General features: G+C 43.1%; 39 protein-coding genes (1 of these 39 running past the window's edge). 31 read left to right on the forward strand and 8 right to left on the reverse strand.

Annotated elements, in window-relative coordinates; translation table 11 throughout:
- The first annotated feature begins 405 nt into the window (after positions 1-405).
- The 3 genes from BMX11_RS16765 to treY all read left to right on the forward strand — a co-directional run bounded on the left by BMX11_RS16765 (position 406) and on the right by treY (position 7,950).
- Positions 406-1,542 (forward strand): PAS domain-containing sensor histidine kinase, encoded by a 1,137-nt coding sequence (locus tag BMX11_RS16765; protein WP_175474597.1) that lies wholly within the window; start codon positions 406-408, stop codon positions 1,540-1,542.
- Positions 1,543-2,081: 539 nt separating this feature from the next.
- Positions 2,082-3,932: a malto-oligosyltrehalose trehalohydrolase gene (treZ, locus tag BMX11_RS16770; RefSeq protein ID WP_217643855.1), complete on the forward strand. Its 1,851-nt coding sequence runs from the start codon at positions 2,082-2,084 to the stop codon at positions 3,930-3,932.
- Positions 3,919-7,950, forward strand: a complete 4,032-nt coding sequence (gene treY / locus BMX11_RS16775; RefSeq protein WP_090886353.1) for a malto-oligosyltrehalose synthase — start codon at positions 3,919-3,921, stop codon at positions 7,948-7,950. The genes treZ and treY overlap by 14 nt, the downstream gene beginning before the upstream one ends.
- Before the next feature lie 236 nt (positions 7,951-8,186).
- On the opposite strand, the gene BMX11_RS16780 is transcribed toward treY, so the two are convergent.
- Both BMX11_RS16780 and BMX11_RS16785 read right to left on the reverse strand, forming a co-directional pair.
- Entirely contained in the window at positions 8,187-8,429 is a 243-nt protein-coding gene (locus BMX11_RS16780) for a hypothetical protein (RefSeq protein ID WP_090886355.1), read from the reverse strand.
- A gap of 57 nt (positions 8,430-8,486) precedes the next feature.
- Positions 8,487-8,954: a hypothetical protein gene (locus tag BMX11_RS16785; protein WP_090886357.1), complete on the reverse strand. Its 468-nt coding sequence runs from the start codon at positions 8,952-8,954 to the stop codon at positions 8,487-8,489.
- 232 nt (positions 8,955-9,186) lie between these two features.
- On the opposite strand from BMX11_RS16785, the gene BMX11_RS16790 reads away from it, so the two are divergent.
- On the forward strand, positions 9,187-9,438 hold the full coding sequence (locus tag BMX11_RS16790) for a hypothetical protein (RefSeq protein WP_090886359.1): 252 nt from the start codon (positions 9,187-9,189) through the stop codon (positions 9,436-9,438).
- A gap of 151 nt (positions 9,439-9,589) precedes the next feature.
- A complete protein-coding gene (locus tag BMX11_RS16795) occupies positions 9,590-9,775 on the forward strand; it encodes a DUF3606 domain-containing protein (protein ID WP_090886361.1) in 186 nt (61 codons plus the stop codon).
- Between the two features lie 110 nt (positions 9,776-9,885).
- On the opposite strand, the gene BMX11_RS16800 is transcribed toward BMX11_RS16795, so the two are convergent.
- Together BMX11_RS16800 and BMX11_RS24765 are read right to left on the reverse strand one after the other, a co-directional pair.
- Positions 9,886-10,242, reverse strand: coding sequence for an RNA polymerase sigma factor (locus tag BMX11_RS16800; RefSeq protein ID WP_317040127.1), 357 nt, complete (start codon positions 10,240-10,242; stop codon positions 9,886-9,888).
- Complete coding sequence (locus BMX11_RS24765; RefSeq protein WP_317040126.1) at positions 10,224-10,412, reverse strand: RNA polymerase sigma factor; 189 nt, start codon at positions 10,410-10,412, stop codon at positions 10,224-10,226. The genes BMX11_RS16800 and BMX11_RS24765 overlap by 19 nt, the downstream gene beginning before the upstream one ends.
- Positions 10,413-10,686: 274 nt before the next feature.
- Between BMX11_RS24765 and BMX11_RS24360 the strand changes: the two genes are divergently transcribed.
- The 3 genes from BMX11_RS24360 (at position 10,687) to BMX11_RS16815 (ending at position 12,725) form a co-directional block, all read left to right on the forward strand.
- Positions 10,687-11,151, forward strand: a complete 465-nt coding sequence (locus tag BMX11_RS24360) for a DUF3606 domain-containing protein (RefSeq protein WP_175474598.1) — start codon at positions 10,687-10,689, stop codon at positions 11,149-11,151.
- 4 nt (positions 11,152-11,155) lie between these two features.
- Entirely contained in the window at positions 11,156-11,926 is a 771-nt protein-coding gene (locus BMX11_RS16810; protein WP_090886363.1) for a DNA-formamidopyrimidine glycosylase family protein, read from the forward strand.
- A gap of 553 nt (positions 11,927-12,479) precedes the next feature.
- Entirely contained in the window at positions 12,480-12,725 is a 246-nt protein-coding gene (locus BMX11_RS16815; protein WP_090886366.1) for a hypothetical protein, read from the forward strand.
- A gap of 164 nt (positions 12,726-12,889) precedes the next feature.
- On the opposite strand, the gene BMX11_RS16820 is transcribed toward BMX11_RS16815, so the two are convergent.
- The 3 genes from BMX11_RS16820 to BMX11_RS16830 form a co-directional block, all read right to left on the reverse strand.
- Positions 12,890-13,417 (reverse strand): RNA polymerase sigma factor, encoded by a 528-nt coding sequence (locus BMX11_RS16820; protein ID WP_090886367.1) that lies wholly within the window; start codon positions 13,415-13,417, stop codon positions 12,890-12,892.
- Between the two features lie 477 nt (positions 13,418-13,894).
- Positions 13,895-14,911 (reverse strand): IS110 family RNA-guided transposase, encoded by a 1,017-nt coding sequence (locus BMX11_RS16825; RefSeq protein ID WP_090886369.1) that lies wholly within the window; start codon positions 14,909-14,911, stop codon positions 13,895-13,897.
- Positions 14,912-15,889: 978 nt separating this feature from the next.
- Positions 15,890-16,537 (reverse strand): DUF4142 domain-containing protein, encoded by a 648-nt coding sequence (locus BMX11_RS16830; protein WP_090886371.1) that lies wholly within the window; start codon positions 16,535-16,537, stop codon positions 15,890-15,892.
- A gap of 229 nt (positions 16,538-16,766) precedes the next feature.
- Between BMX11_RS16830 and BMX11_RS16835 the strand changes: the two genes are divergently transcribed.
- On the forward strand, positions 16,767-16,946 hold the full coding sequence (locus tag BMX11_RS16835; RefSeq protein WP_090886373.1) for a hypothetical protein: 180 nt from the start codon (positions 16,767-16,769) through the stop codon (positions 16,944-16,946).
- A gap of 72 nt (positions 16,947-17,018) precedes the next feature.
- Positions 17,019-18,176, forward strand: coding sequence for a zinc-dependent alcohol dehydrogenase (locus tag BMX11_RS16840; RefSeq protein ID WP_090886375.1), 1,158 nt, complete (start codon positions 17,019-17,021; stop codon positions 18,174-18,176).
- 61 nt (positions 18,177-18,237) lie between these two features.
- On the opposite strand, the gene BMX11_RS16845 is transcribed toward BMX11_RS16840, so the two are convergent.
- Positions 18,238-18,510 (reverse strand): hypothetical protein, encoded by a 273-nt coding sequence (locus BMX11_RS16845; protein WP_090886377.1) that lies wholly within the window; start codon positions 18,508-18,510, stop codon positions 18,238-18,240.
- Between the two features lie 138 nt (positions 18,511-18,648).
- Here BMX11_RS16845 and BMX11_RS16850 point away from each other — a divergent pair, with 138 nt between their 5' ends.
- From BMX11_RS16850 to BMX11_RS16965, 21 genes are all read left to right on the forward strand, one after another.
- Positions 18,649-19,545 carry an SDR family oxidoreductase gene (locus BMX11_RS16850; RefSeq protein ID WP_090886379.1) on the forward strand — a complete coding sequence of 299 codons (897 nt, stop codon included), beginning with the start codon at positions 18,649-18,651 and terminating at the stop codon, positions 19,543-19,545.
- A 20-nt stretch (positions 19,546-19,565) separates the two neighbouring features.
- On the forward strand, positions 19,566-19,739 hold the full coding sequence (locus BMX11_RS24365) for a DUF6496 domain-containing protein (protein WP_175474599.1): 174 nt from the start codon (positions 19,566-19,568) through the stop codon (positions 19,737-19,739).
- 1,264 nt (positions 19,740-21,003) lie between these two features.
- Complete coding sequence (locus tag BMX11_RS16870; protein WP_217643856.1) at positions 21,004-23,100, forward strand: alpha-galactosidase; 2,097 nt, start codon at positions 21,004-21,006, stop codon at positions 23,098-23,100.
- 4 nt (positions 23,101-23,104) lie between these two features.
- Positions 23,105-25,099 (forward strand): glycoside hydrolase family 97 protein, encoded by a 1,995-nt coding sequence (locus BMX11_RS16875; RefSeq protein ID WP_090886383.1) that lies wholly within the window; start codon positions 23,105-23,107, stop codon positions 25,097-25,099.
- Between the two features lie 13 nt (positions 25,100-25,112).
- Positions 25,113-26,903 (forward strand): glycoside hydrolase family 2 protein, encoded by a 1,791-nt coding sequence (locus BMX11_RS16880; protein WP_090886385.1) that lies wholly within the window; start codon positions 25,113-25,115, stop codon positions 26,901-26,903.
- Positions 26,904-26,907: 4 nt separating this feature from the next.
- Positions 26,908-28,089 (forward strand): glycoside hydrolase family 88 protein, encoded by a 1,182-nt coding sequence (locus BMX11_RS16885; RefSeq protein WP_090886387.1) that lies wholly within the window; start codon positions 26,908-26,910, stop codon positions 28,087-28,089.
- A 69-nt stretch (positions 28,090-28,158) separates the two neighbouring features.
- Positions 28,159-30,906: a sugar-binding domain-containing protein gene (locus BMX11_RS16890; RefSeq protein WP_090886389.1), complete on the forward strand. Its 2,748-nt coding sequence runs from the start codon at positions 28,159-28,161 to the stop codon at positions 30,904-30,906.
- Positions 30,903-31,673, forward strand: a complete 771-nt coding sequence (locus tag BMX11_RS16895) for a hypothetical protein (protein WP_090886390.1) — start codon at positions 30,903-30,905, stop codon at positions 31,671-31,673. The genes BMX11_RS16890 and BMX11_RS16895 overlap by 4 nt, the downstream gene beginning before the upstream one ends.
- Before the next feature lie 11 nt (positions 31,674-31,684).
- Positions 31,685-33,892: a glycoside hydrolase family 3 N-terminal domain-containing protein gene (locus BMX11_RS16900; RefSeq protein ID WP_090886392.1), complete on the forward strand. Its 2,208-nt coding sequence runs from the start codon at positions 31,685-31,687 to the stop codon at positions 33,890-33,892.
- A 440-nt stretch (positions 33,893-34,332) separates the two neighbouring features.
- A complete protein-coding gene (locus BMX11_RS16910) occupies positions 34,333-37,323 on the forward strand; it encodes a SusC/RagA family TonB-linked outer membrane protein (protein ID WP_090886396.1) in 2,991 nt (996 codons plus the stop codon).
- 13 nt (positions 37,324-37,336) lie between these two features.
- Complete coding sequence (locus BMX11_RS16915) at positions 37,337-38,983, forward strand: RagB/SusD family nutrient uptake outer membrane protein (protein WP_090886398.1); 1,647 nt, start codon at positions 37,337-37,339, stop codon at positions 38,981-38,983.
- 65 nt (positions 38,984-39,048) lie between these two features.
- On the forward strand, positions 39,049-40,272 hold the full coding sequence (locus BMX11_RS16920; protein ID WP_217643857.1) for a SusE domain-containing protein: 1,224 nt from the start codon (positions 39,049-39,051) through the stop codon (positions 40,270-40,272).
- Between the two features lie 52 nt (positions 40,273-40,324).
- Positions 40,325-41,887 carry a DUF4832 domain-containing protein gene (locus BMX11_RS16925; protein WP_090886400.1) on the forward strand — a complete coding sequence of 521 codons (1,563 nt, stop codon included), beginning with the start codon at positions 40,325-40,327 and terminating at the stop codon, positions 41,885-41,887.
- 257 nt (positions 41,888-42,144) lie between these two features.
- Positions 42,145-46,230 (forward strand): hybrid sensor histidine kinase/response regulator transcription factor, encoded by a 4,086-nt coding sequence (locus BMX11_RS16930; RefSeq protein ID WP_217643858.1) that lies wholly within the window; start codon positions 42,145-42,147, stop codon positions 46,228-46,230.
- Between the two features lie 120 nt (positions 46,231-46,350).
- Complete coding sequence (locus BMX11_RS16935) at positions 46,351-47,463, forward strand: alginate lyase family protein (RefSeq protein WP_217643859.1); 1,113 nt, start codon at positions 46,351-46,353, stop codon at positions 47,461-47,463.
- 10 nt (positions 47,464-47,473) lie between these two features.
- Entirely contained in the window at positions 47,474-48,337 is an 864-nt protein-coding gene (locus BMX11_RS16940; protein WP_090886447.1) for a glycoside hydrolase family 16 protein, read from the forward strand.
- 20 nt (positions 48,338-48,357) lie between these two features.
- Positions 48,358-49,509, forward strand: a complete 1,152-nt coding sequence (locus tag BMX11_RS16945; RefSeq protein ID WP_217643860.1) for a glycoside hydrolase family 88/105 protein — start codon at positions 48,358-48,360, stop codon at positions 49,507-49,509.
- 1 nt (position 49,510) lies between these two features.
- Positions 49,511-50,455, forward strand: a complete 945-nt coding sequence (locus tag BMX11_RS16950) for a DUF4886 domain-containing protein (RefSeq protein ID WP_090886404.1) — start codon at positions 49,511-49,513, stop codon at positions 50,453-50,455.
- A 494-nt stretch (positions 50,456-50,949) separates the two neighbouring features.
- Positions 50,950-54,120, forward strand: coding sequence for a SusC/RagA family TonB-linked outer membrane protein (locus tag BMX11_RS16955; protein ID WP_090886406.1), 3,171 nt, complete (start codon positions 50,950-50,952; stop codon positions 54,118-54,120).
- A 15-nt stretch (positions 54,121-54,135) separates the two neighbouring features.
- Positions 54,136-55,809 carry a RagB/SusD family nutrient uptake outer membrane protein gene (locus BMX11_RS16960; RefSeq protein WP_090886408.1) on the forward strand — a complete coding sequence of 558 codons (1,674 nt, stop codon included), beginning with the start codon at positions 54,136-54,138 and terminating at the stop codon, positions 55,807-55,809.
- A gap of 33 nt (positions 55,810-55,842) precedes the next feature.
- Positions 55,843-57,671 carry the 5' portion of a SusC/RagA family TonB-linked outer membrane protein gene (locus tag BMX11_RS16965; protein ID WP_090886410.1) on the forward strand. It continues 994 nt past the right edge of the window, so only the first 1,829 of its 2,823 coding nucleotides appear in the window; it begins with the start codon at positions 55,843-55,845; its stop codon lies beyond the right edge, outside the window.

Consider the following 57,671-nt stretch of genomic DNA (forward strand, 5'->3'; position numbering starts at 1 on the left):
AACGAAGTTATTCTAGCAAACCGCTGTATACCGAACGGTACGTACAGTGGTGTGAGAGGACAGGTAGGGAACTAATCCCTATCTTCCTACTCGATTTTTTTTATCTGCAAAAGGGAGATGATCTGCCGGTTTCCAAATTATCAAGTGTTTGGATATCGATTTTCTCAAAAAAAACTTTTTTAGAGACCGTTTGCACATTGTCAATCGGTGGTACTCTCCCTCCACATCTTCATGAAATTGAATCATATAAGAACCATATGAAATGAAAAGCGATTGCAGGTGCTGTTGGGTGATGTGTTGATATTGATTTCGTGACTGATCATCACTTTCATTCTTGCTTTAGTTTAGAATGTAATGCTTAACTTTATATCAATCGGAAACCATATTTTTTCGAGGGTCATTAGAATGGAAAATACCATAGTACTCGAAGAAAGGCTGGCCCGCTGTGAGCGGGAAAATGATGAACTGAAGCTTAAAGTGGAGGAACTCTCCGACTTTTTTGAGAATGCATCGATGCCGCTTCACTGGGTAGATGCCAAAGGGATAATTATTTGGGCTAACCAGGCAGAGCTAGATGCTTTGGGTTACGAAAAAGAGGAATACATTGGATTCCCGATTAAGAATTTTCATGCTGATCCGGAAGTTATACAGGATATTCTTTACCGTTTAAGCAATGATGAAACCCTGTATGACTATACAGCCCGATTGAAATGCAAAGACGGATCGGTCAAGCACGTGCTTATCAATTCCAATGTCTTGCGCAAGGATGGCAAGTTTGTGCATACCCGTTGTTTTACGCGTGATATTACTGACAGGCAACAGGAAGACCAGAGAAAAAATGATTTCCTTGCCATGGTCAGTCATGAGCTAAAAACGCCATTAACCGTTGTTGCATCCTACATACAGATTCTGTTAAAGAAAAAACAAAAAAATACCGATGACTTTGGTTTAAATGTATTAATAAGAATGGAGGTGCAGGTCAAGAAAATGATTCTCATGGCCCATGATTTCTTAAACCTGGCGCGGATCCAGGATGGTAAGCTAGAACGGAACAGTATAGAATTTGATATTGATCAGTTGATCGGTGAGGTAGTAGAAAGTTCAAGATTGCTGACCACTATCCATACTATTGAAGTTTCAGGGTGCACAGGTGTTGTGGTTTATGCTGATCAGGACAAAATTGGTCAGGTGTTAACCAATCTGGTGGGTAACGCGATCAAGTATTCTCCTCAAGGGGGACGTATTATAGTAGGTTGCGAAAAGCTTGGGGATAAGGTTCGCATTTCAGTTAGTGATCAGGGGATAGGAATAAGACAATCTGATCAAACGAGGTTATTTGAACGTTTTTATCGCATTAATAGCAAAAGCAATCAGGGGGCTTCCGGCTTTGGTATTGGCTTGTACCTGGTTTCAGAAATACTGCAACAGCATAATTCTAAAATTGAAGTCAAGAGTGTTGAAAATCAAGGGTCAAGGTTTTACTTCGACCTGGACGGCGTGTCGATAGCAGAAGGGGTACATCCAGTTATTAAGAAAAGCTGAACAAAAAAGCCCTGCATATTCAGCAAGGCAATAGAATAGTAATCGTCCCGTAGATTCAATTCTTAGTTGTAAAGGTATTAAATCATTTTTTGCTAATAGGGTAGATTTTTTACTACAATAGAGCTGATGAAAAACAATAATTGAGTATTAGAAAGAACCATTTTAACTAATGGTCAGTTTTTTGATCATTACTACCAGGCACATCGGTAGATAAAAGAATTTATAACTATTCAGGTCAGTGTCCACTCATCGAGACGGATGCATTTCAGTATTGTATGACTTGTTTGCTGTAACCGATTAGCATTTATATTCATCATTTAAGATGAATAATAGTCAAGATATATACCATAGCGAATTCTGCAGGAGCTTTCAGAGGGTTTTCCTGGGAACCGGATACGCTTTTATCCGAAATCCCTTCCCATTGTAGATTTTTAATTTTTCCAAACTTCAACACCAGAAATCATGTTGATTGTAGGTAAACATGGCTTGCTGAAGCTCAATGCTAAGCGGCACGTATTTGAACCTAAAACAAAAGGAATTTGAAAAAATCATACGCATTAGATCCCAGGGTAAGAAAATTGGGCTTGAGTTTCAGCCCTGCCGGAAGAGCCTCTTTTTGGCTTTGGGCACCAAATGCGCAGCAGGTTACCTTGAATGTTGGATCCCATGCATTACCCTTGTCGGCTGCAGCTGGGGGATACTGGTATAAAGAAGATTTTGCGATCGATCGCGGCGATACCTATACAGTGGAGTTGCACGTTGAGGAAGAAGTGAAATTACGCCCTGACCCTGCCTCGCTGGCCATTCTACGCCGGGAAGGGAATCTGCACTCAATTGCTTTCGATCCCTTGCTCTACCATTGGAATGATCATTCCTGGAAAGGGCCTGCCCTCTCAGAGTACATCATCTATGAACTGCATGTTGGTACCTTTAGCCATGAGGGTACCTTTGAGGGTATAGTCTCCAGGCTGGGATATCTTAAGCAGTTAGGTATAACGGCAATAGAGTTGATGCCAATTGGGCAGTTTCCCGGAGAACGGAACTGGGGGTATGATGGGGTTTTCCCTTTTGCCGCTCAGGATAGTTATGGCGCAGGAGCAGCCCTGCAGCATTTCGTGGATGCCTGCCACGCAAATGAAATCGCTGTAGTTTTAGATGTGGTCTATAACCATTTTGGCCCGGAGGATAACTTTCTGAGTGATTTTGGTCCGTATTTTACTGATAACTATCATACTCCCTGGGGGCAGGCAGTGAACTTTGATGATAAAGGCGCAGACGGGGTACGTGATTTTTTTATCGAGAACGCACTGATGTGGTTCAGGGACTTTCATATCGATGCCCTGCGCCTGGATGCCATCCATGCGATTAAAGATTTTAGCGCGGTGCACTTCTTGGAAGAACTGCGCATCCAGGTAGATGCGTTGTCAAAAATAACCGGGAAAGAAAACTTTCTGATCATAGAATCAGACCTCAATGATAACAGGTATATCAATCCCGCTGAAAAGGGGGGGGTGGGCATGGATGCGCAATGGATAGACGAGTTTCACCATTCCCTTCGGGTCAGTGCCGGTCAGGAGCAATTGGGCTATTATGGTGATTTCTCAGGGGTTGAAGACCTGGCCAGGGCTTACAATGATGCTTACGTTTATCAAGGGCAATTCTCCAGGGTGCGGGGACGCCGCTTTGGAAGGCCCGCAAAGGATAACCCGGGAAGCCAGTTTATTGTTTTCTCGCAGAACCACGACCAGGTGGGCAACCGGATGAGGGGGGAGCGAAGCAGCGGATTGGTCAGTGCAGGGCTCCAAAGGGTTATGGCAGGGGCTGTCCTGCTTTCTCCATTTATACCCTTACTGTTCATGGGAGAGGAATACGCAGAAAGACAACCCTTTCCGTTTTTTGTCAGTTTCCGCGATGCAATGCTTATCGAGTCGGTGCGGTCGGGTCGCCGGGCGGAATTCAAGGACTTTGTGGCAGAAGAGATGCCTGATCCCCAGCATGCAGATACTTTTCTCTCTGCAAAGTTAAACTGGAAGTTAAGTGTTCAGCCCCCTCACTCAGCGATGCTGGCTTATTACCGGGAACTCATCCATTTGAGGAAAAGCAATGTCCTGTTATCAGATTTGAATAGAACCAGCCTTCAGGCCCGGCCGATCGAAAATCATAAGGCGCTACAGTTATCCCGCTGGAATGATCACCAGCGGCTGGAAATCTTAATGAATTTTGGCCCGGCGGACATGCCCTTTGCTTTAGGGCAAGGGGCAGGGGAGGTAATCCTCGACTCTACTTTAGTGCAGTGGGGAGGGATGCATTTCATGACCAATCAAATCGTAAATCAGCAAATTATTGTCCCATCAGAAAGCATTATCGTAATTACATATGACGCCATTTAGACCTTTAGCTACTTATAGAATTCAGTTTAATGAAAACTTCACATTTAGGGATGCTCTTGAGCAGATAGGATACTTTAAAGCATTGGGCGTTGATACAATTTATGCATCGCCCATTTTCGCGGCCGTGCCAAAAAGTACACATGGCTACGATGTGGTAGACCCGTTGCGGATCAATCCTGAAATCGGTACCGAGCGGGAACTTTTTGAGCTCACCCAGGCATTACGGAATTCGGGAATATCATGGATTCAGGACATTGTACCCAATCACATGGCTTTTCACCCCGATAATGCCTATTTGATGGATGTGCTGGAGAAAGGGCAAAACTCTTCCTATTCCAGCTTTTTTGATTTGGATGTAGACTGGCAAAATGGTGAAAAACTGATCGTATCGTTTTTAACCGAAACTCCCGAGAGGTTAATTGCGGGTGGGGCGCTATCTATCGTAAAAAAATCGGATAAATATTTCATATTTGATGGGAATGCACACTGGCCGGTAAGTGCTGAAACCCAACTGGGTTTGAATGAGACGGAACTGGCCACCATCAATGGAGACAAGGAGCACTTGCTTAGCTTATTAAATTCTCAATATTATCAGCTTTGCGATTATCAATCTGCAGGCCATGTTGTGAATTACCGGCGTTTCTTTACTGTCAATGGGCTTATTTGTTTAAATATGCAGGAAAAATGGGTCTTTGAAGCATACCATCAATATATCTTCCAGTTGGTAAAAAATGGAATATTCCAGGGCCTTCGTATTGATCACATAGATGGCTTATTCGATCCAACAGCCTATTTAAAGGCGCTTAGGTTAAGCGTTGGTCCCGGCTGCTATATCACAGTCGAAAAAATTCTGGCCCCTTGCGAGAACCTTCCTGCGAACTGGCCGGTACAAGGGAGCACCGGATATGATTTCATGGCGCAACTGAATAACTTGTTTACCAGAAGTAGTACCATCGCCCATTTCGATGAAATATATGGGGAAGTTACGGGTAAAGTGCAATCGCCTTCAGAAAACAAGTTGGTAAAAAAACAGTTTGTCCTTGCCTTGGAAATGCGGGGAGAACTCAGGCGGTTAGCAAAAATGCTCATCAAAATGACGGGAGAAAATTTATCATTTCACCAGGCTGAAGCTTATGTGGAGGATATCCTGGTGAGTATGCCTGTTTATCGTTTTTACGACATTACTTTCCCTTTGAAAGGAGAAGAATTGTCTCAGATCGAGGCCTTGCTGGTCAGGCTGGAGAATACGGCTGCCGACGCTAAAAGTGCATCGTTCTGGAAAATATGGTTATTGGAATTCCCACTAAAAGCCTCGGCTGCAGAGCTTGATGAATTAACGGCGTTTTTTGCCCGATTGATGCAGTTCAGTGGACCTGTGATGGCCAAGGGAATAGAAGATACACTGATGTATACCTATAACCGTTTTACGGCACATGCTGAGGTCGGGGATCAGGCCGAATCCTTTGGAATATCTGTGGCTGATTTTCATGCCCTGATGAAAGAGCGGCAACAACAGCAGCCTTTCTCACTGAATGCTACCTCTACGCACGATACCAAGAAAGGTGAAGATGTAAGGGCAAGACTTAACGTTTTATCGGACATGCCCGGGGACTGGCGTGAGGCGATAAAGGGAGTGATGGAGCAATACGCAGCAGCAATCCTTTCCATACACCCCAATGACCTGTACCTGCTGATGCAAATATTGCTCGGGATTTACCCCTGGAACCAGCAGGATAGGGAAGACCTCCCAGAGCGGTTGGGCAGTTTTATGGAGAAAGCGCTGCGGGAGGGTAAAAAAAGATCCGGTTGGGCAGAGCCAGATGGAAGGTACGAGCAGCAGATGAAGGATTTTATCGGTAAACTTTGTAATGACCTGGAAAGCACAGATCATCCTTTAATTAAATTATTGGCAAAGATTCGGGGACATGCTGCGGTGAATACCATTTCCCAGGTGATATTAAAAGTCTGCGCTCCGGGTGTGCCGGATTTTTATCAGGGTACAGAAGCATTTGATTTAAGCCTGGTGGACCCGGATAACAGGCGCCCGGTAGATTACGGTTATTTAACGACTCAGGCTAACCAATATCAGCACGCTGATGCTACAGCCGCCTGGACTGACCACCTGGAAGATAGCGGTAAGATCACCCTGGTGCAGCGGTTACTCAGGATCCGTAAAACTTACCGCTCCGCTTTTGAGCAAGGAGATTATATTCCCCTGGAGATTACAGGAAAGTACAAAGATCATGCACTGGCTTTTTTGCGCCGCGGGGCTGAGGATTGGGTTTTAGTAGCCATCCCCCTTGGTAGTGGATATCTGACAGGTGCCGGGGGAGACATCATGAGTTTTGACTGGGCAGACACCCGGATCAACCTGCCTGCTGATGCCCCTAAAAGATGGAAAAATCTTTTAAATGCTGAGCCTGTTACTGAAGATGTACTCTATGACGGACTGCCATTATCCGGAGTCTTCAAAGCTGTTCAGGGGGGAGTATGCGTACCCGTTATCACTACCCGGGAGAGGAGTTCCGGGGTATTGATGCACATCAGTTCTTTGCCATCAAGTGGGGCGGTGGGTAATTTTGGCCCCAGTGCCTACCAGTTTGTGGATTTCCTGCAAGCAGCTTCGCAGCGTTACTGGCAAATTTTACCACTCTCAGCAGTTTCTGAGCTGCAAGGGTATTCGCCGTATGCCACATGGTCCGACCGGGCAGGCAACTTACAATTTATTGCTCCGGATGTGCTCCGGGAATGGGGTTTGTTAGAAAAAGTTCCACAGGTGCAGGGGTACGGTCTTGCGGAACAGGCAGATTTTTTACGGGCAGATGCTGAAATCGAAATGCTGCTGGGGAAAGCATTTGAAGCTTTTAACAATGGAGCTGGATCACCCGAACTGCAAAAGGCTTTTGTGGACTTTTGTGCAGCACAAAGCAGCTGGTTGAATGATTATGCTTTGTACCGGTCTTTAACCCTGGCTTTTAAAGGTAGCTGGCGGACCTGGCCTGATGAGTTTAAATGGCGGGAGGATGTTGCGCTGGAAAAATATCAACGGGAGTATGCCGCGCAGTTGGAGCGTTACCGTTGGGAACAGTTTATCTTCTGGGAGCAATGGCACCATCTGAAAGCCTATGCGAATAAAAGGGGGATTAAAATAATAGGCGATCTGCCTTTTTATTTAGACCTGGATTCCATTGAAGTTTGGTGTAATCCGCAGTATTTCAAACTGGATGGGGAAGGGGAACCTTTGTTCCAGGCAGGTGTTCCTCCAGATTACTTCAACAGCAAGGGACAGCTTTGGGGAATGCCGGTTTACAATTGGGAAAAGATTGCCGCAGATGGGTACACCTGGTGGCTGGACCGCATCGCTTATCAGCTTTCAAGAGTAGATGAACTCCGGCTGGATCATTTCAGGGCTTTTAGTTCTTTTTATCAGGTTGCGGGGGGCAGTACCAATGCTAGAAAAGGAACTTGGGAGGAATCTCCCGGACATTCATTACTTTCCAGGCTCCGGGATAGGTTGGGGAAGCTTCCGCTCATAGCCGAGGATTTAGGAGATATTACCCCAGCTGTTCGGGAGCTCATGGAAGATTTTGAACTTCCAGGCATGAAAGTGTTACAATTTGCTTTTGATGCCGGATTACTGATTTCACTACACTTGCCGCATGCTGAGAATTTCCATAAAGGGATTGTTTATACCGGAACTCATGACAATAATACCACTAGGGGCTGGTTTAACCAGGATCTTGACCTGAATGCCAAAAAAAGGCTTGAAGCTTATCTGGGGCAGCCTTGTGGAGAAAAAGATATTGCCCATCAGCTCATCCGACTGGCCCAATCCTCACCAGCTGCCAGGGTTATCCTACCTATGCAGGATATTCTTGGACTGGACCAGGCAGCGCGAATGAATCGCCCGGGAACGGCAAGCGGTAACTGGTCCTGGAGGCTGAAGGGAGATGAAGATTATAAGGCTATTGCAAAAAAACTGAAATTGATCAGTAAATTATATGGCCGTACCGAATGAAGGTTTAAGGGTTGTAAGTTAAGTTTTCCGGTGCTGGTTCCCAAGGAATTGGTCGAGCCTGGCAGCTAAGATGATGGTGATCCCACAAGGCCATGAACCTGTTTCAAACGACTTTCAGTTGGAATAGGTTCATGCTTGATAATAGCTGCTAATTTTTCAAACAGGTAGAGGCAACAGGATCATATTTGATTCCATAGAGAAGATGTTGTAATGATTTCTTTTTTGAATAATTACACTTATCCGCCCAAAGCAAATCGGTACTCCCCTTTGTTGTTTTTGACCAATACTGCAGTTTCCCCGGACCCTGTTTCCCCATAGCTATAAATGCTTTGGATAAGTTCGCTGACCTCAACTAGGTCCGCATCATCTTTGACAAGGTAGATCAGTTCAGAATTTTCGCTATCCTGGCTTTCCAGTATCTGTTTATCTAAGCGCTCCTTTAGTTGGTCCAATTCATGTTGGCTGTTAACTTTATTCATCGTGGTTAATTTAAGTTGCTTTAAAAGGGGACAGCAGGTTTTGACCTGTACGCTGTATTAATTGATCTGTATATCGATTACCTCATCATGATCCATCTGGGATAAAACAAGATTCAGATGCTCATCGAATTCAACGTGATCGTATATCGTGTCTCTCACGCAATCAGCAAATTCTTCCAGATCGGTATCCGCTTTAATATAGACCATTAAGGTTTCTTCATTGATAAAATTGGCCTCCAGTATTACATTCCAGATCGAGCGGATATCCATAGCAAACTTCTTACGAAGATGTTTTTCATGGAGATGTCCTGCAATTTCCCCGATTAAGGGTTTCAGGTCTTTATCTTCCGTGCTATAGCCGAATTTCTCCACATGATCCTTCACCATCATTCCAATGAGCTTACCTTCCACATGTACCCGGTAGATGCCCCTGTCGAAATGCACAATGCAGTCCTTGACATGGTGGGTGTCAATGGGATAAATGTTGAAGTGATAACTGTTCATAGCTAAATCTAAAACAATCATTCAGGCACATAAGTTTTGTCGGAGTAATTTTGATTAGCCCCATTCATTCGTTTTGGGAAATATTAAAGGGGCCTTGTGCAGTTAGTTTCTTGGTCAGCCTGGCTCCAGGATATTCAGCGATCCTGGATGCCGGATAACCAGTTAATAATATTCTGAATGTGCGGCCCGCTTTTATCCGGGAGCTAAACTATTGGGGGGTGCGAATGTTATCATTATAAAACAATATTAAGTTATGAAAAGTAAAGAAAAGAATACCAACGGTCTATCAGCTCAAAATGGTACCAGTGAACAGGAAAAAATCAACCAGTTGGCTCTTGGTAACCTTACCGTATCGAAAGAATTGGAGGATATTAACCTGAGCCTGCCAAAACTGTCGGGAACAGGCGGCAACAACGCTGCGGCAACTCCGGATTCGCTGATTGTACATGAAGATAAAAGTAACGAGGAAAGATATCAATCCGGAGAAAAAGAAGCTGAGGGTTGAGATAATTGGTTCGCTTTTAACTCCAAAAACAATTTGTCTTGCCATAGGGGTTAGCCAGTTTAAATCATGACATCCTATAAAACCATATTAACTAAACTTTTTATTTCCGGGTGTTGTTGATAGGGGATCTACTCACTAAAATGAAAAAACTATGAGCACAAGAGGATCCAAAATTGAAAGAAGGGAAGTCAATTCCAGCCAGCCTTATGAGGTCAAATATCTGGCAGATAAGCTCGGGGTAAGCATCCAGGCGATTGTGGGTGCTAAACGGGCAACGGGATCATCCGACCGTAAGGATATTGAAAACTACATTAAAAGTAAAAAGAAAGCAGGTTAGCCTGCCTCACCCGGTCGGGATGATTGGCTAAGGCAAGAAAGGACGGATCATTTTCGTCCTTTCTTGCGTAATTGTTTTTTTGAAAATGATTAATTATATCATCAACTGGGTTAGTTGACATTGTTCATTCTCTCAAAGTTATATATCTGAAGATGTTTTTTTAGTTGTATACGGGCATGATAAATATGGGTTTTAACTGTCCCGAGCGGGATACCCATTTCCTGGGCAATTTCATGGTATTTATAACCCTCGAAGTATCTTACAAAAGGGATCCGGTAACTCTCAGGTAGTTTTGACAATGCTGCCTGGATGTCAGCCATCACAAAGGAATTCAAGGCCTTATTGCCTGTCGAGCTGGGCAGGAGTGCTGCGCTGCTGAGTTCCTCCTCGCATTTGAGAGTTTGATTTCTCTTTTTGTCTTTTCGGTAGCTGTTGACAAATGTATTTTTTAAATCACATAAAGCCAGCCTTTAAGGTTCGAACCTTTCTGGAACGAGTGCTGAAACCTCAGGGCTTTGATCAGTGTTTCCTGCACCAAATCATTGGCATCTTCTATATCACCGGTAAATTTGAGTGCATGTTCCCTCAGTCTGGGGGATTGCTGCTCTAGCATTTCAATCAATTTGCTGTTTTTCATGGGTTGAGGTAAGGTGTAAGGAGGTAACACTGCTTTTGGCAAAACTGTTTGTAATCATTCTGTGATCCACTGCTGAAACTGGCCGCTGTAAGGAAAGGTCGTTTGAATACCGGGCTATAAAAAGCATCACTTAGCGGGTCACCTTATTTTAGGTAAGTTGGCGGAAATAAGAATGATTGAAGATTAATTTAATAGAAATGCTATAGCCTGAAAACTTTTTCCACTGGGCTTGGTCTTTTAATAGCTGCCTCCACTTTTGCCACATGTCAAGCCGATGGACGGAATTATTTTGGGCTGTGCCTTTTTTGCCCTGGGCCGGGAAACTTTATTAGCAGGAACAATGTTTTTACAAAAAGGAGTATTTATGCCATGGTACAACGGAGATTATCCTCCATCTTATAAAAATCAGCCTGAATTTTTGAGGGAAAAGGCAGTTGAAATAGCCAATGCACTTTTAAAAGAAGGTGTTGGGGAAGGAATTGCCATTGCAAGGGGGCTTAAGTCGGCAAAACAGTTTTTTCAGGACAAGGAGGATGAAAACCTGAAGGAAATTTCCGATGACAGCGATACCCTGGAACCCGGTGACTGGGCGGCTCAACAGGGAACAATCGATACAGCGGACCCCGGGCAGCTATCTTTCTGGGCATCGCGGTTCAAGGTCAGTACAGAAGAACTTAAGGCAGCGGCAGCAATGCGAGGCAGTGTTTTATCAGAAATTAAGAAATACCTAGAAACATAAAGCTATGGCAGAATTACCAGATCTGGAGGTGTTTTCGCAAATCCTCACGCGCAGGTACGGGGGAAGTGTGCTGGAAAAATTAGAAGTAATAGAGTCCAGGAAACTCAACGTCCCGGCTAAAGCGTTAAAAGCCTGCCTGGAAGGCCACAAGCTATCTAGGGTTATCCGTTCAGGAAAAACCATACAGCTTGTTTTTGGGCCGGACCGGGTGCTGGGGATTCACCTGATGTTAAGGGGAGAGCTCGTGGCGCTAAGCTCAGCTTCCCCGAGGTTTGCGATCCTGATTTTTCATTTCCATTCAGGAGAGGGATTTGCGGTAGTGGATATGCAAAAACAGGCCACTCCAACGCTTGATCCGCCATCCGCTGATGTTCCCGATGCACTGGAGCTGAGCTATAGTGCTTTTAAAAAGCTCCTGAGCGGGAAAAAAATGGTGATCAAAACTCTGCTTATGGACCAAAAAAAGCTCAGGGGAATAGGTAACTCCTATGGAGATGAGATCCTGTACCATGCGGGAATTTCCCCATTTTCAATTGCTGGCAAAATTCCCGAAGACTCAGTTAAGCAGCTCCATAAGAGCATCCACTCTGTCCTGGAATCTGCTATAAAAAAAATAGCAGGGGAGAACGGGGATGAGCTACGGGGAGAGCTCAGGGATTTCATGGAGGTCCATGGCGCGAAGATTAAAAACACCCGCAAAGGCGAAGAGGTCATCTCAGATAAAATTGGGGGAAGGACCAGCTATTATACCCGCTCGCAGGTACTTTTTTCCTGATAAATTAACGCGAAGATCAATAACTAAAACATCGATGCATTAATGGCAGGCTGGTTATACTGTTGCACTGAGAGTAAGCTTCAGTGAATATGCTATGCCTGCAGGTGCAAAATGCGAAGACAACAGTTTTAAGTGAAAGCAATTGAAAATCCCTATTTCTAATGGCGTTGAGTGGAGGGCTTGTCCGGGCGAATTCCGGTCTTCATATAAACATTTTCCGGGATTGCGGGATGGGAAGTTTCAATATTTATTATTCATGATGATGTAAACTGTAATGATCTGTAGAAACTGAACCTCACATAGGCCAAACATATATCTGCGCTGCCCAGAACCTTTCACACTTTACATTGTTGAACCATTATAATGCACGGGGTCAGAGCTACCTGTGTAGACTGAGAGGCGGGTGATAGCTTTCAGGAAAAGATAGCAAAAGCAAAAATTAAATTCAAGGATGCTTTCTCGAGGGAGTGGGTTTAGTGAAATTTCAGATTCCGGCAGGATTCGACATTTAATCACAAGACTCCCCATAGGGTGTAAGAAAAATTAATAAGATATGGAACAATTCAAAATAGAAGTAGCAGTGGAGGACCGGCGTAAATTCTATGACATCCGTCCTTTGGGAAACGCCCGGTATGAAATATCTGAGAAGGGCGAGGTAATCGGTACTATTCAACTGGATGAGAAAGATCATGCCCGTTGTGAAAGCCAGGGTTGTGAACTGGACCTCCCGCTGCTGCATGCAGTACGGGAAGGGATACAGATACAGGAAGGTTGGGATGAGGCTTTAGGGCATGCTTAGTTGACCAAATATGCTATATCAGGTGATTTTTAACCTGATGGGAAATATCGCTTTTTAATAAGCAGTTTCCGTTAAACTTTTTGCTGAACTTTTCACAGGCTCAGCAAAGGAATGATTGCAGCTAATCGGCAGCTCCCAATGTTGCCGCCGATTGATACTGTTTATTAATTGATGTTTTTTTGCCTGTCCAGGTTGTAAGCTTTTAGCTGTTTTTTCAACATGAGCCTGGCCTGATGGATGTGGGTTTTAACCGTTCCTAATGGAATGCCCAGTTCTTCAGCTATTTCATGGTATTTGTATCCCTCAAAATATCTTACAAATGGAATGCGGTAAGATTCGGGGACTTTGGCTAAAGCTGTTTGGATATCTGCCATCAAAAAGGAGTTTAAGGCCTTGTTTCCAATCGAACTCGGGATAAGTTCCCCAGGGGATAATTCGTCCTCGGGTTTGATCAGGTCTCGTTTTTGCCTGCTTTTTTTGTAGCTGTTGATAAAGGTGTTTTTAAGGATCACAAAAAGCCAGCCTTTCAGGTTGGAACCTTCCTCAAAGGAATCCTGAAACCTTAGTGCCTTGATTAAGGTGTCTTGTACCAGGTCATTGGCATCATCGATATCTCCGGTAAATTTCAGTGCATGTGCGCGCAGCTGAGGAGATTGCTTTTCGAGCATTCTAACAAGTTCTCTGTTTTCCATGGGTTTTTGTTTAAGGTGTATGACATTAACAAAAAAATTGTTTGAGTGGTTTAGGTATATTCTTACAAGGAATGTTTTTGTCGTTATGGGTAGGTTTTTTTTGTAGTTTTTGTTGCCTTGGTTGGTTAAGAAGGGAACGGTGGAAACATCACTGCGTAATTATTATAAGGGAATATTTTGAAACTTTAGTTATCAGGGTTAATGTTAAATTGAAGCGATAATGCATGCTTTGGGCGATTTGTAAACAAACAGTCTTCAGAGGTAAGGAAAATAAAAAAATATATCTTCCAATGACCTGAATTCCCGCAACTTTCAATATTTGCCAATTGTAAAGGAAATTACTTTCCCCTCTCCTGTAAAAATCCAGCCACCAGCCAGACATGAACAAAAAGACACTTATTGGTTTAGGATTTTTCTTCTTCAAAGAAGACTAACTTTATGGACCGGGAGGATAAAATTTCTATTTAAACAGTGATATTATTCGTTTCTGGTAGGTAGATAATATTTTTGATAAACCCGGTTGTCCCTGATGCAGGCGAAAACCCTCAGGATGATTTTGAACCGGATGGCGTTGATGATGAGCATGCCGTGTTTGCCTTCCGCGGTTTTTCGCTCGAAATACTCCCTGAATTCGGTGGGGGATTTGAGTGAGCCCATGGCGCATATGTGTAGCAGTGATTTCATTTTCCGGTCGCCCATTTTCGATATCCTGCTCTTTCTGATCACGCTGCTTCCCGATTGGTAGGGGAAGGGCGCGACCCCGCAGAAGCAGGCAAATTTCCTGGGATCATTTATGTCCAGGAATTCATTGGTTTTGATCAGGATCTGAAGGGCGGTTTGGGGGCCGATGGCGGGGACGGACATCATGAGTTCCATTTTAGACTTCAGCATGGGGTCGGATTGCCAGATCTCCCTGATGGAGCGGTCGAGCTCAACCAGGTTTGCCTTTAAGGAGGCCAGGCTGCTATGGCAATGATGCTTTAGCTCATCATAAGTTTTGCTATCACTGAATTTTTTAAACTCTTTCAGGGGAACGGATAACCTGTTTTTGATGCTGCAGAGTTTTTCCCTCAATGAGGACAGGGCTGCCATCTCGCTGATGATATCCCGCTTGGGCTGCCAGGTTTTGAGCTCTTCCCTGCATTTGTAGAGGTATCTTGCGATCCTGTCCGCATCTACAGGGTCGGTCTTTCCCCTGAGGTTCCCAAGGGATGACCTGATGGTGGTGGCGTTTTCATAAACGATGGTGGCTTTGGCCCGGTTTAACGCTTTGAGCAAAAGGTTGCCGTACATGCCGGTATGTTCCAGCCCAAAGATGCAGTCTTTTATTTTAATCCCATGGGTTAGGTAGAGTTGCTGGGTAAAGGCAGTAATGCTTTCGATGGTGTTGCTCATTTTTCCCTGGACCATCCTGGTTTTGCCTTTAAGTATGGCATAGTCCAGCTGATCTTTGGAGATGTCTATGCCGATATAGAATTTTGCTGTATTTTTCATTGGATTTTGTCGGTTTACTATGGCTATTCCATTGTATCGGTATTTTTTTATCAGTGAAATGTGGCATTTGGGGGATGTGAGATAAGTGGTCCTGGAGGAATAGCTGGCTTAGTTAAAGTGCTCTCAGATGGCCAATAACGGTAGGGTTATTAATTAGGGAATAGGTCTTTAGCCTGCTTTGTCTTCTTATAGCGGTCCTACCGTCACCTGAAGTTTTAATATTGGCCTGGCTTGAATTACATGTTAGGTCTTTCCTGCGTGTCCATCTAAGTCTGATCAGTCGCTTATTAATCATCAGGTGTATATTGGCTATCTGATAGGGTATATCTGAATGTTGTTGATCTAGGGCTTTATCCGGCCCGCTTATGTAGTGGTTAAGTTTTATGGTAAGTTCCTGCTGATAGTTTTAATATGGGTATACTAATTTAAGTGAAAAGGTTGGTGGAAGGTATAGGGGGGATGGGTTTGATCGGAAAATGGGAAAGGTTTTATACGAAATGTAAAGGATGGGGGGAGTTTTTTGATGGGCAGGATAGATGTTTGCTTGGAAAGGTGTGTGTGATTACAATGTGCGATTTTCCTTCCCGTCTGCTGTCCTTATAGCCGGTCTGCGCACGCCTGTTGCGGGATTATCTGACACCTGTTGCGGATCAATACCGATTTTGCTTGCGTAGAATCTTTATTGCCGGTTCCCCCGGAAAGCCTGACAGCCGGGAGCGGATCCCCGCTATAGCAATCAGTCAGGTCACCTGCGGATGTGCAAACGGGTATGTGGCTTAGTTTTCCATGAGTCGGACCTTGAATAGTATGTAAGTTTATAGCAGGACTGGCCAAAGGGTATTTTGATCCTCATCCCTTCCTCAAGTTCCCCGGCCCTGGGCACCAACTGCTGATTTACAATTGTTTTACAAGAGATCCCCGCATGCAGCGGGGATATTATCGGAATCAAGTCCTATTATTATCTGTTACTAGTTGATCTTATAGATGTTTCATCTCCGTTTGATCGCTGAGTTTAAGCGGGTCATCTCCCTGGTTCTTTTTATGTGCTGATACCTTTTCTTCGAGTGCTTTGGCCATGTTGTAATGATGTTCCAATGTTGGAAGGGTCAACCTGGCGAAATCTGAGATATCCCTGTCTTTAGAGGCTGCAGCTTTATTGAAAAGGTCAATGGTTTTGCGGTGATCCCCCACCATCATGTGGGCATAATATTCATTTTGACCATCACTTTTATATTTATCGATATTTTTGATGAGGGCAATATTACTTTCAGGCAGTACCGCTGGTAGCTTTACGCCTTTTTTTTCGGCGAGTGCCCTGAGCTCAGCGCCAGCCCTGGTATGATCGGTGACCATCATCTGTGCAAACCTTTTGATACCCGCATCGGTTGAAACAATCAGCATCCGCGAGCCAGCCTCAATCTCGGTCATTCCACCTATGGCTGCATGTTTGAAAAATCCCAGATCAGCAGTATCGGGTTTTTCCGAACTCCCCGCGCTATCCATGACGAGGGCTGTATCGCGGGAAAGGCTGTCGCCATTTTGGTCAGTTTTTTCCTTATCAGGATTGCCACAGGCAGTAAGAAACAGTACTGAAAGCATTGCGGTATAATTAATTGTGTTTTTCATGGCTTTAGTTTACAGCGACAACATTCTTTTCCGGCTAAAGTTTTGTATGCGGGTGTTAAAGGTTGTTCCATCATTGGAATGTACGTCAGAATAGAACAGGTTTACCTAATGCACTCACTTGAAAACCGATTAGAAAAATTAATGAGAATTAGGGAACAATCGTCAAAAATTAATGTTGCACTAATACACTTCCTGTATTCTGCGGGAAATAAACGTAAAACTAAGCACCATGGAAAACAGTAAGGAAAAAGAAGATAACGGTAAGACAGGCCTGGTACCCAACGAAGAGATCAAGGGCAGCGATGCCGATAAAGCCTATGATGAAAACGGCGATTTTGCAAAGCCAGAAGACGCAAATCAAGATCCCAAAAAGAGCGATGTTCCCCCTGGTACCGATGCGGACAGTTAAGACTGCCCCTTAACCACGGAAGATTTAAAAACTACAATCAAACTGGGCCACGGCCCGATAAAAGCAACCATTATGAAAGCAGCAGTATTCCATAAGCCCGGTGATATCCGGGTAGACACCGTACCTGATCCAAAAATTCTGGATCCCAGGGACATCATTCTTAAAGTTACCTCAACGGCCATCTGTGGAAGCGATCTGCATATCCTAAGCGGAGCAGTTCCGCAGAAGGATCCCATGGTGATGGGCCATGAATTTATGGGCATTGTGGAAGAAGTGGGGTCGGCAATCACTAATTTGAAAGTGGGCGACCGCGTAGTGGTTCCTTTTCCAATATCCTGTGGAAAATGTTTTTTCTGCACCCATGAAGCCTCACCTGCGTGTGAGGATTCCAATTATAAAAACTACGGTCCGGCTGGAAATGTCGCTGATCAAAAAGGCGGTGCGCTTTTCGGATATACTGATCTTTATGGCGGCTATTCGGGGGGGCAGGCCCAATACGTACGGGTGCCTTATGCAGACATAAGCCCCAGGGTTGTACCCGAACACCTGAGCGATGAGCAGGCGCTGTTCCTAACTGATATCTTTCCCACAGGATGGTCAGCGATTGATTGGGCACAGTTGAAAGGCGGAGAGACTGTGGCGATTTTTGGCTCTGGTCCGGTTGGATTGATGGCCCAGAAAGCTGCCTGGATTAACGGAGCTGCCAGGGTAATTGCGATCGATCCTCTAGATTACCGTTTGGAAAGGGCACGCACAGCAAATAATGTGGAAACCCTCAATCCCCACAAGGTTGATGTGGTAGAGGCAATCAGGGAAATGACCGGTGGCCGTGGTGCTGATGTATGTGTGGATGCCGTTGGTTTCGAGCCCGAACGCAGTTTGATCGATAAGCTAAAAGCCACCATCCATTTTGAAAAAGGTTCTATGAAAGTGCTGGAAATGTGTTTTGAATCGGTGAGAAGGATGGGAACAGTTTCCATAATGGGCGTATATGGCTCTCCCTACGATAACTTTCCACTGTTCCGGATGTTTGATAAAGGCATTACAATTAAACAGGGACAGGCCCCTGTACTGAACTATATAGATAAGCTTATTGCTCTGGTCAGCGAAGGAAAGGTGGTGTTAGATGATATTATTACCCATACATTGCCGTTGGAAGATGCTGCACACGCCTACAAAATCTTTGATGAAAAGCAGGAAGACTGTGTAAAGGTGGTGCTGAAGCCATAAGGACGGTCAGCAATCAGCTAAATTGACTATAACAGGTGATCACAGCGGTCACCTGTTATTTTTATTTTAACTGGTTTTCGATCTCACCTGCTATCTGGTTTATCTCTGCTGCGCCTAGCACAATATGCTTACCTTCCGGGCTAAGCTTATCGCAAGCGGATACTTCGCCAGGCTCAATGTTTTCCGGCTCCATCAAAAACCAATCTGCTCCTTCTTTTTTTATGGCCCCGAGAATTCCTTCTGCAAAGGCTATTTTAAAATAATCCTCTTTTGGAATAATGGTCAAGTTGATGGCTTCCCCGCCATGCATAATTTCGATGTTAAATGCTTCCATGACCGTTAGAACCCAAAATGTTATCCATTTGTTTTAAAGCTGTCCTTATTATAAGATTATTAATATCTCCATTTTTAAAACTAAGGGGCTTTTTGTTCGGTTTAAAGATTATAAATACCTATCCATAACATCAAACTCATGAGAAACGAAAAAAACACAGTGGGGAATCCTGCAGAAAAGTACCCAAAGCCACCTTTCCCCAAACAGAATCAGCAGCCACCCGGTACTGAAGGTGAACTGGTACCCAAAGCAGACCATGGCGAGAAATCCTACCAAGGAAGCGGTAAACTAACAGGCAAAAAAGCCATCATCACCGGGGGAGATTCGGGTATCGGCCGGGCAGTAGCCATTGCCTTCGCCAGGGAAGGAGCCGACGTAGTGATCAGCTACCTTGATGATTCAGAAGACCAGGATGCAAAACTTACTGCTGGCTACGTAGAAGAGGCCGGAGTTAAAGCTATCCTGATTAAGGGCGATATCCGTCAAGAAGCCCACTGCCGCGAAATTATCGATACGGCCATCCGCGAATTGGGAGGTCTGGATATCCTGGTGAACAATGCAGCTTTTCAAATGGCGAGAAACAACATCCAGGAAATTTCTTCCGAGGAATGGGACCGTACCTTTCAGACCAATATCACTGCGATGTTTTACCTTTGTAAAGCAGCTGAACCGCATTTAAAACCGGGAAGCAGCATCATCAATACTACCTCGGTCAATGCCTATTCACCCAACGAACAGCTCCTGCCATACGCCGCAACGAAAGGTGCCATCCAAAATTTTTCTGCCAACCTAAGCCAAATTTTGCTGATGGATGGCAAGGGAATCAGGGTAAATGCGGTGGCACCAGGCCCGATCTGGACACCGCTCATCCCATCAACTATCCCCAAACATGAGGAATTTGGAAAAGATACGCCAATGGGAAGGGCAGGGCAGCCCGCTGAGGTTGCCCCGGCTTACGTATTTCTGGCATCAGATCAGGCCAGCTACATCGCAGGGGCAACCATTCCGGTAACCGGCGGTCGCATCACCATTTAAAATTTTAAAACAATAACATTATGGCAAAGTATTCAGAAAAAGCTGGCGAAAAAGTCGAACAAGCCATGCATGAAAGAAAAGAAGGAACGCTGAAAACCGGAACAGGCAAAAAAGTAACTTCCAAAAAACAGGCAATCGCTATCGGACTTTCTGAAGCTAAAAAAGACGGAGCAAGGGTTCCCAAAAAACCGTAAACGCTCAGATACCCTAAAATTATAGCGGTAATTTTTAATCAAAATTACCGCTATAATTAAAATTACGGCTTAAATGTTTACTATTGCATTCGCTACTGATCTATTCCGAGGGGAATGTCGAACATCTTCAATAAATCCAGTTTTTGCGAATAACGTGTTTAAATTCAAAGAGAAAGGATTGCTCTTTTTGGAACAACCCTGTTCGGAAATGGGGGTAATTCCCATTCGTACTATCGGGGTGGAAATCGAACCCGCACGACTTTTAGGGTCACAGTATTTTGAGTCCTGCGTGTCTACCAGTTCCACCACCCGAGCAGTTGATTAACCTTTTAAATTTAAAAACCTCCGTTTAAGAATGCTTTTGTAGCGAAAGACGAGATTCGAAATCGAGACCCCGACCTTGGCAAGGTCGTGCTCTACCAACTTAGCTACTTCTCCTTAACTAAAAACATATGCTATGTTTCCGTTGGGGGTTGCAGATATAGATATTTATAATTTAAATCAAAAAATAAATAAAAAAATTCTTGCCATTCTGTGCAGGATTTTGATTTGAATTATTGTATTTAATTAGTTATAAGTATTTTAGTGAAGATCGTTTTTGCCAAAAGAAAGGCGAAATAAATGAAGGATGTTGTGGTTTATCTTCCAAACGGTGTTGAAAGCAGTTGAATTATAAATATTGATGTTGTTTTAATTACTTACAAATTGAATAAAGAAGCGAACATACAGCAATTATCTACGCAGACAAACCAGTATCCGGACGTCATTACCTTATTTTAAACTGATTTTTTAGCTTTTGACAGGCGCTCTGACCTGGTTTGCAGGTCTGTTTTTCGAAACTGAAGGATGTCGATCACAGGAAGATATTCAATTTCTGATTTTTCTTTTTTATTGGCTAATTTATTGGTTTGGCCTTTTTGGAGAAGAACAAAGAGGATATTTTAGATCGCTATACAGACAAAGGTTTGCTGGAAGAGTTTTGATAAAATGGCTTTTCATAAATGAGATAGTTGTTTTTCATCTAGAGGCATTTATGCAACAAAAATCTTCTCTTGGCTGCTAATCTGCGATATCGGCTCTCAAAACTTCAAATAATTACTGATTTTGTACAAAACTGAACCATTTCCGTACAAAACCGAACCCTTCCTGTAGGCACTTGTAGCTAGTTTTGGAATCACCAAATATGACAGCTACAAATTATTATGAGACGGATAGGCTGAGATTTCCACAAACTTTTGGAAATGCTCCAATAAAGCTTAGATCAATGCAAATCCATAAGAAGATTTACAAAGATTGGCCATTAACCATTCAACCTTTTTTACTGATTCTTACCTTTATTCTTATTAGTATGTCTTGCCTTGCGCAGGATGAATGTTACAGCCGTTTGGATAAAGATACCCTTACCATTGGCAATCAATATATAGAGCGTAAGTTTATTTGGAACAAGGGAAATATCATTACCTACAGCCTCAGTGATAAAAAAGGAAAGAGGGTTTGGTTTAACCGGAACAAGAAACCCGATTTTTCTGTTCCGGCAGATGATGGAGCTCGAAATGCAAACTATCTACTTTTTTCAAGGAAGGCTGATGCAGTTAAATTCGCTGCTCAGGAAACCATCGTTTCTTTTTCTATAGGTGGCCTTGATATAAAGCGAATCTATAGGCTTACCGCTCAAAGTCCCTCAATCGCTTGTGAAACCTATCTAAAAGGAAAGATGGATGGGGTAAGGGGAGCGCAATCGGCCAATGCTGCTGATCAAAAAAACATTGAATTTGTTGAGGACATGCTGATTAATGGTTCGGCCGCAGTTTTAGATCAAATAAAGCTGGATGGTTACCATTGGCAGGGCAAGGCCGTTGAATTTTTTGATGTAACCGATTGGAACAATAATCTTGTGCAGGAGTATAAGTTTATTCCCTATCGAAAAAGAACGCACAGAGGCAACCTGCTTTTTGCACACAATCAGGAAAAAGAGGCTGGCATTTTTTTCTTGAAGGAAGCGCCAAGTTCCAATGTGCAGCTCGCCTATGGCGGTGAGGACTTTACAACTGAATTTGGACATTTTGCAGTAAATGGATTGGGGCTAAGTGCCAGGGATATCCGTACAGATGACTGGCGCAAAGCCTACACGGTTGTGTTGGGTGTTTATAGCGGACAGGAGCTAGAGCAGCTGCAAGCCTTACGCAGTTATCAGAAAACCATCCGTAAAAATGAGCCACAGCGAGACGAAATGGTAATGATGAATACCTGGGGCGATAGGAGCCAGGATGCTAAAGTTAATGAACGGTTTAGCCTTTTAGAATTGGAAGCTGCAGCAAAGCTGGGCATAACACATTTTCAAATCGATGATGGATGGCAGCAGGGAAAAAGTCCAAATTCTGCCTTAGCCAAAGGATCTTTTAAAAACATTTGGGACAATTCCAATTATTGGAAGCCTGATACTGCAAAATATCCCAATGGACTCGATCCAATCGTAAAGAAGGGCAAAGCGCTGGGCATTGAAATTTGCTTATGGTTTAATCCCAGTATTCAGCAAGACTATGCAGACTGGGAGAAAGACGCTTCGGCAATGGTAAAACTTTACCAGATGTATGGAATCAGGACGTTTAAAATTGACGGGCTCTCCATTCCCAACAAGCAATCGGAAATTAATTTGGGCAAAATGTTTAATAAGGTGTTGAGCGAAACAGAAAACCAAGCCGTTTTCAATCTCGATGCCACTGCAGGGCGTAGGGGTGGGTACCATCTTTTTACTGAATACGGCAACATTTTTCTTGAAAACCGTTACACCGACTGGCAAAACTATTATCCCTACTGGACACTCCGTAATTTATGGCAACTCTCTAAATATGTACCACCAGAGAAGTTGCAGATCGAATTTTTAAATAAATGGAGAAATGCCGACAAGTATGGTAATGATCCTTTCGCCCCTTCCAAATATGCTTTTGAGTATTTATTTGCCAGTACAATGGCTGCTCAGCCACTGGCTTGGTTTGAAGGAACAGGGCTACCTGAAGAAGCTCTTAAACTGGGAAGACTCGTTGCAAAATACAAAAAGGTTCAGCACGATTTCCATCAGGGAGTTATTTTACCAGTTGGTGAGGAGCCTTCGGGCAGATCCTGGACAGGATTTCAATCCCTTCAAAAAGATAGAGGTTACTTGATTGTTTTCAGGGAAAATACATCAGATGGTATAGGCACACTGGAAACCTGGTTTTCCGAAAATGTCAAAATACAATTAAATCCCCTGCTCGGTAAGGGAAAGTCGATGATCCAGACAACAGGACGTAAAGGCTCCATAAAGGTAGAATTACCTGCTAAAAATGATTTCGTGATGTACAGCTATACCATTTTAAGATAAACCAATGAAACAAAAAATATTACGCTTATTCCTTTTAACGTTCCTAAGCATTCCCGCAACCGCCCAAAAGAGGGTTAGCGTTAATTCTCCCGACAGGAGGTTGCAGGTGGATGTGATTATCGCCGATAGTATTCGTTTTCAGCTAGCGCACGATAGTGAAAGGATCCTGAGTTCTGGCGCGATAGCCATGAAACTAGGCAACGGGAAAACCTTCGGTATCAAATCTCAATTCAAACAAGCCAAAACCATTACGGTTAAACAAGATATTCCCGCTCATTTTTACAAAAGAAACAGCATAAGTGATGACTATTCAGAATTGACACTGGAATTCAAGGAAGATTTTAAACTGATTTTCCGACTTTACAATGAAGGAATGGCTTACCGTTTTGTATCCACGGGTGAAAAGGATTTTATCGTCAATGAAGAACTGGCCGCTTTCGGTTTCCCAAAAGATTACAAAGCCTACATCCCTTATGTGAAGACGAAGGAAACAACATTGGAAGGACAGTATTTCAATTCATTTGAAAATACCTATGCCTATAGCCATTTGAGTAAGATGAACAGCGGCAAACTTGCATTTTCACCGCTGGTAGTAGAATTGGAAAGTGGAAAGAAAGTATGTTTAGCAGAAGCTGATTTGCAAAGCTATCCAGGCATGTATCTTTTTAATCCTACTGGAGGTACTATCCTGGAGGCCAACTTTGCCACTTATCCAAAATCTACAACGCAAGGTGGACATAACCAGCTGCAACATATAGTAACCTCGCGCCAGCCTTACCTCGCTAAAAGCAAGGCTGGAACCAAATTTCCCTGGCGTATTGCCATCGTAACTACTAGCGATAAAGCCCTGGCTGATAATGATATGGTTTACAAGTTAGCCGAGTCCAGCCGGTTAAAGGATGTTTCCTGGATAAAACCTGGGAAAGTTGCCTGGGAATGGTGGAATAACTGGGGGCTGAGTAAGGTAGACTTTGTTTCGGGTGTTAATACTGAAACCTATAAGGCTTATATAGACTTTGCGGCCAAAAATAGAATTGAATACGTTATTCTGGATGAGGGTTGGGCGGTAAACCTCAAGGCGAGCTTATTTGAGGTTGTACCAGAGATTAACCTGAAAGAACTTATTGCTTATGGGAAGACCAAAAATGTAGATATTATTCTCTGGGCTGGATACTATGCCTTTGAACGCGATTTAGAGAAGGTTTGCAAGCATTATTCCCAGCTTGGGATTAAAGGTTTTAAGATCGATTTCATGGATCGCGATGATCAGGATATGGTTGATTTTCACTACCGGGCGGCAGAAAAGGCTGCTAAATATAAGCTGCTGGTCGATTTTCATGGTACTTATAAACCCACTGGGCTAAACCGAACTTTTCCTAATGTAATTAACTATGAGGCGGTAAATGGTCTTGAGCAGATGAAATGGACCGGGTCTGAAATGGATATGGTTACCTACGATGTTACCATGCCATTTATCAGGATGATAGCTGGTCCTGTTGATTATACCCAGGGAGCCATGCGTAATGCCACTAAGCGCAGCCATCGGGGAATAAATGATGAACCCATGAGTCAGGGAACGCGCTGCAGGCAGCTGGCAGAATATGTAGTTTTTGAATCGCCCTTAAACATGCTCTGTGATAGCCCTGATAATTATGCGAAGGAGCAGGAATGTACCGATTTTATCAGCGCTATACCTACAGTTTGGGATAACACAATCGTGCTTAATGGTGAGATTGGACAGTATATCACTACTGTCCGCAAAAAGGGCAGCACCTGGTATTTGGGCGCTTTAACCAATTGGGAAGCGCGTAAACTTGATCTCGACCTCAGCTTTCTGGGCAGCGGAGATTATGTTGCAGAAATTTTTCAGGATGGTATTAATGCCAATAGAATCGCTACCGACTACAAAAAGGAACGAGTTGCTATTCCTGCCGATCGAAAATTATCCATTAACATGGCGCAAGGCGGTGGTTTCGCTATGAAAATCTTTAAAAAGTAAACACAATAATTTTATGAAACTAACCAAAGCCATTTTTAATTTGCTACTACTGATGTGCTGTTTACTGTCTAATCTTTGGGCACAGGAAGTTTTAGTAAATGTATACGGTAGAAAAACACAATCCCTCAACGGGAAATGGGAAGCCATTATAGACCAGTATGATCAGGGTAGGAAAAATAAAATCTATCTCAATAAAAAACCTGCGGGAAAGACAGATTTTTATGAATATGCTTTTGATGGTGGCTTAAAACTGAATGTGCCTTCAGACTGGAACAGCCAACTGCCCGAACTGAAATATTATGAAGGGACTGTTTGGTATGCCAAGCATTTTGATGCCCCGAAACAACATAATGGGCGTTTGTTTATTTACTTCGCTGCGGTAAGTTATCGTTGCAAGGTTTATCTTAATGGAAAGGAAATTGCCGGGCATGAAGGTGGTTTTACCCCCTTTCAGGTTGAAGTAACAGATCTGGTTAAGCAATCAGACAATTTTTTAACCCTGGAGGTAAACAATACCCGATCTGTGGACGCCATTCCGGCGAAATCTTTCGATTGGTGGAATTATGGAGGCATTACCCGTGATGTGATGCTGGTATCAACCCCCAAAATATTCATTCAGGATTACTTTATTCAGCTGGATAAACAGCGCAGTGATCAAATTAATGCGCAAGTTAAACTCGTTGATAACCAGAATAACATACCGGTAACCCTTGAAATCCCAGAATTGAATATCAAACAAGAACTGGTTACCGATCAACAGGGGGTTGCGAAGCTGTCAATCACCAATGTAAAAAAAATACAGCGCTGGTCACCGGCATCTCCGAAACTTTATCAGGTGTTTATATCTACCGCGAATGATAGGGTAGAAGAAAGGATTGGCTTTAGAAACCTGGCTGTAAAAGGAACGCAGATCTACCTCAATGACAAGCCTATCTTTCTAAAATCCATTAGTTTTCATGAGGAGATTCCACAGCGTAAAGGACGAGCCTTCTCTGAGGCAGATGCCATGATGCTTTTATCAGAAGCGAAGGCGTTGGGATGCAATATGATTCGTTTGGCGCACTACCCACAAAATGAATATACGGTACGTGCAGCCGAAAGAATGGGTTTTCTGTTGTGGGAGGAGACTCCAATATGGCAAGGAATTGATTTTGAAAATCCGGAAACCAAAAAGAAAGCCGGAAATATGATCAGGGAGATGGTTATGCGTGATAAAAACCGCTGCGCCCTCTCTTTTTGGGGTATGGCCAATGAAACTCAACCTTCTGCCGCCAGGAATGAATTCCTGAAATACCTGATCAAATGCACAAAGGATATCGATAGCACCCGTTTAATTACTGCTGCATTCGATCTGGTTCGGTTTGATCGGAACAAACAACGCTTTGTTATGGACGATCCTTTTATTAATGAAATAGATGTGGTAGCCATAAATAAATATATGGGTTGGTACCATCCCTGGCCGGTTACTCCAAATAAGGCCATTTGGGAGGTTGCCAGCGATAAGCCTTTAATTATTTCAGAATTTGGTGCAGAGGCATTGCATGGTAAATCCGGAGATGCTGACCTGGCGAGTTCATGGAGCGAAGATTATCAGGCCCAGCTTTATAAAGACAACCTGGAAATGTTTAAAAATATTCCAAATCTCAATGGAATTTCGCCCTGGGTATTGTTCGATTTTCGATCCCCGTTCCGCTTTCACCCCACTTATCAGGAAGGCTGGAACAGAAAAGGACTGGTTTCTGATCAGGGATTTCGCAAAAAAGCCTGGTATATCATAGCAGACTATTACAAAAACATCAAATAAAATTATGAGAAGATATTTTTTAGCCCTGTTGCTAACGGGGTTATTATGGTGCAACCTCGCAACTGCGCAACCATTGAAAACAGTAGTTGAAAAGGCCCTGGCTTTTTCTGAACAGCAAAGTCTATTAATGGCCAGGAAATATGAACACGAAGCAGGTGTATTGCCCCGGTCATTCGAAGGGGGAAAAAACACGGTATCTGATTCACGGTGGTGGTGTAGCGGATTTTTTCCTGGCTCCCTCTGGTATCTTTATGAAAATAGCAAAAACCCAGAGCTGTTAACCTTCGCCAAACAGTATACCGATAGGGTAGAGCGGGAAAAATACACTACCGATAATCACGATGTAGGCTTTATGTTGTATTGCAGTTTTGGCAATGGTTTGCGTTTAACCAAAGAAGCATCTTACCAGAAGGTTTTACTCACCGGAGCACAATCGCTGGCTACCCGCTATGACCCTAAGGTGGGCCTCATCAGGTCATGGGATCATAATAAAACGATTTGGCAATATCCGGTCATTATCGATAATATTATGAATCTGGAGTTGCTGTTGTGGGCCAGTAAGCAATCAGGGAGCGAGCAGCTGAAAAAAACAGCACTTTCGCACGCCGATAAAACCATGAAGCATCATTTTAGGCCTGATTTCAGTTCCTACCATGTGGTTTCTTATGATCGCCAAACTGGTCTTCCGCATAAAAAACAAACCCATCAGGGCTATGCTGATGATTCTGCATGGAGCCGGGGGCAGGCCTGGGGCCTGTATGGTTACACTTATCTGTATCGGGAAACCAGGGAAAAACGCTATTTGGAGCAGGCCAAGCACATTGCCAGCTTTCTAATCCATCATCCCCAAATGCCTGAGAATTTTATTCCTTATTGGGATTATAATGCTCCACAGAAAGCTGGTACGCCTAGAGATGCTTCAGCTGCCTGCATTATGGCCTCAGCACTAATCGAACTGGGTGATTTTGTAAATGCCAACACCAAAAAGAAATACATGGAGGTAGTAGAAAAGCAAATCCGGACACTCGCTTCTGATGAATACACGGCAAAGCTGGGCGAAAACGGAAATTTTATCCTGATGCACAGCACAGGAGCATTTCCATTTAAATCGGAAATAGATGCACCGTTAACCTATGCCGACTATTATTATCTGGAAGCACTCAGCCGCTTGAAGAAAAGATTGTAACCCCAAATCAGCAAAATGATGTTGGATAGATTCCAAGTCAAATTCCATTGAAATACCCTATATCTTTCTATGAATACTATAAAAACCTATTACAAACTATTATTAACTGCATTTACCCTTTTAAGCTTCTTTACTGCCAATTCTCAAACGCAGACGGTAGATTTAACTGGCAAATGGCGCTTTCAAACCGATGTGATGGACTTTCGCCGGGGATCGCTTTCTCCCAGATATAATCATGAGTTGCAGGGGGAGATACAGTTACCTGGAATAACGGATGATTATCAAATCGGTTACAAAGTGCCTTATAAATATATCGACAGGCTTACGCGGAAATATGAGTATCTCGGGCCAGCCTGGTATCAGCGGGATTTCGAGATTCCCCAGGCATGGAAAGGGAAGCAAATCTTTATTTATTTTGAACGTACCAGCTGGTTAAGTTCAATTTATGTGGATACCAAAGAGGTGAGTAAAAACGACTATGTAAGTGTTCCGCATAACCATAACCTTACTGCCTTTCTTAAGCCGGGTAAAACCCATCGCATAACCGTTTGTATCGATAACCGGTTTCAGTATAATACGCATAAATGGGACCATGCACATACAGAATTTACCCAAATCAATTGGAACGGGATCCTCGGTGAAATGAAAATGATTGCAGTTGATCCTGTTTACATTGAAGATTTACAAGTCTATCCAAATATTAGTGAACAATCCATTGATGTGAAGATGGATCTGGCCAACCCGACAGGTAAACCCATTTCGGGCAGTATTAAATTTAACGTTGCCGGTAAGAATTACAAGCTGGATAAGGTGATGAAAGTAAGCGGTAAAGACTCGCTGATCCATTTTGAAGGTAAAATATCACTCGGTAAACAAATTAAACTTTGGGATGAGTTTCAGCCCAACCTTTATACGCTCAGCTGCAAACTAAGCAGTGATGTTGAAGGGGCCAGGTTTGAGCACGAAAAAACGGCCACATTTGGCATGCGCGAAGTAAAGCAAGGGAAAAATCATGTTTTGATCAATAACAAACCTGTCCATTTGCGTGGAAACGTAGAAAATGCCGTTTTCCCCAAAACAGGTTATGCGCCGGTAAAAGAGGACGAGTGGGAACGGATTATGCAGCTGATGAAAAAATATGGATTGAATCATTTACGCTTTCACTCCTGGTGTCCGCCAGATGCAGCATTTAGAATGGCCGATAAATATGGCATTTATTTCCAGGTAGAAATGCCCATGTGGGGTAGAGATGCTGAGCCAGATGAAGCCCGGTACAATTTCTTTAGGAGAGAGATGATTGCTATATTAAAGGAGTATGGAAACCATCCCTCATTTGTGCTGTATTGTAATGGAAATGAGATTACTGGTAATTTCGATTTTATTGAAGAATTGACGGCTAAGGGCCGGTTGAGAGATAACAGACATCTTTTTTGCGGCTCCACTGCCCGAACACGCGTAAAATCAGATCAGTTCTACGTATCTCAACAAACCAATAAAGGACCTGTTAAAGTTTATGAAGGATTGCCTTACACTAACTGGGATGTGAGCCAGCAATCGGATGTAGACGTTCCGGTAATCTCTCATGAATCAGGACAGCGTGCAGTTTATCCAAATTTCGAGGAAATAAAAAAATATGCCAATAGTCCTGTGGAAGCCAGAAATTTTGAGGTTTTCCGTGAATTGCTGGAAAAAAACGGGATGCTGGACCAGGCCAATGATTTTTTCAAGGCATCAGGTGCCTTAACCGTGGTTGAGTATAAAGCGGTAGTAGAAGCGCTGTTGCGCTCGGGGAAATCAGCGGGATTTCAGCTTTTGTCTATTAATGACTTCCCCGGACAAGGGTATGCTTCTGTAGGTATTTTAGATCCTTTTTGGGATTCGAAGGGCTTGATCAGTCCTGAAAAGTGGCGGGAATTCTGCGGGCCAACTGTCGCCTTATTGCGTTATGCCAAAAGCGCTTATTTCAATGACGAGGTTTTTCAGGGAGATGCAGAACTGTATAACTTTAGCCCTTCAGGGTTAAAAAATGCAAAGATAAAATGGCTGCTTAAGGATGAATCTGGAAAAATGATCAAACAGGGAGGTTTGAAAACCCAAACACTGGGTACTGATGGCGTTTTTCCCATGGGCAAATTTACCTTCGACTTAAAAGACATAAAAAAAGCAGAAAAGCTAACTGTCTCTGTAGTGGTTAATGATACCATTAAAAACAATTGGAACATCTGGGTTTATCCCCGAAACGAAAATCTTTTGACCACAACTGCTGATGTGCTTTACACGACAGTTTTTGATGATCAGGCGAAACAAAAACTTGCCGCAGGAGGAAAGGTTGTTTTAACACCATTTCCTGAACAAGTGCAGGGCCGCAAGTCTATCTTTCACAATCACTTTTGGAACCCCATCATGTTTGCCTGGCCACCAATGACCATTGGTTGTCTCATCCATAAAGAAGAACCGGTTTTCGCAGATTTTATTACCGCTAACCATACCGACTGGCAATGGTGGGACATTTTAAACAATGCCAAGGTAATTGAAATGAAAGATGCACAGCAGGCATTGCGGCCTTTTATTCAGGTAATAGATGCCAACGACAAGAACGAAAAACTGGGTATCGGTTTCGAAGCCCTGGTGGGGAAAGGTAAGCTTCTGGTATTGGCGGTAGATACTAAAAAAGATATGGATAAGCGTCCGGCAACCCGGCAGCTGTTAAAAAGCATTGATACTTATGTGAAGGGCGATCAATTTAATCCTAAGGTGACAGTAGATGAGCGGTTTATTCAGTCGTTTATGGTTAAGCAATTCGAGAATAAGCCATGAAAAAAATAACTTACATCATTCTGTTTCTTGCATTTCTTTCCAGCAAGGGCTTTGCACAAGAGATCCAGTTTGATAAGCAGGCCAGTGTAGATCAGGGGTATTTAAAATCTCAGGAATCAGCAAACCTATTGCCTATGAATGAGTTGAATGTAGAAACTGGCTATGCTTTATACCTGGCAGAGATCAATCTATCAGTGGAAAATCCTATGCTCAGTTTAGAAAATGTTCGCGATTACGCAGTAGTTTTTCTAGACGATAAATTACAGGGAACCCTTGCCGATCAACACAAACAGCTTGCGTTGAAGGCTGGACCGGGCAAGCATAAACTCCAGATTTATGTAGAAAATATTGGCCGCATCACCTATGGCCCTGAGATCTTAGATAATTCGAGAGGGTTGTTCGGAAGTATCACCCTGGGGAAGGATGAAATTGAGGATTGGATGATTACGCCAATAAAAATTAAAAACCTTGAGGTTTCTAAACTCATATTTGAGCAGAGAAAGTCATCGAGCTTACCCTGTTTCTTTAAAGCTGAAGTTAACCTATCACAGCCATCGGCATATTACCTTGATATTTCTGGCTGGGGCATGGGAGAGGTGTGGGTGAATGGAACCTATGTTGGTGCTTACTGGGAAGAGGAGAAGCAACAATCCATTCAGATTCCTTCAGAAGCGCTTAAGGCCGGACAAAATGAGATTGTTGTATTCGAATTAAAAAATCTGGAGCAGAAAAACATGAAGCTCAGTAAGCAAGCCGTATTTCGTTAAAATTTAAACAAATGACCAAAAAGATAACCCTTTTAGTTTCTTTGATACTGATAAGCAATGTTTTATCAGCGCAAACGAAAAAAACAAAATTTTTATATCAGGATGCCCGCCAGCCAATTGAGCTGCGGATAAATGACCTGCTGGAGAAGATGACTTTAGAGGAAAAGGTGATGCAGTTGAATCAGTACACTTTAGGCAGGAACGATAATGCCAATAACATGGCCGATCCGATAAATGATATTCCGGCCGAAATTGGTTCATTGATCTATTTTAGCAGTAATCCGGAACTGCGCAACAGGGTACAGCGGAAAGCCATGGAGCAAAGCCGCTTAGGGATTCCCATCATCTTTGGTTATGATGTAATCCATGGTTTCAAAACCATTTACCCGATATCGCTGGCACAGGCCTGCTCCTGGAACCCGGATTTGGTACAACAGGCTACTGCGGTAGCCGCTCAGGAGTCGAGAATGTCGGGGGTAGACTGGACTTTTTCTCCTATGATAGATGTTGCCCGCGATGGGCGCTGGGGCCGTGTGGCGGAAGGATATGGGGAAGATCCCTACACGAATGGTGTATTTGCTGTGGCTTCTGTAAAGGGGTACCAGGGAAAGGACCTGTCGAGTCCGGTGAAAGTAGCCGCCTGCCTGAAACATTATGTGGGTTATGGAGCTTCTGAAGCTGGCCGTGATTATGTGTATACCGAAATTTCTGATCAGACGCTTTGGGATACTTATCTTCCGCCGTATGAAGCAGGAGTAAAAGCCGGAGCTGCAACTTTGATGAGTTCTTTCAATGATATCAGCGGTACGCCCGGCACTGCAAATACTTCCCTGCTGAGGACAGTATTAAAAGAGGGATGGAAGCACGATGGTTTTGTCGTTTCGGATTGGGGAGCTATAGAACAGCTTCGTAGTCAAGGGGTTGTTGAAGATAAGAAAGAAGCTGCCTGGAAAGCCTTTACTGCCGGTGTAGAGATGGATATGATGAATCAGAGTTATGACAAGCATCTCGCAGCATTGGTAAAAGAGGGTAAGGTTGGGCAGCAGATTCTCGATGATGCTGTAAAAAGAGTGCTGCGTATCAAATTTCGTTTGGGCCTTTTTGAAAAACCTTATACCCCTGAAATTGCAGAAAAGGAACGTTTCTTATTGGCTAAAAGCCGGGCTATAGCAGCACGCCTGGCAGAGGAATCGATCGTATTGCTTAAGAACGAACAAAATGCCTTACCCTTAGCGGGCTTTAAAAAGATTGCCGTGATTGGTCCGATGTCTAATAGCAAATGGCATTTATTGGGGTCCTGGAGGGCACACGGAAATGCCGAAGATGCCAGTACAATTTATGACGACATAAAACAGGAATTTGGAAATAAAATTAAGGTAAGCCAGGCGCAGGGCTGCGATTTTGATGGCAGTGATCAATCAGGTTTTGTTGAAGCAAACCGCCAGGCCCAGGAGGCAGATGCAGTAGTCATCTGTTTGGGAGAGAAAGCCAACTGGAGCGGCGAAAATGCATCCAGATCTTCTATTTCGCTGCCGGTCATCCAGGAGGAGTTACTTGCAGTATTGAAAAAAAGCGGTAAGCCAATTATTTTGCTGATTTCCAGTGGTCGCCCTTTAGATTTAAGCAGGTTAGAACCCATGTGCGATGCCATCCTAAGTATGTGGCAACCGGGAACAACAGGAGGAAAGGCAATTGCTGCGGTATTATCCGGCAAAATTAATCCTTCTGGTAAGCTGGCAATGACTTTTCCTTATTCCAGCGGTCAGATTCCAATTTATTACAATCACCGTCAAAGTGCCCGTCCAAACCAGGGGAAGTACCAGGACATTCCCATTAAGCCTTTGTATGATTTTGGCCATGGACTGAGTTACACCACCTTCGAATACGCCGAATTGAAAGCCTCTTCCTCAAGCATTAAAGTTAGTGAAACTTTAACGGTAGAGGTTGCAGTGAAGAATACCGGAAATCGCGATGGGATGGAAACCGTTCACTGGTACATTTTCGACCCGGTGAATAGCATTTCACGTCCGGTAAAAGAATTGAAATTTTTCCAGAAACAATTCATCAGGAAGGGTGAAACAAAAGTCTTCAGTTTCCAGATTGATCCCAAAAGAGATCTGGGCTTTGTGAATGCCAAGGGGGAGAAGTTCGTCGAAGCAGGCGACTATTACCTAACCGTTAAAGACAAGAAGATAAAACTTGAGCTGCTGAAGGAATAATTTTTCCTCAGCGGCTTAACCAGGAGCAGTATGTTATACGATTGGACAATAAGAATGCTTTTCTGGCCTCCATTGTACAAAACTAAACCATTTCCGTACAAAAACGAACCCTTCACACGAAGGTTTAGAACTAGTTTTGTGCTAACCAGATATAAAAACCAAATATGATGAGCACAGGAGAGATCATTAATTTTACCTTAGCTAACGTTTCGGTAAAAACTAAGCTGAGGGTTACCAGCATACCCCAAAAATCGCCAATACGATTTACGGTAAAACACAATTTTCATGCAGTCCTATTTCCTCTTTTAAAAACCAGCCATACAAAAGGCTTTCAGTTTAACAGCAAGCCATCAGGCCCCTGAACTTCATTAACCTGCTGTTAAGTTTCTTACAGCACTCCGGAAATAAATAATTCAAATACTAACCATATATAACTCTAAATGATTAAAAAAATACAAATCAAGCTTAAGGGCCATATCATAACGCTGGTGCTGTTGTTACTCATAAACGTTACTTATGCACAAGACCTGAAAAAAGTTACCGGTAAGGTTACCGATGAGAAAGGAGATGTACTTGTTGGGGTTTCCGTTAGGGTTAAAGATAGCAATACAGGCACTTCAACTGATAAAGATGGAAATTATACCTTGCAGGCTGCTCCCGCTGCCATTTTGGTGTTTTCTTATGTAGGCTTTAGTAACCAGGAAGCGAGCGTAAGCACCACAGGTGTAGTTAACGTAAAAATGGCTGGAGATAAACAACTGGATGAGGTGATCGTAGTGGGATATGGTACCGCCAAGAAAAAAGACCTTACCGGTGGATTGGCGGTGGTAGGAAAAGAGCAGATTAACATGGTTTCTACACCAAATCTGATGGATCGTTTGGTTGGACAGGTAGCGGGTTTTAATATCACTACAGGTAATGCCGCACCAGGTCAGGACCAGACATTACTCATCCGTGGCGAAAATTCACTATCCGCCAGCAACAATCCATTAATAATTTTAGATGGAATTCCATACAGCGGCTCGCTTGTAGACCTTGACCCGAATAACATCGAAAACCTCACCATTTTAAAGGATGCCTCAGCGGTCGCTATCTATGGTTCCCGTGGCTCAAACGGGGTAATCCTTATTCAATCCAAAAGAGGGGTGTTGGGTAAAGCGCAGGTTGGCTATAAAGGCCAGTTGGGTTTTGCAGAACCCATGCAGCGAATTGATGTAATGGGACCCAACGAATACATCAGGTTTAAGCAGGATATCGGCCGGTTAAGACTGAGCTATACCGGCGAACAGCTTGATCCAATTGCCGGAAACATCATAAGCGTTACTGAGCGTGAAAATTACAAAAACGGAATCACCAACAACTGGCAGGATTATATCTTTCAGAGGGGGATCACCATGGACCATCAGTTAAGTGTTTCTGGTGGTACACAAAATACCAAATACATGGCTGCAGCCTCTTCCCTCAGTCAGGAAGGAGTAGTTTATAATTCGAAACTTTCCAGACTAAACGTTACAGCCAATATTGATCAGACCTTTAATAATTGGTTAACTATGGGCCTTGGGACGCAGTTTGCGCAAAGAAATGATGGAGGCATTACCCCAAATATCGAACACGCAATTAAACAAAGTCCATACGGAAAGTATAAAGATGCCGCAGGTTATTATGTTCCGGAGCCAATGGAGTATTCGCTGATTGTAAATCCGATGCGTAATGTTAATGCCGATCAGGATCGGACTAACCGCAGTTTTTTCCTTACCGGTTATGCTGATATCAAACTACCGGTGAAAGGCTTAACTGTAAGATCAAACTTTGGGTATAACTACCGTAATGGATTTACAGGAACCTATTACGGCCGCGATACTTTCGATGGAAGGGAGCAGGCAGGTTTAGTGGGGGGAAAAGCAAGCGTTAGCAGCAATCAGTATAACGATTACACCTGGGAGAATATCCTTAAATACGACCGTACTTTTGGCAACCACCGTATCGATGCTACTGGTTTATTTAGTATGAACCAGACCAGAAGCGTAAGCACCACGCAGAATGGGGAAGGATTTGTTACCGATGACACGGGATACTTTATCATGGGGAACGCAAGCCGTAACATTACCAATGTTTCAGGTATTTCAGAAACAGCCATGTTATCTTACATGGGGCGCCTTAATTACGCCTATAAAGGCAAATACCTTGCTACATTTACTGGCCGTACAGATGGCGCTTCCGTATTCGCGGTAAATAGAAAATATGCTTTTTTCCCTTCAGCAGCTTTAGCATGGAATATTGGTGAAGAAAATTTTGTGAAAGATAATGTAAAGTGGATTGATCTGGTAAAATTAAGGGTTTCTTATGGAGCCAACGGTAATCAGGCGATTACTGCTTACAGGACCTTAGATCGGCTGAATTCAAGTGTTAAATATACCTGGGGTGATGGAAGTACTGCAGTTAATACCGCTTATCTGGCAGGAGACGGTATCGGAAACCCCAACTTGAAATGGGAAACGACCTATACAACCAATGTTGGTCTTGATTTTCAGTTGTTTAAAAATCGCCTGAGTGGAACCATCGATGCCTATCTATCCAATACTAAAGATTTATTAATGATCCGTACGGTGCCTATCATGAACGGTTACAGCCGGATCTGGGATAATATCGGCCAAACCCAGAACAAGGGCTTTGAGGTTACGCTCAATTCGCTTAACATCAATTCGGAAAACTTCAAATGGAATTCAACAGCCGTTTTCTCATTAGATCGTGATAAGATTGTAGAACTTAGAGGTGATGGCCTGGATGATATTGGTAACAACTGGTTCATTGGCAAGCCCCTGAGAGTTTTCTATGATTACAATATGATCGGAATCTGGCAAAAGGGAGAAAACTATACCCCTCAGTTGGGTGCAGGCGCCGGAGCTGCAAAACTGGAGGATGTGGATGGCAACGGAAAAATAGAACTTGCCGACAGGAAAGTAATCGGTTCAAAAATGCCAAGGTATACGGCTTCATTTAGCAACCGTTTCAGCTATAAAAATTTCTACATGTCTGCCCTGCTTACCGGAGTATTTGGGGTATGGCGTGACGATCACATGGCTAATATAGGCGCCTGGACATTTGGCATCACCAACTATGTTCATCAAGCCAATTACTGGACACCTGAAAATCCTGATGCAACCATTGTTTCTCCAGGTTATACCAATAGCCTCGGGCACGGTTACTACAAGAAAGTTAACTATGTACAGGTGAAAAATATCACACTTGGTTACCGGGTAACACCGCAACTGGCTAAAAAAGTTGGAGTAAGTGGAATTGATTTAAACGTAAGTGTTAACAACCTTGATACCTTCTCCAACATCAGGCAGGTACTCAATTATGACAATACCTGGATGGCCTCTTACCCCACAGCCCGCTCTTATATGTTCGGCTTAAATGTAAACTTCTAACCAACTACACAACATGAAAATTATTATAAAAACCAGCCTGGCGCTCATGATGCTACTCTCCGTATGTGGGTGTAAAAAGTTTCTTGTAGAAGAATTGAAATCAGAACTGGCACCTACCAATACTTACACCAGTACCTATGGATTTGAAGTCGGAAGTGCCGGGTTATATGCGCTAACCCGCTCTGAATATAATACTTATGGTGAAGGTGGTGCTTTCATTCACAACGGAGCCTGTCCGTACGAAGCTTTACAGGCGGGGACAGATATCGCCGATGTGATTAATAGTGATGCATCGTTATTGCCATTTGCCAATCTTACACTTGCCTCTTCAGATCGTTTTGTAGGAACTTACTGGAACTGGGCTTACAGCCTGATTTCCTCTGCTAACCTTATGCTGGTGTATGCTGAAAAAAATACCAACTGGGATATCCCATCTGATAAAGCCCGTTTTCAGGCTGATGCCCGTTTCTTCCGTGCCTATGCATACCGGTATCTGGTATACCTCTATGGTGATGTACCCTACGTAGAAACCATTTTATACGATTTTAAACTCAATTTTACCCGTACACCAAAAGCTGAAGTACTGGGTCATATTATAGACGACCTGAAATTTGCAACAGAAAATCTTCCGGCAAATCCAGATCAGGTGAAAGATGGAAAGCTAACCAAGTGGGCTGCCTATCACTTGCTAAGTGAAATGTATCTGCTCAACAAGGATTATGAACCTGCCGCGCAGGCCGCCCTTGCAGTGATTAATAGCGGTTATTATAGCCTGATGAAAACCCGTTTCGGAGCCAGTAAAGACAAGGCTGGCGATGTATTTAGTGATTTATTCGTGGAAAATAACCAGAACAGAACCAAAAATGCCAATAAAGAAAGCATTTGGGTATTACAGTTTGAATTTAATACAGTAGGTGGTGGAACCAATTCTGACGATTGGACACGCAGGGCATGGATTCCAAACTATTCTTCCATTACCGGATTTGTATTGGCAGACACGCTGGGTGGGCGTGGATTGGCACAGTTAACACCAATGAAATGGTGGGTAGGTACCACTGGCACCAATGCAACAGGAAACGTACCAGGTATTTTTGAAACTGCAGATATTCGCAATTCAAACTATAACATCAAACGCAACTGGTACTATAACAATCCCGGAGAGACTTCCTTATATGGGAAAAAGGCGAACATCACCGAACAAACCTGGTTCTCTACCAAAACTTTGTTTCCTGCCATCACAAAATTTTTCTACGGCCGTGCCGAAAACCTCAGTCTAACAGGTAGTTATAAAGATCGTATGAAGTTCCGCCTGGCGGAAACGTATTTATTACTGGCAGAAGCCTACCTGGGGCAAGGTAATCCATCAAAAGCTGCCGAAGCAGTAAATGAGGTCCGTAAACGTGCCGGTGCTTCCCAAATCAATGCCAGTCAGATGACGATGGATTTTCTCCTGGATGAGCGTATTCGTGAACTGGTGGGAGAGGAAACCCGTAGGTTCACGCTAATCCGTACAGGTAAACTGGTTGACCGGGTGAAACTTTATAATGCCGCAATCAAAGATAAAATCATGGATTTTCATAACCTCTGGCCCATTCCACAGGGAATCATTGATGCCAACCGGGAAGCACCTTTTCCACAAAATCCTGGTTACGGTAAATAATGATGACCCTGCAACTACCTTGAAAATAGCCTTTACCATTAATTACACTTCATATTCATTTAAGGATGAAAAGAAATAAATATCTATATAAAATAGTGCCTTTGGTATTACTGATGATGGGCATGGTTGCCTGCAAAAAGGGCATCAATGATATCGAAAAAGTTCAGGAGCAACTGGCCATTATGCCTTCGTCAGAAAGCATTTTGCTCGACGAGAACAACCTGTCTAAAAACATTATCACATTTAACTGGAAACCTGCCCGGCCGCAGTCGGATGATCACTTGGTATCTTACATCACTAAGCTGGATGTGGTCGGGAATAATTTCGGCTCTTCTACAGCAATTATGAACTATGAGGATGAAGGGATTTTCAGCAGGAGTTTTACGTCCGAACAATTGCAGAATTGGGCCAGCCAGAAATGGGGAATCCCGAATAATAAAGTATTTACTTTAGAGTTCAGGATAGTTGCCCAATGGGAAGGGGGTCGAACTTTCGAGGCTCCGGAAGTACGTACCGTACAAATTAAAGTAACACCAATTAAGGCAGTCGTTTTTGATGCAGACAAGATTTTTTTATCAGGAAGTGCTGTACCTGGTATAAACAAAATTGAAATGACAAAGACACTCGAAAACCTGAATCAGTATGCTTACGTATTGAACCTTCAGCCTGGTGAATTACAGATTCCGGTAGACTATAAAGGTGCAACCAACTATATCGCTTCTGCCGATGCAAGCACTGCCTTGCAAGATGGTAGCGCGGTGGCCGTAAAAACCAGGGAAACGGCGTTTTCATGGAAGATAGAAACTGCCGGACAATATCGGGTAGTGGTAAACATGCAAAAGGCAACCGCCACTATTTATTCGCCCCTGCAGGCCCTAAGCCCAAAAGTGGTAAACTGGACGGGCGATGGATTGGTTGCTCAAACCACAACCGTTACCGACTTATGGATGCACGGTGCGATCAACAGTTTCGGTACGCCAATAAAAATGGACTGCCGGGTAAGTTTAGCCGACCCGCAAATCCTGGTTTATACAGGAGCAAAAGTTGGGAAAACGAAATTCATTGTTTATGGTGGCACAGATAATAATAAAAACCTGGCCTATGCCTTCAGTGCCCCACTTTCGGCCACTAATACTGCGCAAGACCTTACGTTGGTACAGGGCGCAGTTGCTACGCTATCCGGAGGGTCAACAAGTGCACAGCGAAATTCATACTACACTATTCCCTCAGGCACCAATGTGCTGATACTCGACCTGCGTAATATGACTATTCTCGCTGAAAAAAGATAGATCTCCATTAAATCAATGAATCATTTATCAATCAGATTAAGATTTTAAAAAGATGAAAACATTAAATTTTAAATCAATCCTATCGCAAATTGCAATGACCCTGATGTGCATCATGGTGTTGGCATGCCAAAAAGACGAACCAGAAGAAATTACCAAAGCCGAAGGTACATTGGTTAAACCCAATTATAACAGAAGTACCATGTTCAGAAACCCGTTAAACGGCTGGGTGATGTATGGTTCAGGTTCTGGTTCAGCCAGCTATTGGGATACCGAGTACTATGTGCCGGATCTTGGGAAAAAAGTAAAGGCCATAGATTATGCCTCCGCTTGCTACATCCGTACGAGTTGGGCTACATTTAACCCAGCCAACGGCGTTTATGCCTGGAGAGATCCAAACACAACCATTTATAAAATGATCAAAGCAGCAAACGATAAAGGTTTGCCCATTGCTTTGCGTTTTGTGGCCGATGGGCAGGATCAGGGCCTGAACACACCGCAATTTGTGATTGATGCAGGTGCCAAATATTACCTGGCGGATAGTAAATTTCCAGATCGCAAATCTCCCTATCCACAAGACCCGGTTTTTCAGCAATACTATGCCAAATTTATTCAGGCGCTGGCCGAAGATTTCAACGATCCCAAGCGTACATCGTTTATTGATGGTTATGGACTTGGGAAATGGGGAGAGGGGCACGGTGTGATATATGAAGATCCCAATACTGCTACGCTGGCCAATACCGAAAAATATAAAACAGAAGTAATGGACTGGATTACAACTTTATATGCCAGGTATTTCACCAAGGTACCTTTGATGATGACTTATCATCGTTTAATTGCAGATCCGGCTAGTGGTGGTTCGGTTAATGCCAACAGTACCCGTTTACTGGAAATGGCGATCAATAAGGGATATAGTCTTCGTCAGGATGCATTCGGAATGACAGATTATTATCAAACCTGGGAAAAGAATTTTGCAAAAACCTGGAATTTTAAACGTCCGGTTATCATGGAGGGTGGATGGATTACCAGCGGTACTCACCGTTACTGGATCGACCCGAGTGGTAAATACAGGGAGGGGCATCCTGAAGATGTACGCCAGGGCGAGTTTGACTCATCAGCCGAAGCCTGCGTAAATATGATGGATTTCCGCATTGGCGATATCGAATCCTGGTTCTCAAAGGCTTTCAACCTCACTCAGCGTTTCATCTCTGAAGGGGGATATCGCTTGTACCCCGATCAGGTATATCTGCCCGAAAAGATAAATAGCGGGAGTGAAACTACTATTACACACCGCTGGAGAAACATGGGCTGGGGCTACTTTCCAAACAACATTCCGCAGTGGAATTTCAAATACAAAGTAGCTTTCGCACTCCTTGATGGCAGTAATAACGTGAAGAAAGTTTTTCTTGATACCAATGCCGAGCCTTCAACGTGGCTGAAAAACAACCCTGCCAGATATGAATTGAAGGCTAATGTTGGGGTTCCTGCGGGAGGTTATACCTGGGCGGTAGCCATTGTTGATACCACAAAAGAAAATCAACCAGGGATAAAACTTGCTGTTAACGGCGATCTAACACCTACAGGATGGTTGAAACTCATGGATGTAGCTGTTCAATAATTGCAGTTTAAATGAGGCTGTATCATAAAAATCGGGACAAGTTGTCTAGGACCCAGTTTTAAAGGTCTTAAAAGCATTTTGACAGGTTCAAGGTGGCAAATCCGAAATAAATTACAATTTATGATACAGCCTTTTAACCGTTAATCCAATAAGCTATTGAGATAAAATAAAATAGAAATCGAAATAAATTTATAGATAAAAAATTTTAATGGTAATTTCAAAATTCAAGACTTTACCTGCTTCTGCTTTTTGACCTTATGGATATCCGGAGAATCTCTTATTTGCTATTTTGTTGCTGTGCATTTCTGCTGAAAAGTGCGGCTGCAATTGATATTTCCAGGTATCGGTTTCATGTGATGCCCGAAACATCGTATTACGGAGGTATTCAGAGCATCACCAAAGACAGTTTGGGGAGAATCTGGTATACTGGGCCGGATGCTGTTTTTATGTATGATGGGAACAGTTTTTATCAGTTGAATGAATTGGCCTCAAAGAGCAATCCCAAGGTAAAATGGTCTTACGGTTCTCTGGTAACTGATAAGAAGGGGGGATTGTTTTTGGCCACCAATCACGGTTTGTTAAAGTTTAACTACGAGCAGTTTAATTTTGATTTGATTCTCCCGGGAAAAATCCGTTCCATCTGTCTCCATAACGATGGTAATGTTTACATGCTCTCTGGCGACAGCATGTTCAGATACGATCGGAAAAAAAGGGTTTCTAAAAAAATCAAGCTTCCTACCAGCAAGTATTTCAATAGTGTTATCAGCCTGAAAGGAAATATTTATCTCTCTCAGGAAAATTTACTGTACAAGTTTGATACCAGAACAACACGCTTTGCAGTTTTTGCCAATCTGGGACAAACCTCCTTTGTGGTGAACGATGCGGTGGCCTATCAGGGCGATTACTATTTCCTTACCCAAAGGGGAGGTATTTTTGTGACCGATGCCAAAGGTGTAATTAAGAAAAATATCCCAATAGCTGTTGCGGGTAACCAAACCACTATGGCCAAAAAAATCTTTATTGACCAGGTGGGCATGATGTGGGTAGCCACACAGTCAGGACTGCTGCTTTATGATCCGCAAACCCAAATCAGCAAGCTGCTTAAAATGAATCTGAACGATCCCTTTTCGCTGCCTAATAACTCTATTTGGACCATTTACGGCGACCCAGATCAGGGTGCCTGGATTGGCACTTATGGCGGCAAGATTGCTTATTGTTCACTTTATGATGCTTATGTTCGCTATTTTACACCCAGTCTGGGCGGACTAAACCACCCGGTGGTAAGTGGCTTTCAGGAAGATGATCTGGACAATGTCTGGATTGCTACAGAGGGCGGTGGATTAAACTATTGGAACCGGAAGGATGATACTTTTCGTCATTTTACCAAATCTGAAGCCAACTCCATCAATTCTAACATGGTTAAGCGTTTGAGATTTGATCCCGAGCGAAAAAACTTATTTATTTCTTCTTTCAATGGGGGTATTTCTGCTTATGAAATGGCTACAAAGCGTTTCAATAACCTCAACATCCTTTTCCCTGGAAACAAACAGCCTTTAACCGTGTATGATTTTGTTCGCGATGCCGAAGGTACCTGGTGGATGACGGATCCCGATAAAAACTTTTTCCACCGGAAGAAAAACCAGGCCTTTGCAGAAACTGAGATTGTTAAACTTATTGGGGCAAACGGTCAGGCTTTAGATGTAGAAATCGAGGCGATTTCGCTCGATCAACAACAAAACCTTCGTCTGGTTAGCCATCAGGGCCTGTATATTGCAGATCCCAAAACGCTTAAAGTACTGCGTCATTACGTGATCAAGAATGGTCCTTATTCGGTAAATCACCTTTGCAGCTATTATGAAGCATCAAACGGCGACCTTTGGCTGGGTACTTCCGGGAGGGGTGTCAATATTTTAAAGAAGGACGGACGCTACCTTAATTTTAATAGTACCAATGGTTTTCCTCCTAAAATCGTTTTTGGTATTCTTGAAGATGATGTTTCAGGGAATATTTGGTTCAGCACCAATGAAGGACTGTACTTTTTCGATCAAAAAACTCAAAAGTTTGAAAAAGCCAGGTTTTATAAAGCAAATAGTTGTGGCTCCTTTTATTTAAGGTCGGCCTATAAAACCAAAAATGGAGAGATGTTATTTGGAGGTACAAACGGCTTTTTACTTTTTGACCCGCAATACCTCAACAAAAACTTACAAAAACCAAGGGTATTTTTTACCAGCTTATTAATCAACAATCAACAGGTAAACAATGTCTCCAAAGATTCTCCATTAACCAAAGATATTTCTACGCTAAGCAATCACAAGGAGGGAAGGATTTCACTTTCCAGTAATCAGTCAAATATTGAGATCCGTTTTTCGTCAAACAGCTATTTATCCGCAGATAAAAATCAATTTTCGTATCGCATGGTTGGCTTAAGTGATAAATGGCTTAAAATGTATACCAGTCAACATGCTGTTCAGTTTTTCAATTTGCCGAGCGGAGATTACATCTTTGAGATCAAGGCCTCTAACAATGACGGGCTCTGGGGTAACGAAATTTCGAGCCTTTACTTTCATGTAAATCCACCGTTTTTCTTGTCCTGGTGGGCCTATTCCATCTATACCTTAATTGGTCTGGGGCTCTTGTTTTTCATCATGCGTTATTATACCAATAAGAAGGTTTTTAAGGAGCGACTGGCTTTAGAAGCGCTGAAAGAACAGAATATGCGGGATTTAAACCAGGCAAGGACAGATTTTTTCACAAATATTTCCCATGATCTGAAAACCCCACTCACCCTGGTGCTCGAACCACTGAAACAGCTAAAAGAAACTGTTCAGAAAAATGACCAGGCAACGGGCTATATGCAATTAATTGAGAAGAATGTAGCCCGCATACAGCGTACAATCAGTCAATTGCTGCGTTTTAGGGAGATTGAAAGTCAGAAGGTGACCTTAAATCCCCAGGTTGGCGATTTTATCAGTTTTGTGCACGATGTTTTTGGCCTTTTTGAGCTCTATGCGAACAAAAAGGAAATAGAAACCAATATGACCGCCCATGAAGACCATTTATATGTGGCCTTCGATTATGATATTATTGAAAAGATTTTAACCAATCTTTTCTCCAATGCCTTAAAATATACCTCAAACAAGGGCTATGTGGGCGTAAAGATTTATCAATCTACGGCCGAAGAACAGTTGCGGTTAGGTGCTGCACCAAATCAACAGGAATGCGAATATATCTCTGTAGAGGTATTAAACACCAGTATCGGCTTTTCAGAAGAGCAGATTGCATCGTTATTTACATCCTTTAACCGATTATCCTCTTATCGCCCCACTTTTGAGGAAAGCTCGGGACTTGGCCTTGCCATTGTGAAGGAACTGGTAGATGCCATTGAAGGAAAAATCTGGATGGTGAATAAAACCAATAAGGTTTCTTTTACCATGATGCTGCCGCTTAAAAAAGAAGCAGGCTCCGCAGATATGCAGTCGAATGTATACGATTATACCATCTCGGAAATTGACGATATCCTCTTAGAAGCCGAGGAACCCGATCATTCACTAAAGAATGTGAGGAAATCTAGCAGCATATTATTAATTGATGATGATCCCAACTTGAGAAACTATCTGGAACGCCGACTATCGGAAAAGTATAATGTATACTTAGCCAGCGATGGTATGGAGGGCATTATTAAGGCTGAAAAAATCTACCCTCAATTGATTATTACCGATCTGGTGATGCCCAATACAAATGGATTTGAGGTATGCAGTCATTTGCGGCAGAACTTTAAAACCAGCCACATTCCCATCGTAATGATTTCGGGCATGGGCGATGTACACCAGAATAAAATCAAGGCGCTGGAACATGGTGCAACCGTTTTTATTGATAAACCTTTTGAAGTAGAATACCTTATTCAGCAGATTGATACCATCTTGAAGAATCAGCAAGAGATGAGGGAAATGTACAGCAAGCGGCTGGTAGTCGATCCTTCTAATGTGACCATTACTTCCATGGATGAGGAATTACTGATTAAGGCCATGAAGTTTATTGAACAGAATATGGCCAATCCGAATTATTCAGTAGACGATTTTGTGTCTGATATGAATACTGGAAGAACAATTCTCTACCAAAAGATCAATGATATTGTGGGCATGTCTATCAAAGAATTTATTTTAAACATCAGACTTAAAAGAAGTGCCTATTTGCTGGAACATTCAGATTTAACAGTGGCCGAAGTGGCTTATCAAACCGGGTTTAATAACGCCAAATATTTTAGTGTTTGCTTCAAAAAACAATTTGAAACCAGCCCGTCTGAATATAAGAAGCGCTATAGTTCAGAGAGTAATGCCGGTTAATAAACTCATGCCGGGTATGTACCCTGCCAATAGCGGTTACTAAGCCAGTTTTAGTATACATCTATCTATAAAGGGGGATATTGCATGATTGAAGCCCCCACCATTAACCAAATAAAACCCATGAATCGTTTAAAAATCTTTCTCTTCATTTTATTCACAACCGGCCTTTTGTGTACACTAGCAGGGCAAAAAGTTTTTGCACAACACCAACTCAAGGGGATGCATCCGCAACAACAGATTGATTTTGTTAAAAAACAGCTCAAAGACAAAAAAGAGCCTTATTTATCAGCCTATAAGGCCTTGTTAATCCAGGCAGATTCAGCCCTGCTGGTGACCCAACATGCGGTAGAAGACTTCAGTATTCCGGGATTTTATGCAGATAAGGAAACACATCGCCGAACTTCCCGGGCACTCCAGGTTGATGGGTTTTCGGCTTATAGTTGTGCCTTAGCTTATCAGTTGAGTGGGAAAACCAAATATGCAGATAAGGCTGTTTATTTCCTGAATGCCTGGGCGTCTGTTAATAAAAAGTATTCTGAACTGGATGGTTCACTGGTGATGTCCTATTCTGGTACCACTTTAATGATCAGCGCAGATTTGCTTAAGGGCTATAAAAGATGGCAGCCCAAGGATGTTACGCAGTTTAAATGGTGGACTAAAAATGTATTTCGTGCTGCAGCAAACAGCATCCGGTATCGGAACAACAACTCGGGCGATTGGTCTCGTTTGGCCTCTATCCTGGCCGATACCTATCTGGAAGACCAGGAAGATATGCAACAAAACATCATCTTGATTAAAAAGGATGTTTTCGATAAGATTGCAGCAGATGGCCACCTGGTTGAAGAAGTAAAGCGCCAGGGAAAAGGCATTTGGTATACTTACTTCTCTTTAGCACCACTTACAGCATCCAGCTGGATAATTTATAATCAGACGGGAGAAAACCTTTTTGAGGCCTCGAGAGATGGGGCATCATTTAAAAAGGCGCTCGATTATTTGTTGTACTACAATCAACACCCTAAAGAGTGGAAATTTTTTAAAAATCCGGATACAGGCTCCATTCATACCATAACAGGCTTCTGGCCGGCCAACCTGCTGGAGGCGATGAATGGAATATACCCTTCACAACAATTTGATGATTTTCTGGCACCATATCGGCCAATTATGTATACCACACACGATTATGCCTGGACATTTCCTACCCTTATGCCTCTACGTTTAAATGGATACCAATAAATTATTCGCCATGAAAAAACATATACTCCAAACTTTATTATTGGGCTGTGCTATCTGCATCGGTTTACCGGCAGGAGCCCAGCAAAAAAAATATCCTAAGCCTCCTGCACTCCGTGCCAATGGTTACAAATTGGTATGGGCCGAAGAATTTAACAGCAATGGTGCACCCAATCCGGTTAACTGGACTTACGAGCTCGGATTTGAGCGCAATGAAGAATATCAATGGTATCAACGGGAAAATGCAAGGTGTGAAAACGGAAAACTAATCCTCGAGGCAAAAAGAGAAAAAAAGGCAAACCCTAATTTTAAGGAGAACAGTAGCGACTGGAAAAAGAAGAGGAGAGAAGCCGATTATACTTCTGCCAGTATCAAAACACAGGGCTTGCACAGCTGGCTTTACGGCAGGTTTGTAATGCGTGGCAAAATTGATATCCGCGATGGCATTTGGCCAGCCTGGTGGACATTGGGAACTAAAGGATCCTGGCCAGCAACTGGTGAAATCGATATCATGGAATACTACCGGAAAAAGCTGCTCGCCAATATCGCCTTTATGGGGGCAGATCGAAAAGATGCCTGGTTTAGCACGGAGAAAAATATAGATTCCCTGGGTGGTCAGGCCTGGGCAAATCAATTTCACATTTGGCGAATGGACTGGGACGAAAACAGCATTGCGCTGTACGTAGATAACCAGCTTTTAAATAAGGTGTCCTTAGACCAACTGGTTAACCAGAATGGTACCCATATTAATCCTTTTAAACAACCGCATTATATGTTACTCGACTTGGCCGTAGGAGGGAAACAGGGTGGAGACCCTTCAAAAACTACATTCCCAGCCAGATTTGAAGTAGATTATGTAAGGGTTTATCAAAAATAATCAATTAAGAAATGAAAGATATGAATTTAAAATGCCTGCTTTTGATTTTAATATTTAGTGGTTGTAGCGTATTTAGTGCCTTTTCCAGCCAATCACCTGTAAAAAGGGATTCTATTTTGGAAAGTGCAAATATTTTTAAAACGATGCAGCGGGTGGCCGACTGGCAATTGAATACCTGGAAGAATAAAGGTTTTAATCATCGGAAATCAGATTGGACCAATGGTGCTTGCTACACCGGTATTTTTGCTTTTGGTAACCTGAAGGGCAATGAACATTACCTGAAAACGCTGGTGGATATTGGCGATGAGCTAGGCTGGAATACCGGGCATTTGCGCTTTCATGCAGATGACTATTGCGTAGGTCAAACTTATGCGCAACTCTACAGTAAGTTCAAAAGAAAAAAGATGATTGCTCCTTTTATTTTGCAGGCCGATAGTATTCTAAGTCAGCCACATGACGAACCGCTAAACTGGAAAAATAATATCCAAAAAAGAGAGTGGGCCTGGTGCGATGCGCTTTTCATGGGGCCTCCTTCGCTGGCTTATCTGAGCACTGCTACTAAAGATGAAAAGTATCTGAACACGGCAGTTAAGCTGTGGTGGAAAACCACCGAATTTTTGTATGACCCTACCGAAAAACTGTTTTTTAGAGATGAGAGTTTCTTTACTAAAAGAGAGAAAAACGGACAGAAAATATTCTGGTCGAGAGGCAATGGATGGGTTTTGGCTGGCCTGGTAAAGGTGTTGGAGAATATGCCGAAAAACCATCCCGATAGAAGTAAATTAATTCAGCTCTATAAGGATATGGTATCCAGGGTTGCCGGATTACAACAGGCAGATGGCAGCTGGCATGCTTCATTACTGGATCCTGCGAGTTTCCCGGTTAAGGAGATGAGCGGTACCGGCTTTTTTTGTTATGCCATTGCCTGGGGCTTAAATCATGGAGTTTTAGAATGGCAGCAATATCTTCCTGTAGTAGAAAAATCATGGAAAGCCCTGGTATCTTCGGTTAATGAAGATGGTATGTTGGGTTACGTACAGCCAATAGGCGCAAGTCCGGATGCTGTAAATGCCAGTAGAACAGAGGTTTATGGTGTGGGCGCATTTTTGCTGGCAGGAACGCAATTGTTCGAATATCTGAGGAAGTCAAAACAGGTAAATTATAATTATTAATATGAAGATTAATATCATATTACGGTTTCCGGCTTTAGTAAGGTTCAGCATTCTTTTTCTTCTGCTGGTTTGCCAGGCTGGAGATGTTTTTGCCCAAAACCAGCGAGATACATTACGCTTATTTATTATAGGAAACAGCTTTTCGCAAAACGCATCCACCTTTTTACCTCAACTGGCAAAAGAAAGAGGGAAAACACTCGTTATAGGGCACGCTGAACTTGGAGGGCATTCTCTTGAACAACATTGGAGCTATGTAGAAAAAGCAGAAGCCAATCCTGATGATCCCAAGGGAAAACCTTATGATGGCAAATCGTTAAAAATGTTGTTGGCACAAGGGAACTGGGATATCGTTACCATACAGCAATATTCTTTCCTTTCAGCAGATTCTTCGAGCTACTATCCTTATGCCAGTAAACTCATTGCGTACCTGAAGGCACTGCAACCTCAGGCCCTTATTGTTATACATCAAACCTGGGCATACCGTGCCGATGCCAGGAAGTTTGGGCGTATATCCGAAGGTAAACTCGCGAAGAACCAGCAGGAAATGTGGCAGAAATCCCGTGCGGCTTATCATCTCCTGGCAAAACGCATCAATGCCCCAATTTTACCTGTCGGTGATGCTTTCGAAGTGGTTGCCAACGATAAGAAATTTGGCTTCAAACCCGATCTTACATTTAATTATCATCAGCCCACAGCTCCAAATCTACCAGATCAGACCCATTCCATCAATATTGGGTACTTCTGGAATAAAAACGAGCTGGTGTTCGATCCTAACCATGCCAACGATGCAGGGAAGTACTTAGGTGGATTAGTCTGGTATAGCATCCTTTTTAATGATTCCATTAAAAGGATCAGATTTAAACCAGAAAAGGTATCGGAAGAATTTGCCCGATATCTTCGTAAGGTGGCGGCCAATACCGTAATTCATAAAGAAGCGGTAAAATAATTGCGAGTGCAAAACCGAATTCCTTTAGGCTGGTTTCAGTTGCAAATTTTAAGCTTTGGGGAAATAAATTGCAGATATCCTTAATCTGTACAAAAACAAACCATTTCCGTACAAAAGTGAACCCTCTGAAGGAGATAAGCATATAGATTTGTGTTAACCAAATAATAAACCTAACTAAGTATGAAAACCCAATTCCCAACCATCCCGGCTACTGCCAGTGCGGAAAACACAACATCTGAATTACGAGCCACTACATTCAAAAGGCCCTGCTGTTTAATCGGCATTCCCCGGCACCAGGTTTAGCTTACAAGCCTAAATCAAACTTAATAAAAACGCTATCGCAATGCTTTCCTATTTCCTTTCCTAAATATAGCTGATAAAACTTGAACCCTTTTAGGGGATTTATGAGGACGCGTGTATGGTATCCTAAAGATGCATTATTCGCGAAAAGCGGAAGTATTAAAAACCTATAATTCTAACCATATATCAAATAAATGATAAAGAAATTAAACCTCAGGCCCAAACGCTGGTTTTTTGTGGTTGTTGCATTTTGGTGTCAAGCACAGGCACTTCCCGCTAAGCCAATAAACATAACCACCAGTGCCGTTACTACAAGCGCTATGTTGCCGTATCAGGAAATAACCGGTACCGTAAAGGATGAAAAGAACCAACCCATTCCGGGCGCAACGATCAGAATAAAGGGAACCACTAGCGGTGTTCAAACCGATCTGGATGGGAAATATAAGATAAACGTTAATCGGGGCCAGGTGCTTGTTTTTTCAACTATTGGCTTCGAAAGCAAGGAAGTAACCGTTGGCGCTACCAGCGTAATCAGCGTAAGTTTGACCACTACAAGCAGCTCGCTCAGTGAAGTGGTGGTAAACGGCTATTCTACACAAAGAAGATCAGCTGTTACTGCTGCCATTAGTACCGTTTCTGGTCAGGATTTATTAAAGGCACCAGTAACCAATGTTAATAATGCTTTGGCCGGTCGCGTTCCCGGTTTAGTGGTACAGCAAACCTCCGGACGTCCGGGGATTAACGGTGCAGCTTTGTATATCCGCGGACAGGTCTCACCCTCAGCTACAGCCCTTATCATTGTTGATGGTGTTGAACGGACTTCCTTCGGTGATATAGACCCCAATGAAATTGAAAGTATTAACGTCCTTAAAGATGCCTCGTCTACAGCTTTATACGGTTTAAAAGGTGCAAACGGTGTGTTTGTAGTCACCACCAAAAGAGGGGTGGAGGGGCCGGCCAGGGTAACGCTTTCTGGTAATCTGGGCATTATCAGCTCAACCTCCCGTCCTGAAATTCTGGGTGCCTATGAGAGTGCCACGCTGTTAAGCGAAGGCCAGTCAAACGTCGGTGAGTCGCGAACCTTTACCGATCAGGATTTAGCCATTTTTAAGGCTGGAAATGGCAATCCACTGCTTTACCCAAATGTGATGTGGTATGATGAACTGGTTAAAGATCATTGGATGCAAAACCAACAAAACTTAACCATTTCTGGCGGAACTGAAAAAGTAAAATACTTCACTTCTTTTAGCCACATGCGGGAAGAAGGAAACTTTAAGGAGTTTAAAACCCCTTTAGATTATTCGACCTCTCCAAGCTATAGCCGTTACAACTTCAGGGCCAGGGTAGGTATAGACCTAACCAAGACCACCAATTTTGAAGTCAATCTTGCAGGCAGGAACGAACACCGTTACAGCCCTGCCGGAATGAGTGAATACAACGATCCAGCCGGAGTAGTAAGTAATGGTATTGAAGGCCTTGTTGGCCGCGCCTTAAAAATGCCTTCATGGGCAGCACCGTTTTTTAAGGAATATATCAATTCTGACGATCCCAAAATTATTGCTTTGGATGGAAATTACAACCACATCGTAAATTATGGACTGGGAGGGGTAAATGCTTTCAATCCTTACGCGTTGCTAACCTATGGAGGATATGCCTTTACCGATAACAATATCGCCGAATCGATTTTCACAGTAAGGCAAAAGCTTGATTTTTTAACCCAGGGCTTGAGTTTCAAGGCTCAGTTTGGTTATGATGCCACGCAATTGTCCGGAAAGTTGCAGCGTGGAAGTATTGGCTACCTCGAGCTGGACAGAAGCACTTTGGCACTAACGCCTGTGGGTGGTACGTATAATGATTTTTTTGGGGCACCTGCCTATTCAAGAAGTGGTTTTATCAAAACGAATCTCCAATTATTTTTAACCTACGGCAGATCCTTCGGCAAGCATAACCTGAGTGCTAATCTAATCGGTCAGCGCGAACTTCAGGGCTCGGCTGCGGCTACCGCTCCTTATGCCAACCAGGGAATCATTTCGGAGGCCACTTATAACTACGGAAATAAATACTTTTTAACAGCCAGCGCTACTTACAATGGTTCGGAAAACTATGCCAAAGGGTATCGTTACGGATTTTTTCCGGCAGCAACGCTAGGTTACAATCTGGCCAACGAGGAATGGATGAAAAAACTGACCTGGATCAATATGCTCAAAATACGCGGATCTATCGGGAGGGTTGGGATTCCAAGTCCCGGTACTAGCCGTTTCTATTATCAGAATAGATTTGGGGCAGGGGCGAACGTAGTGTTTGGAAATCCGAACAGTAACTTCAGCGCACCAACTTATACCCAATTACAATATGGCAATCCATTTATCACCTTTGAGGTTTCCTTAAAAAGAAATATCGGGCTTGATTTGTCCTTGTTCAAGGATAAGCTGAATATCACAGCAGACCTCTTTGATGATGAGCGTTCGGATATTTTAACTACCCGTTCGGCAACCAGCTTTGCTACTTATGGAGCCACTGTGCCAAGCACCAATTATGGTATTAATTATAACCACGGGTATGAACTTTCGGTAACTTACCGGGATAAGATTAAAGATTTTACCTATTCCTTTACAGGCAACCTGAGTTATGCCAGAAATGAGCGCAGAGTACTGGACGAAGCGCCCGGACTTGCAGAAAACCTGCGGGTAACTGGCAGGCCGATTGGTACCTATTTCGGCTACCATGTTCTGGGGTTTTATGCAGATCAAAAGGATATAGACAGCAGTCCGCTGAATAAAATTACCGCTTATCCTTCCATACCCGGCGATTTTAAATATCAGGATGTTAACGGCGATGGAATCATCAATAACCAGGATGTAATGGCTATTGGGCATCCTAATATTCCAGAGTACAATGCAAGCTTAAACATGCAGTTTGGTTACAAGGGTTTTCAATTGTCGGCACTGTTTAATGCGGTAACGAATGTAAGTTCTAATGTGGTGTTTCAAAGCGGTGGTCTTAACCAGTATTATGCGCCGATGTTGAATAGATGGACACCCGGTAATACCAATGCCAGCTGGCCGGTAATTCGTCCGGGCTTGAATGCAAACCCTAACGAAAGTCTCAACGACTTTATATTACAAGATGCTTCCTATATCAAATTACGAAATGTACAGCTCAGTTATAGTTTGCCTAAAAAATGGATAACCAGACTTCGGTTAAATAGTCTTACGGTATTCGTTAGTGGTCAGAACTTAAAAACCTGGACGAATTTCTATGGTATAGATCCTGAAAATAGTTTGTCGGGAAATGCCTATGCCTCCTCTATTGCCACTATTCCCACCACTAAGGTTTTCAATTTTGGCCTCAATTTATCACTCTAATTAAAGGTTATCATCATGAAAAAGTTCATATATCTTTTATTTTTCGTTTTTCTCTCCACTGGTTATTCTTGCAAAAAGGATTTTTTACAGCGTGATGTGGGTATTCAGAGCGACCTTGAAGAAGTTTTTAAAGACCCACTGCTGGCCTCACGTTTTGGGGATTTCACCTATACCTTTTCTATTTCAGATTATGGTCGTTTGAGCGGGTACAAGGGAATGACCTCACAATTTACGGATGAATCCATTGCCAATAATGGTCAGATAGAAGTGGCGGCAATGAACAGTGGACAATTTTTAGATCCCGGAGCCTCAGATGTAGCAGGTATTTACACCCAGATGTACCGTGGAATCAGAAATGCGAACCTGATGCTGGCAAACATGGATAAAACACCATGGACAGCGCTTTACAACGCCAATTATATTAAGGGTGAACAGCTTTATCTGCGTGCGTACTTTTATTTTGAGCTTTTAAGACGCTTTGGAGGGGTAGTAATATTAACACAACCACAGGGTTTTACTGAGGCTTCTACAGATCTTCCTCGCAGTAGTTATGCAGAAACATTTGCGCTGATTTTAAGTGATCTGGAACAGGCCATCACGCTGTTGCCATTAACCAATGCCGACTGGCCCAATCCGGCAGCACAATCTAACAGGGCTACGGGGGCTGCAGTGATGGCGCTTAAGGCCAGGGTACTATTATTTGATGCCAGCCCGCTAAATAATCCCAGCAACGATTTAGCGAAATGGAAGAAGGCCGCAGACGCATCAAAATCAATTATAGACTTAAATAAATTTTCACTGGAGCCCAATTATGCCAACGTATTAACCTTGGCCAACTCTAATGAATATATCCGCATCTGGCCACGCGGCGGAAGGGGATTTATTGGTACCTACCTCAGCGACTTTTTGATTCCTACAAGTTTTGGTGGGGCACAATCTAATCTTTCGCCTGTTCAAAACCATGTTGATCTCTATGAAATGGCAAATGGTAAGCCCATCACCGATGCCAGTTCAGGATACAATCCGCAAAATCCTTATCTCAACAGAGACCCACGCTTTTATGTTAACATTCTTTATAATAATACCACCTGGCAGGGGCGGGCGCTACAAACCTGGCAATCAGAACCCAATGCCCAGGGTATTGTAACCTATGGAACTGATATCAGTACCGCTACTTCCATAACCAAAACCAGCTATTACCTGAAAAGGCTTTGGCCGGAAGCTTCACGTTCGGGCTCAACAGCATCAGCGTTGCTTAATTATGTTTTCTACAGGTATGCCGAAGTACTGATCAATTATGCGGAGGCTTTAAATGAACAAGCAGGGCCGACTGTTGATGTGTATAATGCAGTGAATGCCATTCGCTTGCGGGCTAAAATGCCGGCTTTACCAGCAGGGCTCAGTCAATCTGAAATGCGTGAGCGCATTAGAAACGAACGGGCCATAGAGTTCGCTTTCGAAGATATGCGCTGGTGGGATATTCTTCGCTGGAAAAAAGGTACGGAAATCGTGGCTCAGCCAATGAAGGCGATGAAAGTGATTAAAAATGCCAACGGATCTTTCAGCTATAATGTAGTAGAACTACCCGCATTTAAAAAGGTATTTAATGATAACATGTATTTATACCCCATTCCACGAGCAGAAATGAATAAAACCAGTGGTGCATTGAAACAGAATCCGGGCTGGTAGTTATTCAGTTGTACATAATTTAAAAGATAAGAAATGACAAGATATATTAAATGTTCAGGCATTATTTTGGGCATCATGTGCTATCTGTATACCTGCACAGCCTTAGCACAAAATACTATTCAGCAGGAGTGTGTTACGGGCGAAAATGGTAACCTGACAGATTCAACAGATAAATTAATAGAAATTCCCTTTGGTACACGCAGCAGAGAAGAACTGAATTATGCCCAGAGCTCGCTTCGCTACAACCAGCTCACTAAGGTACCCATCAGCAACCTGTCTGGTTTGCTTGCCGGGAGGTTGAGCGGCTTTTTGTTCAGGTGGACAGGTAATCAGCCAGGTGGCGGAAATGTATCCTATCAAATCCGTGGAAGATCATCTTATGCGCAAGGCTCTTCACCAGCTTTTCTGGTTGATGGAATTGAACGCGATTTCGAAGATATGGATATTAGCGAAATTAAAAGTGTTACGGTATTGAAAGATGCTGCTGCCTTAAACTGGTACGGCCTAAATGGAGGCAATGGCGCAATTCTGGTAACAACAAAAAGAGGTAAAGTAGGGGAGAACCTAATTTCTTTTGATGCTCAGGGTGGTTTTCAATCTGCCAGTAACCTCATTAAGCCTTTAAACTCCTTTGATTTTGCTACCCTGTACAATCGCGGGTTAACCAACGCCGGGCAGGCACCAGCCTATAATGATGCGGCTTTAGAAGGTTATAAAAACCATACCGATCCCTACCTTTATCCAGACAACAACTACTTAGATCGCTTTCTTAACAAAAGGGCATCTACCCAGCGGTACGCGCTTATCTTTAGTGGTGGGAACGATAGGGTACGTTATTTCAGCTCGGTGAGTTACTTTAATCAGCAAGGTCTTTTTAAAGAAACCGAAACCCCTAATTACGATTCAAATTATGGTTATAAACGTTATAACTTCCGTATCAATTTAGACTATGATGTTACTAAAACACTTACCTTAACGCTTTTGGCAGGACTAAGAAGTGAAGTGCGCAATGATGTTGGAGATGGCACCAGCACTGTGTTTAGCAACTTGTATAATTTACCGCCCAATGCTTTTCCTATTTTAAATGCAGATGGATCTTATGGTGGAACCTCGCTCTTTCAAAATAATCCCCTAGGTCAGTTACAGGCTACAGGATTCTCCAGGACTACAACTAATATTTTACTGGCCAGCATCATGGCCGATCAAAAACTGGATTTTATAACCAGGGGCCTTTCAGCAAACTTATTCTTTTCTTACGATGGCTACGGTAATTATGGCGATGGGTTATCTGAAAATTATGCAGTTTTTAATCAGACAGTCACTCCTGTACAAACTTATCGTACACCAGCCGTTATTGCTTACCGAACTGCAGCCTTTCAAACCAATACCAAAAATAATGAGCTCTGGTTTGGCTTAGATTACAACAGAACAATTGCCACAGATCATCAGATAAAGGCCAATGTACGTGCCCAACAATATGTAAGTGCAGCGGTAGACCGATTGGACTACCGTTCCCGTATGCTCTTGGGGAGAGCAGATTACAGTTTCAAGCAGCGCTATATGCTGGGGTTCACAGGGAGCTATTCCGGGTCTGAGAATTATGCACCGGGAAGACGTTTTGGCTTTTTTCCGGCAGTATCGGCCGGGTGGCTAATCTCCAAAGAAGATTTTCTGAAGGATGCTTCAGTGATCAGCTACCTTAAATTACGGGGGTCTTATGGTCGTTCGGGTAATATTGGCCCAACTTACGATGCCAGTGGTAATGTGGTAAGGTTGCCATACCGTACGCTGTTTACCAGAGATGCAGGACCATTCCTGGGCTCTACTTTTTCTACATCAACCACGGCAAGGTTGGTAAGTCC

This window comes from Pedobacter rhizosphaerae (assembly GCF_900111155.1).
GTDB lineage: Bacteria > Bacteroidota > Bacteroidia > Sphingobacteriales > Sphingobacteriaceae > Pedobacter > Pedobacter rhizosphaerae.

Excerpts from the sequence above, each read along its gene's own strand:
- BMX11_RS16780 (WP_090886355.1), bottom strand. The coding sequence starts at position 8,429 with ATGAATAAAGTTAACAGCCAACATGAATTGGACCAACTAAAGGAGCGC.
- BMX11_RS24360 (WP_175474598.1), top strand. The coding sequence starts at position 10,687 with ATGGACGGAATTATTTTGGGCTGTGCCTTTTTTGCCCTGGGCCGGGAA.
- treY (WP_090886353.1), top strand. The coding sequence starts at position 3,919 with ATGACGCCATTTAGACCTTTAGCTACTTATAGAATTCAGTTTAATGAA.
- BMX11_RS16895 (WP_090886390.1), top strand. The coding sequence starts at position 30,903 with ATGAAAAAAATAACTTACATCATTCTGTTTCTTGCATTTCTTTCCAGC.
- BMX11_RS16825 (WP_090886369.1), bottom strand. The coding sequence starts at position 14,911 with ATGAAAAATACAGCAAAATTCTATATCGGCATAGACATCTCCAAAGAT.
- BMX11_RS16810 (WP_090886363.1), top strand. The coding sequence starts at position 11,156 with ATGGCAGAATTACCAGATCTGGAGGTGTTTTCGCAAATCCTCACGCGC.
- BMX11_RS16960 (WP_090886408.1), top strand. The coding sequence starts at position 54,136 with ATGAAAAAGTTCATATATCTTTTATTTTTCGTTTTTCTCTCCACTGGT.
- BMX11_RS16850 (WP_090886379.1), top strand. The coding sequence starts at position 18,649 with ATGAGAAACGAAAAAAACACAGTGGGGAATCCTGCAGAAAAGTACCCA.
- BMX11_RS16950 (WP_090886404.1), top strand. The coding sequence starts at position 49,511 with ATGAAGATTAATATCATATTACGGTTTCCGGCTTTAGTAAGGTTCAGC.
- BMX11_RS16940 (WP_090886447.1), top strand. The coding sequence starts at position 47,474 with ATGAAAAAACATATACTCCAAACTTTATTATTGGGCTGTGCTATCTGC.
- BMX11_RS16830 (WP_090886371.1), bottom strand. The coding sequence starts at position 16,537 with ATGAAAAACACAATTAATTATACCGCAATGCTTTCAGTACTGTTTCTT.
- BMX11_RS16915 (WP_090886398.1), top strand. The coding sequence starts at position 37,337 with ATGAAAATTATTATAAAAACCAGCCTGGCGCTCATGATGCTACTCTCC.
- BMX11_RS16790 (WP_090886359.1), top strand. The coding sequence starts at position 9,187 with ATGAAAAGTAAAGAAAAGAATACCAACGGTCTATCAGCTCAAAATGGT.
- BMX11_RS16910 (WP_090886396.1), top strand. The coding sequence starts at position 34,333 with ATGATTAAAAAAATACAAATCAAGCTTAAGGGCCATATCATAACGCTG.
- BMX11_RS24765 (WP_317040126.1), bottom strand. The coding sequence starts at position 10,412 with ATGAAAAACAGCAAATTGATTGAAATGCTAGAGCAGCAATCCCCCAGA.
- BMX11_RS16835 (WP_090886373.1), top strand. The coding sequence starts at position 16,767 with ATGGAAAACAGTAAGGAAAAAGAAGATAACGGTAAGACAGGCCTGGTA.
- BMX11_RS16925 (WP_090886400.1), top strand. The coding sequence starts at position 40,325 with ATGAAAACATTAAATTTTAAATCAATCCTATCGCAAATTGCAATGACC.
- BMX11_RS16935 (WP_217643859.1), top strand. The coding sequence starts at position 46,351 with ATGAATCGTTTAAAAATCTTTCTCTTCATTTTATTCACAACCGGCCTT.
- BMX11_RS16870 (WP_217643856.1), top strand. The coding sequence starts at position 21,004 with ATGCAAATCCATAAGAAGATTTACAAAGATTGGCCATTAACCATTCAA.
- BMX11_RS16900 (WP_090886392.1), top strand. The coding sequence starts at position 31,685 with ATGACCAAAAAGATAACCCTTTTAGTTTCTTTGATACTGATAAGCAAT.
- BMX11_RS16930 (WP_217643858.1), top strand. The coding sequence starts at position 42,145 with ATGGATATCCGGAGAATCTCTTATTTGCTATTTTGTTGCTGTGCATTT.
- BMX11_RS24365 (WP_175474599.1), top strand. The coding sequence starts at position 19,566 with ATGGCAAAGTATTCAGAAAAAGCTGGCGAAAAAGTCGAACAAGCCATG.
- BMX11_RS16840 (WP_090886375.1), top strand. The coding sequence starts at position 17,019 with ATGAAAGCAGCAGTATTCCATAAGCCCGGTGATATCCGGGTAGACACC.
- BMX11_RS16890 (WP_090886389.1), top strand. The coding sequence starts at position 28,159 with ATGAATACTATAAAAACCTATTACAAACTATTATTAACTGCATTTACC.
- BMX11_RS16875 (WP_090886383.1), top strand. The coding sequence starts at position 23,105 with ATGAAACAAAAAATATTACGCTTATTCCTTTTAACGTTCCTAAGCATT.
- BMX11_RS16820 (WP_090886367.1), bottom strand. The coding sequence starts at position 13,417 with ATGGAAAACAGAGAACTTGTTAGAATGCTCGAAAAGCAATCTCCTCAG.
- BMX11_RS16845 (WP_090886377.1), bottom strand. The coding sequence starts at position 18,510 with ATGGAAGCATTTAACATCGAAATTATGCATGGCGGGGAAGCCATCAAC.
- BMX11_RS16885 (WP_090886387.1), top strand. The coding sequence starts at position 26,908 with ATGAGAAGATATTTTTTAGCCCTGTTGCTAACGGGGTTATTATGGTGC.
- BMX11_RS16785 (WP_090886357.1), bottom strand. The coding sequence starts at position 8,954 with ATGATTGTTTTAGATTTAGCTATGAACAGTTATCACTTCAACATTTAT.
- BMX11_RS16920 (WP_217643857.1), top strand. The coding sequence starts at position 39,049 with ATGAAAAGAAATAAATATCTATATAAAATAGTGCCTTTGGTATTACTG.
- BMX11_RS16945 (WP_217643860.1), top strand. The coding sequence starts at position 48,358 with ATGAATTTAAAATGCCTGCTTTTGATTTTAATATTTAGTGGTTGTAGC.
- BMX11_RS16955 (WP_090886406.1), top strand. The coding sequence starts at position 50,950 with ATGATAAAGAAATTAAACCTCAGGCCCAAACGCTGGTTTTTTGTGGTT.
- BMX11_RS16795 (WP_090886361.1), top strand. The coding sequence starts at position 9,590 with ATGAGCACAAGAGGATCCAAAATTGAAAGAAGGGAAGTCAATTCCAGC.
- BMX11_RS16765 (WP_175474597.1), top strand. The coding sequence starts at position 406 with ATGGAAAATACCATAGTACTCGAAGAAAGGCTGGCCCGCTGTGAGCGG.
- BMX11_RS16880 (WP_090886385.1), top strand. The coding sequence starts at position 25,113 with ATGAAACTAACCAAAGCCATTTTTAATTTGCTACTACTGATGTGCTGT.
- BMX11_RS16815 (WP_090886366.1), top strand. The coding sequence starts at position 12,480 with ATGGAACAATTCAAAATAGAAGTAGCAGTGGAGGACCGGCGTAAATTC.